The sequence below is a fragment of the Arcicella gelida genome, from assembly GCF_034931025.1.
Classification (GTDB): domain Bacteria; phylum Bacteroidota; class Bacteroidia; order Cytophagales; family Spirosomataceae; genus Arcicella; species Arcicella gelida.
On the sequence record NZ_JAYGIL010000002.1, the window covers coordinates 346,029 to 403,699 of the forward strand.

52 protein-coding genes (1 of these 52 only partly in view) are annotated in these 57,671 nt (G+C 33.2%); 25 read left to right on the plus strand and 27 right to left on the minus strand.

The genetic code is table 11. The annotated features are described in order from the left end of the window. Positions 1 to 48: 48 nt before the first annotated feature. The 3 genes from VB776_RS01410 to VB776_RS01420 all read left to right on the plus strand — a co-directional run bounded on the left by VB776_RS01410 (position 49) and on the right by VB776_RS01420 (position 5,501). Positions 49 to 1,776 (plus strand): hypothetical protein, encoded by a 1,728-nt coding sequence (locus VB776_RS01410; RefSeq protein ID WP_323325293.1) that lies wholly within the window; start codon positions 49 to 51, stop codon positions 1,774 to 1,776. A gap of 192 nt (positions 1,777 to 1,968) precedes the next feature. Continuing rightward, the gene (locus VB776_RS01415) at positions 1,969 to 4,635 is read left to right on the plus strand and encodes a DNA gyrase/topoisomerase IV subunit A (RefSeq protein WP_323325294.1); all 2,667 of its coding nucleotides are present in this window, start codon (positions 1,969 to 1,971) and stop codon (positions 4,633 to 4,635) included. Positions 4,636 to 4,910: 275 nt separating this feature from the next. After that, positions 4,911 to 5,501 carry a SanA/YdcF family protein gene (locus VB776_RS01420; protein WP_323325295.1) on the plus strand — a complete coding sequence of 197 codons (591 nt, stop codon included), beginning with the start codon at positions 4,911 to 4,913 and terminating at the stop codon, positions 5,499 to 5,501. Here the strand turns inward: VB776_RS01420 and VB776_RS01425 are convergent. The 3 genes from VB776_RS01425 to VB776_RS01435 all read right to left on the minus strand — a co-directional run bounded on the left by VB776_RS01425 (position 5,480) and on the right by VB776_RS01435 (position 8,765). Then, positions 5,480 to 6,244, minus strand: coding sequence for an ABC transporter ATP-binding protein (locus VB776_RS01425; RefSeq protein ID WP_323325297.1), 765 nt, complete (start codon positions 6,242 to 6,244; stop codon positions 5,480 to 5,482). The two genes, VB776_RS01420 and VB776_RS01425, sit on opposite strands and share 22 nt — an antisense overlap. Before the next feature lie 86 nt (positions 6,245 to 6,330). Then, positions 6,331 to 7,974 (minus strand): hypothetical protein, encoded by a 1,644-nt coding sequence (locus VB776_RS01430; protein WP_323325299.1) that lies wholly within the window; start codon positions 7,972 to 7,974, stop codon positions 6,331 to 6,333. A gap of 2 nt (positions 7,975 to 7,976) precedes the next feature. Further along, entirely contained in the window at positions 7,977 to 8,765 is a 789-nt protein-coding gene (locus VB776_RS01435; RefSeq protein WP_323325301.1) for an ABC transporter ATP-binding protein, read from the minus strand. Between the two features lie 141 nt (positions 8,766 to 8,906). Here VB776_RS01435 and VB776_RS01440 point away from each other — a divergent pair, with 141 nt between their 5' ends. From VB776_RS01440 to VB776_RS01460, 6 genes are all read left to right on the plus strand, one after another. Next, positions 8,907 to 10,400, plus strand: coding sequence for a xylulokinase (locus VB776_RS01440; RefSeq protein WP_323325303.1), 1,494 nt, complete (start codon positions 8,907 to 8,909; stop codon positions 10,398 to 10,400). A gap of 121 nt (positions 10,401 to 10,521) precedes the next feature. Then, positions 10,522 to 10,674: a T9SS type A sorting domain-containing protein gene (locus VB776_RS24515; RefSeq protein ID WP_407653774.1), complete on the plus strand. Its 153-nt coding sequence runs from the start codon at positions 10,522 to 10,524 to the stop codon at positions 10,672 to 10,674. Between the two features lie 16 nt (positions 10,675 to 10,690). Next, positions 10,691 to 11,479 carry an undecaprenyl-diphosphate phosphatase gene (locus VB776_RS01445; protein WP_323325306.1) on the plus strand — a complete coding sequence of 263 codons (789 nt, stop codon included), beginning with the start codon at positions 10,691 to 10,693 and terminating at the stop codon, positions 11,477 to 11,479. 2 nt (positions 11,480 to 11,481) lie between these two features. Continuing rightward, the gene (truB, locus tag VB776_RS01450; RefSeq protein ID WP_323325308.1) at positions 11,482 to 12,195 is read left to right on the plus strand and encodes a tRNA pseudouridine(55) synthase TruB; all 714 of its coding nucleotides are present in this window, start codon (positions 11,482 to 11,484) and stop codon (positions 12,193 to 12,195) included. Between the two features lie 93 nt (positions 12,196 to 12,288). Then, entirely contained in the window at positions 12,289 to 13,215 is a 927-nt protein-coding gene (locus tag VB776_RS01455; protein WP_323325309.1) for a bifunctional riboflavin kinase/FAD synthetase, read from the plus strand. A gap of 117 nt (positions 13,216 to 13,332) precedes the next feature. Beyond that, positions 13,333 to 13,581, plus strand: coding sequence for a hypothetical protein (locus VB776_RS01460; RefSeq protein ID WP_323325312.1), 249 nt, complete (start codon positions 13,333 to 13,335; stop codon positions 13,579 to 13,581). Between the two features lie 82 nt (positions 13,582 to 13,663). Here VB776_RS01460 and VB776_RS01465 read toward each other — a convergent pair whose 3' ends face one another. Both VB776_RS01465 and VB776_RS01470 read right to left on the minus strand, forming a co-directional pair. Further along, on the minus strand, positions 13,664 to 16,207 hold the full coding sequence (locus VB776_RS01465; protein WP_323325314.1) for an ATP-dependent Clp protease ATP-binding subunit: 2,544 nt from the start codon (positions 16,205 to 16,207) through the stop codon (positions 13,664 to 13,666). A gap of 157 nt (positions 16,208 to 16,364) precedes the next feature. Beyond that, the gene (locus VB776_RS01470; protein ID WP_323325316.1) at positions 16,365 to 16,991 is read right to left on the minus strand and encodes a WbqC family protein; all 627 of its coding nucleotides are present in this window, start codon (positions 16,989 to 16,991) and stop codon (positions 16,365 to 16,367) included. Between the two features lie 93 nt (positions 16,992 to 17,084). On the opposite strand from VB776_RS01470, the gene VB776_RS01475 reads away from it, so the two are divergent. Beyond that, on the plus strand, positions 17,085 to 17,954 hold the full coding sequence (locus tag VB776_RS01475) for a lysophospholipid acyltransferase family protein (protein ID WP_323325317.1): 870 nt from the start codon (positions 17,085 to 17,087) through the stop codon (positions 17,952 to 17,954). A 46-nt stretch (positions 17,955 to 18,000) separates the two neighbouring features. On the opposite strand, the gene VB776_RS01480 is transcribed toward VB776_RS01475, so the two are convergent. Next, a complete protein-coding gene (locus tag VB776_RS01480) occupies positions 18,001 to 18,627 on the minus strand; it encodes an L-threonylcarbamoyladenylate synthase (RefSeq protein WP_323325459.1) in 627 nt (208 codons plus the stop codon). A 41-nt stretch (positions 18,628 to 18,668) separates the two neighbouring features. On the opposite strand from VB776_RS01480, the gene VB776_RS01485 reads away from it, so the two are divergent. Continuing rightward, positions 18,669 to 19,796 carry a glycosyltransferase gene (locus VB776_RS01485; protein ID WP_323325318.1) on the plus strand — a complete coding sequence of 376 codons (1,128 nt, stop codon included), beginning with the start codon at positions 18,669 to 18,671 and terminating at the stop codon, positions 19,794 to 19,796. Here VB776_RS01485 and VB776_RS01490 read toward each other — a convergent pair. The 7 genes from VB776_RS01490 to VB776_RS01520 form a co-directional block, all read right to left on the minus strand. Beyond that, entirely contained in the window at positions 19,793 to 20,740 is a 948-nt protein-coding gene (locus VB776_RS01490) for a glycosyltransferase family 2 protein (RefSeq protein WP_323325320.1), read from the minus strand. The two genes, VB776_RS01485 and VB776_RS01490, sit on opposite strands and share 4 nt — an antisense overlap. A gap of 21 nt (positions 20,741 to 20,761) precedes the next feature. After that, the gene (locus VB776_RS01495; protein WP_323325322.1) at positions 20,762 to 21,703 is read right to left on the minus strand and encodes a YihY/virulence factor BrkB family protein; all 942 of its coding nucleotides are present in this window, start codon (positions 21,701 to 21,703) and stop codon (positions 20,762 to 20,764) included. 20 nt (positions 21,704 to 21,723) lie between these two features. After that, positions 21,724 to 22,131: an acyl-CoA thioesterase gene (locus VB776_RS01500; RefSeq protein ID WP_323325324.1), complete on the minus strand. Its 408-nt coding sequence runs from the start codon at positions 22,129 to 22,131 to the stop codon at positions 21,724 to 21,726. 22 nt (positions 22,132 to 22,153) lie between these two features. Next, a complete protein-coding gene (gene mltG, locus VB776_RS01505) occupies positions 22,154 to 23,194 on the minus strand; it encodes an endolytic transglycosylase MltG (protein WP_323325326.1) in 1,041 nt (346 codons plus the stop codon). 83 nt (positions 23,195 to 23,277) lie between these two features. Next, a complete protein-coding gene (locus VB776_RS01510; protein ID WP_323325328.1) occupies positions 23,278 to 23,694 on the minus strand; it encodes a PIN domain-containing protein in 417 nt (138 codons plus the stop codon). Beyond that, the gene (locus VB776_RS01515) at positions 23,682 to 23,930 is read right to left on the minus strand and encodes a hypothetical protein (protein ID WP_184135467.1); all 249 of its coding nucleotides are present in this window, start codon (positions 23,928 to 23,930) and stop codon (positions 23,682 to 23,684) included. Before VB776_RS01515 ends, VB776_RS01510 begins: the two co-directional genes overlap by 13 nt. Positions 23,931 to 24,032: 102 nt before the next feature. Next, a complete protein-coding gene (locus VB776_RS01520; protein WP_323325330.1) occupies positions 24,033 to 25,103 on the minus strand; it encodes an Ldh family oxidoreductase in 1,071 nt (356 codons plus the stop codon). A 347-nt stretch (positions 25,104 to 25,450) separates the two neighbouring features. Between VB776_RS01520 and VB776_RS01525 the strand changes: the two genes are divergently transcribed. From VB776_RS01525 to VB776_RS01540, 4 genes are all read left to right on the plus strand, one after another. Further along, on the plus strand, positions 25,451 to 26,026 hold the full coding sequence (locus VB776_RS01525; protein ID WP_323325332.1) for a DUF502 domain-containing protein: 576 nt from the start codon (positions 25,451 to 25,453) through the stop codon (positions 26,024 to 26,026). Between the two features lie 149 nt (positions 26,027 to 26,175). Further along, the gene (locus VB776_RS01530) at positions 26,176 to 27,738 is read left to right on the plus strand and encodes an FMN-binding glutamate synthase family protein (RefSeq protein ID WP_323325334.1); all 1,563 of its coding nucleotides are present in this window, start codon (positions 26,176 to 26,178) and stop codon (positions 27,736 to 27,738) included. 698 nt (positions 27,739 to 28,436) lie between these two features. Continuing rightward, positions 28,437 to 30,329 carry a ribosomal protection-like ABC-F family protein gene (gene abc-f / locus VB776_RS01535; RefSeq protein ID WP_407653775.1) on the plus strand — a complete coding sequence of 631 codons (1,893 nt, stop codon included), beginning with the start codon at positions 28,437 to 28,439 and terminating at the stop codon, positions 30,327 to 30,329. Between the two features lie 189 nt (positions 30,330 to 30,518). Then, complete coding sequence (locus VB776_RS01540) at positions 30,519 to 31,817, plus strand: type IX secretion system plug protein (RefSeq protein ID WP_323325338.1); 1,299 nt, start codon at positions 30,519 to 30,521, stop codon at positions 31,815 to 31,817. A gap of 54 nt (positions 31,818 to 31,871) precedes the next feature. Here VB776_RS01540 and ychF read toward each other — a convergent pair whose 3' ends face one another. Together ychF and VB776_RS01550 are read right to left on the minus strand one after the other, a co-directional pair. Then, positions 31,872 to 32,978, minus strand: a complete 1,107-nt coding sequence (ychF, locus tag VB776_RS01545) for a redox-regulated ATPase YchF (RefSeq protein ID WP_323325340.1) — start codon at positions 32,976 to 32,978, stop codon at positions 31,872 to 31,874. A gap of 360 nt (positions 32,979 to 33,338) precedes the next feature. Beyond that, complete coding sequence (locus tag VB776_RS01550) at positions 33,339 to 33,665, minus strand: DUF3276 family protein (RefSeq protein WP_323325342.1); 327 nt, start codon at positions 33,663 to 33,665, stop codon at positions 33,339 to 33,341. 327 nt (positions 33,666 to 33,992) lie between these two features. On the opposite strand from VB776_RS01550, the gene VB776_RS01555 reads away from it, so the two are divergent. Continuing rightward, positions 33,993 to 34,622 carry a septal ring lytic transglycosylase RlpA family protein gene (locus VB776_RS01555; RefSeq protein ID WP_323325344.1) on the plus strand — a complete coding sequence of 210 codons (630 nt, stop codon included), beginning with the start codon at positions 33,993 to 33,995 and terminating at the stop codon, positions 34,620 to 34,622. Positions 34,623 to 34,648: 26 nt separating this feature from the next. After that, positions 34,649 to 35,548: a DUF58 domain-containing protein gene (locus VB776_RS01560; RefSeq protein ID WP_323325346.1), complete on the plus strand. Its 900-nt coding sequence runs from the start codon at positions 34,649 to 34,651 to the stop codon at positions 35,546 to 35,548. Between the two features lie 13 nt (positions 35,549 to 35,561). On the opposite strand, the gene VB776_RS01565 is transcribed toward VB776_RS01560, so the two are convergent. From VB776_RS01565 to VB776_RS01575, 3 genes are all read right to left on the minus strand, one after another. Next, the gene (locus tag VB776_RS01565; RefSeq protein WP_323325348.1) at positions 35,562 to 39,308 is read right to left on the minus strand and encodes an ATP-binding protein; all 3,747 of its coding nucleotides are present in this window, start codon (positions 39,306 to 39,308) and stop codon (positions 35,562 to 35,564) included. Positions 39,309 to 39,528: 220 nt separating this feature from the next. After that, positions 39,529 to 40,482: a methylenetetrahydrofolate reductase gene (locus VB776_RS01570; RefSeq protein WP_323325350.1), complete on the minus strand. Its 954-nt coding sequence runs from the start codon at positions 40,480 to 40,482 to the stop codon at positions 39,529 to 39,531. A 94-nt stretch (positions 40,483 to 40,576) separates the two neighbouring features. Continuing rightward, the gene (locus VB776_RS01575) at positions 40,577 to 40,897 is read right to left on the minus strand and encodes a hypothetical protein (RefSeq protein ID WP_407653772.1); all 321 of its coding nucleotides are present in this window, start codon (positions 40,895 to 40,897) and stop codon (positions 40,577 to 40,579) included. Between the two features lie 210 nt (positions 40,898 to 41,107). Between VB776_RS01575 and VB776_RS01580 the strand changes: the two genes are divergently transcribed. Further along, positions 41,108 to 41,503 carry an Hsp20/alpha crystallin family protein gene (locus tag VB776_RS01580; RefSeq protein ID WP_323325352.1) on the plus strand — a complete coding sequence of 132 codons (396 nt, stop codon included), beginning with the start codon at positions 41,108 to 41,110 and terminating at the stop codon, positions 41,501 to 41,503. Between the two features lie 72 nt (positions 41,504 to 41,575). Here the strand turns inward: VB776_RS01580 and VB776_RS01585 are convergent, their stop codons facing one another. Then, positions 41,576 to 42,052, minus strand: coding sequence for a hypothetical protein (locus VB776_RS01585; RefSeq protein ID WP_323325353.1), 477 nt, complete (start codon positions 42,050 to 42,052; stop codon positions 41,576 to 41,578). Positions 42,053 to 42,279: 227 nt separating this feature from the next. Between VB776_RS01585 and VB776_RS01590 the strand changes: the two genes are divergently transcribed. Beyond that, positions 42,280 to 43,425: a lactonase family protein gene (locus VB776_RS01590; protein ID WP_323325355.1), complete on the plus strand. Its 1,146-nt coding sequence runs from the start codon at positions 42,280 to 42,282 to the stop codon at positions 43,423 to 43,425. Between the two features lie 295 nt (positions 43,426 to 43,720). On the opposite strand, the gene VB776_RS01595 is transcribed toward VB776_RS01590, so the two are convergent. The 5 genes from VB776_RS01595 to VB776_RS01615 form a co-directional block, all read right to left on the minus strand. Next, on the minus strand, positions 43,721 to 43,924 hold the full coding sequence (locus tag VB776_RS01595) for a DUF3098 domain-containing protein (RefSeq protein ID WP_323325356.1): 204 nt from the start codon (positions 43,922 to 43,924) through the stop codon (positions 43,721 to 43,723). Positions 43,925 to 43,971: 47 nt separating this feature from the next. Beyond that, positions 43,972 to 44,853 carry a cell division protein FtsX gene (locus tag VB776_RS01600; protein WP_323325357.1) on the minus strand — a complete coding sequence of 294 codons (882 nt, stop codon included), beginning with the start codon at positions 44,851 to 44,853 and terminating at the stop codon, positions 43,972 to 43,974. Positions 44,854 to 44,973: 120 nt separating this feature from the next. Further along, a complete protein-coding gene (locus tag VB776_RS01605) occupies positions 44,974 to 45,564 on the minus strand; it encodes a bifunctional nuclease domain-containing protein (RefSeq protein WP_184135498.1) in 591 nt (196 codons plus the stop codon). 163 nt (positions 45,565 to 45,727) lie between these two features. After that, entirely contained in the window at positions 45,728 to 46,693 is a 966-nt protein-coding gene (locus tag VB776_RS01610) for an electron transfer flavoprotein subunit alpha/FixB family protein (RefSeq protein WP_323325360.1), read from the minus strand. Positions 46,694 to 46,815: 122 nt separating this feature from the next. Next, positions 46,816 to 47,550: an electron transfer flavoprotein subunit beta/FixA family protein gene (locus tag VB776_RS01615; RefSeq protein WP_323325362.1), complete on the minus strand. Its 735-nt coding sequence runs from the start codon at positions 47,548 to 47,550 to the stop codon at positions 46,816 to 46,818. A 167-nt stretch (positions 47,551 to 47,717) separates the two neighbouring features. On the opposite strand from VB776_RS01615, the gene VB776_RS01620 reads away from it, so the two are divergent. Next, positions 47,718 to 48,044: a tetratricopeptide repeat protein gene (locus tag VB776_RS01620; protein WP_323325364.1), complete on the plus strand. Its 327-nt coding sequence runs from the start codon at positions 47,718 to 47,720 to the stop codon at positions 48,042 to 48,044. 58 nt (positions 48,045 to 48,102) lie between these two features. Further along, the gene (locus tag VB776_RS01625) at positions 48,103 to 49,773 is read left to right on the plus strand and encodes an FAD-dependent oxidoreductase (protein WP_323325366.1); all 1,671 of its coding nucleotides are present in this window, start codon (positions 48,103 to 48,105) and stop codon (positions 49,771 to 49,773) included. Positions 49,774 to 49,826: 53 nt separating this feature from the next. Here the strand turns inward: VB776_RS01625 and VB776_RS01630 are convergent, their stop codons facing one another. Further along, a complete protein-coding gene (locus VB776_RS01630) occupies positions 49,827 to 50,648 on the minus strand; it encodes a purine-nucleoside phosphorylase (protein ID WP_323325368.1) in 822 nt (273 codons plus the stop codon). A gap of 126 nt (positions 50,649 to 50,774) precedes the next feature. Beyond that, a complete protein-coding gene (locus VB776_RS01635; RefSeq protein WP_323325370.1) occupies positions 50,775 to 51,995 on the minus strand; it encodes a BaiN/RdsA family NAD(P)/FAD-dependent oxidoreductase in 1,221 nt (406 codons plus the stop codon). 134 nt (positions 51,996 to 52,129) lie between these two features. On the opposite strand from VB776_RS01635, the gene VB776_RS01640 reads away from it, so the two are divergent. The 4 genes from VB776_RS01640 to VB776_RS01655 all read left to right on the plus strand — a co-directional run bounded on the left by VB776_RS01640 (position 52,130) and on the right by VB776_RS01655 (position 56,823). After that, positions 52,130 to 53,107 carry a DNA/RNA non-specific endonuclease gene (locus VB776_RS01640; protein ID WP_323325372.1) on the plus strand — a complete coding sequence of 326 codons (978 nt, stop codon included), beginning with the start codon at positions 52,130 to 52,132 and terminating at the stop codon, positions 53,105 to 53,107. 220 nt (positions 53,108 to 53,327) lie between these two features. Continuing rightward, positions 53,328 to 54,305: a glycosyl transferase gene (locus tag VB776_RS01645; protein ID WP_323325374.1), complete on the plus strand. Its 978-nt coding sequence runs from the start codon at positions 53,328 to 53,330 to the stop codon at positions 54,303 to 54,305. A 56-nt stretch (positions 54,306 to 54,361) separates the two neighbouring features. Then, on the plus strand, positions 54,362 to 55,528 hold the full coding sequence (locus VB776_RS01650; protein WP_323325377.1) for a glycosyltransferase family 9 protein: 1,167 nt from the start codon (positions 54,362 to 54,364) through the stop codon (positions 55,526 to 55,528). Positions 55,529 to 55,737: 209 nt separating this feature from the next. Continuing rightward, positions 55,738 to 56,823 (plus strand): hypothetical protein, encoded by a 1,086-nt coding sequence (locus tag VB776_RS01655; protein ID WP_323325378.1) that lies wholly within the window; start codon positions 55,738 to 55,740, stop codon positions 56,821 to 56,823. A 14-nt stretch (positions 56,824 to 56,837) separates the two neighbouring features. Here VB776_RS01655 and VB776_RS01660 read toward each other — a convergent pair whose 3' ends face one another. Continuing rightward, on the minus strand, positions 56,838 to 57,671 hold the 3' portion of the coding sequence (locus tag VB776_RS01660) for a glycosyltransferase family 4 protein (RefSeq protein ID WP_323325380.1). Its footprint extends 324 nt past the window's final position; 834 of the gene's 1,158 nt are visible here — the last part of the coding sequence; its start codon lies beyond the right edge, outside the window — the gene reads right to left on this strand; the stop codon is at positions 56,838 to 56,840.

Below are 57,671 nucleotides of genomic sequence, written 5' to 3' on the forward strand. Positions count from 1 at the left end.
CACTAATTTAGTAGGCGTATAAGCAGCCAAACAAATTAAAGAATTATAATGAACCTTATTAAAAAAAACTCATTTTCGACTGTCGCATCATATTTTGCCATAATATTGGTTATCTGTTTTTTTTATTTTATTTGTTATTCTTATTCATTTAACTTCTTTTTTCAGGACGACTATCACCTGCTAAGTTTTGTAAATACCACTCATAATCCACAGTTAAGTTTTGGAGATAAATTAAAAGCACTTTGGAGCTTACACAACGAACATCGCATTGTTTTTCCAAGACTTTTCGTTTTTATGGGCGATTATTTTCAAGGACATATCAACTGGAAAATATTAAATACTGTTGCTACTTTATATTACTTGGGTATTTTCATTATTTTCGGTAAATTTTTGCGGCAAATGAAATTGGCAATTTGGTATTTAGTGCCAGTTGCTTTTTATATCTTCCAACCAGCTTGTACCGAAAATTACCTTTGGACGATTTCTACTTTACAACAAGTAGGCAATATTTTTTGGGCAATGTTACTTTTTTATAGTATCGCTTTTTTTCAAAGAAAATACTTCTGGGTTTCTATTCTACTCGTCATTATTCTTACGTTTACACATGGCAATGGCTTATTCAGTTTTCCAGTAGTTGCCTTAATCTTGATTTTTCAAAAAAGATTCAAAGCATTAGCAATCTGGTTATCGTTGATGATTTTTATTGTTGTCATTTACTTCTGGGGTTATCAAAATGGGCAAAATTCAAATTTAGCAGGCAGTTTGAGTAACCCTGTTAGGTTAATTTTATGCTTTGGTGCATTTTGGGGAAGTTTTATTTCTGTGGCTTCACATAGTTTAAGTACTTTTTACTTGGCAATAGCAATGGGCTTTTTTGTTTTTATCATATTATCTTTTTTCAATGTAAAAACAATTTATAGCAATACCATTTACTTATTTAAAAAAGATGATAAAACCTTAGCAAACAATTATTTAAACAATAAAAATTTATTTTTACTGGCATACTTCCTGTTCTTTAGCATTACTGCACTTTTGGTGGCATTAAGTAGGTCTTGGTCTGGAATAGAATCAAGCTTTGCTAACAGATATTTACATAATTCTTACATTATTTTTATGTTATTTTACTGTGGTCTGTTATGTTACTTGCCAAAATTCAGAGTACTTATTGGAAGTACTTTTTTAGTGACTGGACTTTTATTTAACCTCTTTGCTTGGTACCAAAATTTTGATAAAATTATTTTTCAAAAGCATTTGAATCAAAGTGAAGCATATAATTATCAGCATAATAAAACCACGGTTGAAAACGTATCATCCTTCAATCGAAACATTAGTGTAGTTCTGGCTCAATCTTTTCAAAATGGGGTAAGTATTTTTCCAGAAAATTATTTAAATCAACCCATTTCGGTCATCAATACTGACAATTCTGATGTTGAAAATAAATACAAGGTTGAAATCTCAAAAGACTCTTCTATCTTATTGGATGCCAAAAAAGCATTTTATTTACCCAAAGTACTCTTAAAAAATACCCAATTAGCATATCAAGGACAGGCTTTCATTCTCTTCAAATCTCCAAGAAACACTTATATTTATCCTGTTTATCATCAAAAATCTGGACGAAGAAAATTCCTACAATTAGAGCCTTATTTTACTGCTGGCTTTTATATTTCAGTACTTTTGGATTCGTTTGAAAAAAATACTTATCAAATTGGCATCGTCCAAAAAATAAATAATCATATTGTCTGCCATTTCACGAAACAAACGATTGTAATTCAATAATTTACAGCAATTAACAATCATTTTATCTTTGGTTTCTCAATTAAAATCCGATAAAATTTTGCCCTTATGCAAATGTTTTCTTGATGATAAATCATGAATGATACTAGATAGAGATGCTTTTTCTTGGCATTTTTTGTGTAAATTAGGGTTTTGAAATACCACAAAAAACGTAGAGAAGTAAAATAAGTGTCAATGGAAAACGAAAGTCTGCCTGAAAATTTAGAAGAAAACACAAACGATAATCCCCAAGAAGATGCCTTACACCAACAAGTTGCTGTGGCAGGATTGTATGAAAACTGGTTTTTGGAATATGCTTCTTATGTAATTTTAGAAAGAGCTGTACCTGCAATTGAGGACGGATTAAAACCTGTTCAACGTCGCATTTTACATGCACTAAAAGAAATGGACGACGGCCGTTTCAATAAAGTTGCCAATGTAATCGGACAAACCATGCAATATCACCCTCATGGTGATGCTTCTATCAATGAAGCAATGGTCAATTTAGGTCAGAAAGATTTAGTTTTTGATTGTCAAGGAAACTGGGGAGATTATCGCACAGGCGATGGTGCTGCGGCAGCTCGTTATATTGAGGTAAGACTTTCCAAATTTGCTCTTGATGTAATTTTCAATCCACAAACTACCGACTGGCAACTTTCCTATGATGGTCGTAAACGTGAACCTGTTGCCCTTCCAGTAAAATTCCCTTTATTATTAGCACATGGTGTAGAAGGTATCGCTGTTGGTCTTTCAACTAAAATTATGCCTCATAATTTTGTTGAATTAATTGAAGCTTCAATTGCAGTACTTAAAAATAAGCCTTTCGAATTATATCCAGATTTTTTAACGGGCGGCTCTATTGACGTTTCTAATTATCAAGATGGGCATCGTGGTGGAAAAATTAGAGTAAGAGCTAAAATCGAAGAATTTGATAAGAAAACACTTGTTATCAAAGACATTCCTTTTTCAACAACGACAACGAATTTGATTGAATCCATCATCAAAGCTAATGATGCTGGAAAAATCAAAATCAAAAAAGTAATTGATAATACTGCAAAGGATGTAGAAATACAAGTACAATTGGCTCCTGGCGTTTCACCAGATGTTACCATTGATGCTTTGTATGCTTTTACAGATTGTGAAATTTCAATTTCGCCAAATGCTTGTGTCATTATTGCTGATAAACCTCATTTTGTCGGGGTTTCTGAAGTCCTAAAAGTTTGTACACAGCAAACAGTAAAGCTTTTAGAAAGAGAATTAGAGATTCGAAGAGATGAATTGATGGAGAAATTATTATTCAGTTCTCTTGAAAAAATCTTTATCGAAAATCGTATTTATCGTGATATTGAAGAATGCGAAACTTTTGAAGAAGTAATTGCGACGGTTGATAAAGGTTTAGAACCTTACAAACCTGATTTTTATAGAGAAATTGTTGAGGAAGATATTTTAAGATTATTAGAAATTAGAATCAAACGTATCTCAAAATATGATGGTTTCAAGGCAGAAGAAGCCATGAAACGTTTACAAGAGGAACTAGCAGAAGTATTGGATAACCTTGCAAACATCATTCGTTATGCTATTGATTACTTCAAAAATATTCTAAAGAAACACGGTAAAGGTCGTGAGCGTAAAACTGAAATTAAAAACTTCAATACAATTTCTGCGGCTGTTGTGGCTGCTGCAAACCAGAAACTTTATGTTGACCGTGTTGGTGGTTTTATTGGTTATGGCTTGAAGAAAGAAGAGTATGTAATGGATTGTTCGGATATTGATGATATCATCGTTTTCAGACAAGATGGACGTTGCGTTGTTACGAAAGTTCAAGAAAAAGTATTTGTTGGAAAAGACATTATTTATGTTTCTGTTTTCAAAAAGAACGATGATCGAAAAGTATATAATTTGGCATATTTTGATGGAAAATCAGGTATTTCTTATGTAAAACGCTTTAAAGTAACAGCCGTAACTCGTGACCGTGAGTATGATTTAACAGCGGGCAATCCGAAATCTAAAGTACTGTACTTTACAGCCAATGAAAACGGTGAAGCTGAAACAATTCAAATCAATCTTACTGCTTCGTGTACGGCAAGAGTAAAACAATTTGAATACGATTTCAAAGAATTACTCATCAAAGGGCGTGATTCAATGGGAAATTTATTGACTAAATATCCTATCCGAAAAATCACTTTGAAATCAGCAGGCGTTTCTACTTTAGGGGGTGTTGATATTTATTATGATGAAAATGTTGGTCGTCTCAATCGTGATGAACATGGAAAGTATCTTGGAAATTTTGATGCAAAAGATAATATTTTAGTGATATATAAAGATGGTCAGTATGAGTTGACAAACTTTGAATTGACTAATCGTTATGAAGCCAAAGACATTGTTTCACTCAGTAAATTTATACCTGATGGAATTATTACAGCACTTTATTTCGATGGTGCTTCAAAACTCTATTATGTAAAACGTTTCAGGATAGAGACCACCACGATTGACAAAAAATTCTTGTTTATTTCGGACGAAAAAGGTTCAAAACTGGTTTTAGCAAGTATTGATGTGTATCCACGCATCGAAATGACTTATAAAAAAGACAATCAATCTGGTCTAATTAAAGAAGAAGTTAATCTTGATGAAATAGCTGAAGTAAGAGGTTGGAAAGCAATGGGAAGTAAATTATCTACTTTCAAAGTACAACAAATTACTCCTTTAGCATCAAAAATTGTAGAAACTCCAGTCATTGAACAAGAAGAATTTTCAAAAGAGAAAGAAGAAGGTACTCAAACAACCAAGCTTATTCCTCCAGAAGAAATTGAATTCCCAGAATCTGGTGAAGCTACAACAGGTGAACAATTAGGACTATTCTAATGGTTATCCAAAATACAAGAAGAGTACATTTCAAGGAAAAACACAAAAATTACTAATTATAAATACATAAAAAGATAACAAAAGATATTTTATAAGTGTTTGGTAGATTTTAACCAAGCACTTATTTTTAAATATGGCAATTACTTAATATATTTATAATCAGCAACTTCCACAATAAATGATTATTAGCACTGAAAAATACCTATGAAATATCTCTCAAAGAACCGCTAGATTTCACTACATCAGTAAAATGGTTCTTCAAAGGAATCATCGCATTGATTTTCTTTGCGTTGATTGGTATTTTAATGTGTAATATCTGGATTGTCTATTCTACTGATGACCGCAATTATTACCGTCTCGATAAATTACCTTCAAACGATGTAGGTCTAGTTTTGGGTACAAGTAAAGCTGTGCAAGGCGGAAAAACGAATTTATTTTACAAATACAGAATGGAAGCAGCTGCTCGCTTGTACAAAGAAGGCAAAGTAAAGTTTTTAATCCTAAGTGGCAATCACGACTCTGTTTTTTACAATGAACCCAACGACATGAAAAAATCTTTGATGCGTTTGGGCGTTCCTGAAAATGTACTAATTCTTGATTATGCGGGCTATCGCACTTATGATTCTATTATTCGTTGTAAAGAAGTATTTAATCAACGAAAATTCACTATCATTTCCCAACCTACACACAACGCTAGAGCCTTATTTCTTGCCAATAATTTAGGACTTGATGCTGTAGCATTTGCAGCACAAGATGTGCAATCAGGATACAAAACTTATTTTAGAGAATACCTTGCCCGTCCAAAAGCAATTCTTGATGTGTATGTCTTTGACAGAGCCAAATATCAAGAAGCAGAAGAAGAATAATATCTTTCTTCAAACATTTTGATAGGCTCAATGGCACTTTTTACAAAATGTTTAATGTACTCATCGTCTTTTTCTTGAAAAATCTTTTCTGGAGTATCAATCTTTAATATTTTTCCTTGACGCATAATCGCAATTTTATCTGCTACCAAAAAGGCATCTAGTAAATCATGCGTTACCAATACGCAAGCGATACTTTCTTTTTTGATAATTTCCACAATTTGTGAACGTAAATGGCTTCTATTGATAGAATCTAAATTACTAAAAGGCTCGTCTAACAATAAAGCTTGTGGTTCCTCGGCGATGGCACGAGCAATAGCAGTTCTTTGCTTTTCTCCGCCTGATACTTCTCTTGGTTTTTTATCTTTTATCGCAGTAATTCCACAAAGTTCTAACAATTCACTTACTCTTTTTTTTCGATATTCTTGCGTGTATTCAGTAAGAGCAAGGTCAATATTTTCCCAAATTTTATGTTCAGGTTTTAGTCGATAATCTTGCGGAACGAGTTTGATATTGGGAAAATCTCTAATCAATCGGTTAAAAAACAAATCAATAGTTTCTTCATTCAGCCAAAGTTTACCCGCATCAGGCATGATATTACCTGAAATAATATTTAAAAAAGTAGTTTTTCCAGAACCACTCTCTCCTACTATTGCCAATATTTCACCTGCCAATACTTCTATGGAAAGGTCATCAACAACTATTTTATTTTCGTACTTTTTAGTGATATTTTCTAATTTAAGCATCTATGACTTTAAATAAATTCGGCTTAAGATTGATACAATCCTAAGCCGAAAATGATATTTATACAATATTTGATAAAGCTTTAGAATTACTCTTTAATCCTATCCCAGCCTATTTTTCGGTATTCTTTCAACAAAAGTAAGGCAATTATTAGCAAAATAGGCGTTAAAGTAATTAAACCGTAAGAGGTTTTTCCAATAAAGTAATGTACAAAACCTAATATCGGAGCAACCAAAAACAAGAATAGAAACTTCATCCATTGATTCCCTTTTATTTTAGCATTAGCCATTTCCATCGAGAAAGGCAATGCAAATTCTCCTGTAAAAACATTTAAACTGATAAACAAAAGCGTACTTGTCATGGCAAAAAGAATATCGTCAATCATTCCAAAACCAGCATTTCCAATTAAAATAGCCCCAATAATGATAAAAATAGGAAGCCCAACTTTAACTAAGATGGATTTCAAAGCTCCTAATATTACTTCACCAGGATTTGTCAGCGGTGCAACACGATAAGTCCAAGAAGCTTTCCAGTCATCTGAAATATAGATTTGTTGAGAAAAAATCCAAATGACGAACATGGTATAATACAAAATCATCAACACATTTACTTCTTGCTTTTGGCTTTGAGTAAAATAATTGTAAATAAAATAAATCAACATTCCGAAGATTGGATAAGCCCTTACTTTAAATTTTCGGTCACGAGCGGTGATAATCCAAACTAATTCAAAAGCCGATTTCTCCAAGGTAGTTTTTGTAAAAATTCTAGAAAGTACATTCAAAAAAGTACTTTTCTTAGCTGTTTTCTCAGCTCTTTTTTCTGTGATTTCTGGCGTTCCTAAACCTGATAAACTTTTAGCAAAAAGTGGCGACAAGTAATTGTTGATAATGTACAATGAAACAAAAGGCACAATTAATACCAAAAGACTAAAAATCATGTAAGGTAATTCAAAGTGTTTCGCCACAAAAGCTTCCATCACACCTGCAAACCAAGCTGGAGGAACAAGGTAATGCCACCATTTTATGACAATTTCTTGTGTTTCTGTGCCAATTAATTTATCTGTCCTTGCTATAAACTGATAACCAACCGCTATAAAAACCGAAAAAGCAATTTGTGCATAACCGATAATATCTTTTAGTTTTTCTTCGGAAACGACTTTCGTTAGTAATAAATACAAAATGCTTGTCAAAAAAATCGTAATCAGACAAAGTAAAATCACACAAATAAAGAAGAGTAAACCTGCTTGCCAACCAAATTTGAATGTTGTAAAAATGATAGAACCTAAAGAATTGGCTAAAGTTAAAGCACCTAAAAATACAATAATGTGAATTAAGCGAGCCATCCAAATTACTTTACCTTCAACAGGGCGAGGAAGTAAAATAACATTATCACTTGTATCAAAAAGTACTTCGGCAAAATCTGAAATCATGTTGAAAGCCACCATAAACATGATAAAAGAGAAGCTCAACATCATCACTAAATAAACTGGTTGCTTGATGAAAAGTATCATCAAGCCATAAATAAAACTAAAAAGTGCTTGAAAGAGTAAAGATTTCAAAAATGTATTACTATGCTCTTTTTTCTGTACTTGATTTCTTTGTAAACCATGCACTCGACGGTTCTCCATCATCAATTTCACTTCAACGATGGCTCTCAAAGAATGATAATCTACAGACAGCCATTTAAAAAGCCATTGAAGTTTATCAAGAAAATAAAGAATAAATTTTGTCATAATTATTGAGAGGATAAAGCTTGTATAAAATTATCTGCACGGGTTTGATTTTCTTGATTTCCACCTGTCAAACTTCCAAAAACACTTTCAAGCGAAGCCATAGAACCTTGTGTTTTTAGCTCTTCAAAAGTACCATTAGCAACAATTTCTCCATTATTGATGATTACGATACGGTCAGATAATTTTTCAACGACATCCATAATATGTGAAGAATACAATATTGTTTTACCAGCCTCTTTCAATTTTGCTAGAATTTCTTTCACCAAAATCACTGCATTGGCATCCAACCCAGAAAGCGGTTCATCCAAGAAAATAATTTCAGGATTATGAATCAAACCCGAAATCAATAATACTTTTTGCCGCATTCCTTTTGAAAAAGTACTCATTCTGGTATCAATCACTTCATTTAATCCAAATAAAGAAAGTAGTTCTGTCGCTCTTTTTTCAATCTGAGTATCTTCTAAATGATACAAGCGACCGATGAACAAAAGATATTCCATTGGCGTAAGTACTTCATAAAGCATGGCATTTTCAGGTACATATCCGATGTGTTTCTTCACTTCCATCGCATCTTTGGTAACATCATAGCCCAAAATTGAAACTTCGCCTGAAAAATCTCCCAAAGTGCCAATTAATATCTTTAAAGTAGTACTTTTACCTGCACCATTTGGACCAATATAGCCGATGATTTCGCCTCTGTAAATGTCAAGATTAATGCCTTTCAAGACTTTTTTTTCGCCATAGTTTTTTTGTAGATTCCGTATCGAAATAACGGGTTTGAGTTCTTCCATTTTTTTGTTTCGGTTTAATTTTTGTTTAAAAATAAAATATAACTAGAACACTATAGAACATTAACAGTTTTTTCTATATTTTTGCAACAAGGTAGTCAATAAAAATTACCAAATAATCTCAATTACTTACAAACTCTGATTATGTTACTTTTAGGCTTAGATTTAGGTACTTCTTCCATCAAGGCATCTGTAGTAGATGGCTCAACAGGCAAGCTAGTTGCCTCCGCACAATATCCAGACACAGAAAACACCATTTCCTCTCCCCTTGATGGTTGGGCAGAACAAGACCCAGAAATGTGGTGGACTTGCGTGCAAGAAGCGATTCAAAGATGTAATTCATCTGGGAAATACAATCCTAAAGATATTCAAGCGGTCGGAATTGCGTATCAAATGCACGGATTAGTGATTGTTGATAGAAATCTAAGTGTTTTACGTCCATCAATTATTTGGTGTGATAGCCGTGCGGTTGAAATAGGTAAAAAAGCTTTTGATAAAATTGGGCATGAAAAATGTCTTTCTAATTTACTAAATTCTCCAGGAAACTTCACGGCTTCTAAGTTAGCTTGGGTAAAAGAAAATGAACCAAAAGTTTATGGCTCTATTTATAAAATCATGCTTCCTGGTGATTTTATTGCCATGAAACTTACGGGAGAGATTACCACTTCAAATTCAGCACTTTCAGAAGGTATTTTCTGGGATTTCCAAACCAATGGTGTTTCTGAAGATGTAATGAAATGTTATGGTTTTCCTGCTACGATTTTACCAGAAATTCGTCCATTATTCTCAAATCATGGAGAAGTAAAAAGCTCAATTGCAGATGCTTTAGGTTTAAAAGCAGGAATTCCTGTTACTTATAAATCAGGTGACCAACCTAATAATGCACTTTCGCTGAATGTCTTAGACCCGGGCGAAGTAGCCGCTACAGCAGGAACATCAGGTGTAATTTACTCTGTTTCTGACAAAGTAAGCTATGATCCAAAATCAAGAGTAAATACTTTTGCCCATGTGAATCATGAATTAAATGGGTTGAATCGTTTAGGAACACTTTTATGTATTAACGGTACGGGAATTTTAAATCGTTGGGTACGTGATAATGTAGCAAGTGGATTAAGTTATCAAGAAATGAATGCCCTTGCTTCAAAAGTAAATGAAGGTGCTGATGGTTTAAGAATTTTACCATTTGGCAACGGAGCAGAAAGAGTACTTGAAAATAAAGTAATTGGTGCTACTTTTCAACGTTTAAATTTGAATGCTCATGCCAATGCACATATTATTCGTGCAGCACAAGAAGGAATCGCTTATTCTTTAAAATACGGAATGGACATTATGGCAGAAAATGGAACTTCGCCATCTGTTATCAGAGCAGGAAAAGCCAATATGTTTTTAAGTGATATTTTCTCGCAAACATTGGTAAATGTAACTGGCGTTGCTGTAGAATTATATGATACAGATGGTGCAAAAGGAGCTGCTTTAGGTTCAGGTATTGGTGTAAAATACTTTACAAATCCAAAAGATGCTTTCGTAAATATGGAAAAAATAGGGATTATTGAACCTGAAACTGAAAAAGCTTCAACTTACCAAGAAATTTATCAAGATTGGAAAAGTATTCTTGATAATCAATTGGCTGATGATTAATTGCTGATTTGATAAATCATTTAAACGCCTCTACATTTTTATAAAAATGAAGAGGCGTTTTTTTCTGTGCTTACTTTAGGATAAACATATTTATCTTAAGTATTTTCAAAATTTAGTATCCATCCTAGATTTTTTAGGAAAAAAAGTATTTGAACAGACTTTTACAAATCAAGATTTACTTTCTTTGGATTTATCAGGCTTGAAAAAAGGGCTTTATCTTGTGATAATCAACAATAATCAAGAGATTTACAGTCAGAAATTTATTTTAGAATAAACTATCCCTTAAACCAATGTCAACAATTCAAGCAATTATACTTGCAATTATCGAAGGCTTAACCGAATTCCTCCCAATTTCTTCTACAGGACACATGGTATTGATGAGTTCTTACTTAGGTATTGAAAATGATAAATTCACCAAACTTTTTGAAGTTTGTATCCAACTTGGAGCTATTTTGGCAGTAGTAGTGTTGTACTGGAAAAAGTTTTTTGACTTTTCAAAATGGCAGTTTTATGTTAAACTTGCTCTGGCTGTTGTACCAGCTTTAATTTTCGGAAAACTATTTGATGACCTTATTGACGAACATTTGGGCAATCCTGTTTTTATTGCTACAGTATTGTTAGTTGGAGGTATCATTTTGTTATTTGTTGATAATTGGTTCAAAAATCCAGTGATTACAGAAGAACCAGATATCAATAATGTAACAGCTATTAAAATTGGAGCATACCAATGTTTAGCCATTATGTTTCCGGGTTTAAGTAGAAGTGCCGCAACAATTATTGGTGGCATGCAACAAAAATTAAGCAGAAGTTTGGCAGCAGAATTCTCTTTCTTTTTAGCAGTTCCAACAATGACAGCGGCTACTGGTTATAAATTATTGAAATTCATCTCGGATGAAGGAAGTATTACAGGAGATCAAATTAAACTTTTAGCCATCGGGAATGTTGTAGCATTTATCGTTGCTGTTTTAGCCATTAAATTTTTTATTACCGTTTTAAACAAATACGGTTTTAAGTATTTTGGCATTTATCGTATCATCGTCGGAATCGTCATTTTAGCTTTGACGGTAGGCTCACATTAATAATGAATCAGGAAGAAACTATACAAAAGAATATCAATCAGACCTCTCCAGACCCTGGGGAGGTTTTATTGATTGATAAACCCCTTACTTGGACATCTTTTGATGTCGTTAAGAAATTAAAATTTGCGGGTAAATTCAAAAAAATCGGTCATGCTGGTACACTCGACCCTCTAGCAACAGGTTTATTAATCCTTTGTACAGGGAAAATGACCAAGCAAATTGATTCTTTCCAAGCACAAGAAAAAGAATATTCTGGCACTTTTATTTTAGGAAAAACAACGCCTTCGATAGACTTGGAAACTGCATTTGATGAAGAATTTCCTATTGAACATATCAACGAAAAGATACTTCAAGAAGCTTTAAGTAAATTTCAAGGGAAAATTTTACAGATTCCTCCTATTTACTCTGCCATCCAAGTAAATGGTAAAAGGCTCTACGAATTAGCCAGAAAAGGCAAAACAGATGCTGATATTGAAATCAAATCAAGAGAAGTAGAAATCTCTAAATTTGAGATTGATAGCAGTAATTTCCCTGAAATTAGCTTCACAATCGTTTGTTCGAAAGGTACTTATATCAGAAGCTTGGTGCGTGATTTTGGCTTAGCTTGTCAATCAGGTGCTTATTTAAGTTCATTAAGAAGAGAAAAAATTGGTGAATTTAATGTTAAAAATGCACTGACAATTCAGGAATTTATTGAGCAAAGAAAAGTGGATTAGTGATTTTCAATTTTATTGTAAAAAGTAATAATGTAAAGGTTAAAACTCTGTTATCGTTCAACTCATAAAACTTTGAACAGAGCTAATATAAAAATGCAAGTTTACCACGGAATACAGGAATTCAAAAAATTAGACCATGCGGTAGTCACTAGCGGAACATTTGATGGTGTACATCTTGGGCATCAAAAAATATTAAATCGCTTGAATGAAGTAGCTTTACAGACGCAAGGAGAAAGTGTTGTAATTACTTTTTATCCACATCCACGAAGCGTTATTTCTTCTGATAATCAAACCATCAAGTTACTTTCAACACTCGATGAAAAGATTGAACTCTTAGCACAAAATGGTGTACAACATCTTTTGATTATTCCATTTACAAGAGAGTTTTCAGAGCTTTCATCCGAAGAATTTATCCAAAAGATTCTTATTGAAACCATTGGTACTAAAACGCTAGTGATTGGCTACGACCATCGTTTTGGAAAAAATCGTGAAGGAGGATTCGATTATTTAAAAACTAACGCTTCAAGGTACGGGTTTTCGATTGAAGAAATTGCAAGACGAGACATTGATAATGTAGGCGTAAGTTCTTCAAAAATCAGAAAAGCATTATTAGAAGGAAATGTTCAATCTGCTGACCATCTTTTAGGTAGAAATTACTCAATCAGTGGACTCATCGTAAAAGGTAAACAATTAGGTAGAACTATCGGCTTCCCGACTGCTAATATTCAAGTAAGAGAAGTAGCCAAACTAATTCCTACAGATGGTGTTTATGCGGTAAAAGTGCATTACAACAATGAAACGTTTGGAGGAATGCTAAATATTGGGAATCGCCCAACTGTAGATGGCACTTATCAAACAATTGAAGTAAATATTTTCGATTTTAATCGAGAAATTTATGGAGAAAATCTGAGTGTAGAATTTATTACGAAAGTAAGAAACGAACAGAAATTTAGCGGATTAGATGCTTTGAAAGCTCAAATAGCTAAGGATAAAGAAGTAATTAAAGAAATTTTCATTTAGCATGATTAAAAATTATTTACGACAATATAAACTTTAAAAGACTATGACTCAGCAACAAGAAACAGATTTTAAAAAAAAATATTACCCGATCTAATTCTAAATTTAAATAATTCTTTATTGGAAACATTAAATAAAGAAAAAAAGAATATTGAGTTTGCACTAAATAATAATAATGAATTAAATGAGATAAACTCTTTCCTTCAGCAAGAAATTGATGCTATAGGATATGAATTGTGTAATAAAATTGATAATACAATCATACCAAAATTAAAAAACGATTATGGAATTGATTTTTCAGCAATTGAGAGTGTAAGTAAAAACATTGCAAAAAAAATAAGGGAAGATGTTGAATATAGAAAACATTAATTTTTAATGCAAATTTAGCTAAAGTATAAAAAGGGTCGATTCAACTCAATGAACCGACCCTTTTTCTATTTATAACTAATTTTTATTCTTCAGTTGCAGTAGTTGCAAGAATTCTTGAAAGTGTTAATGAATCACCTTCACCAGAATAATCTGCCAAAATTACGTCTCCGTTGGCTAAATCACCTTTCAAAATTTCTTCTGCTACTGGATCTTCCAAATAACGTTGAATAGCACGATTCAGTGGTCTTGCACCATATTGAGAATCATAACCTTTTTCGGCTATAAAGTCTTTTGCCTTTTCAGTCAATTGAACGGTATATCCAAGATTTGTAATTCTGATGAATAGTTTATTCAACATCAAATCTATGATTTGGTGAATATGCTCACGTTCAAGAGAATTAAACACGATTACATCATCCAAACGATTCAAGAACTCTGGAGAGAAAGCCTTTTTCAAAGCATTCTGAATCGTTCCTTTCATTGCATCATCTAAACCATCAACTTTAGTTTTCGTAGAGAAACCGATACCAGTTCCAAAGTCCTTCAAATCTCTTGCTCCAATATTTGAAGTCATAATGATAATGGTATTACGGAAATCTACTCTTCTACCTAAACCGTCTGTTAAAATACCATCATCTAATACTTGCAATAAGATATTAAATACATCTGGGTGAGCTTTCTCGATTTCATCCAACAATACAACAGCATAAGGTTTGCGACGAATCTTTTCAGTTAATTGTCCACCTTCTTCATAACCAACATATCCTGGAGGCGCTCCAACCAAGCGAGATACACTGAATTTCTCCATGTACTCACTCATGTCGATTCTTACTAAAGCATCATCCTTGTCGAATAAATATGTTGCTAAAACCTTCGCTAATTCTGTTTTACCTACACCTGTTGGTCCCAAGAAAATAAATGAACCAATAGGTTTTTTAGGATCTTTTAAGCCAACTCTAGTACGTTGAATGGCTTTTACAAGTTTAGCAATTGCTGGATTTTGTCCGATTACTTTACCTTGTAATTCTTCATTCATATTCAGAAGTTTTTGTCCTTCTGTAGCAGCAACACGATTCACTGGAATACCAGTCATTTGTGCGATTACTTCGGCAACACTTTCTTCTGAAACTGTATAACGACGGCGTTTGGTGTCTTCTTCCCAATCACGTTTTGCACGGTCTAATTGGTCTAACAAACGCTTTTCACGGTCACGTAACTGTGCAGCCTCTTCGTATTTCTGCGATTTAACAACTGCATTTTTCTCTTTCTTGATATTTTCGATGGCTTCTTCCAAACGAACAATATCTTCAGGAACAGTAATATTTGAAATATGAACTCTCGCTCCTACTTCATCCATTACATCAATCGCTTTATCAGGCAAGAATCTATCAGAAATATAACGTTCTGATAATTTCACAGCTTGTTCTATCGCTTCATCAGTATAAGTCACATGGTGATGATCTTCGTACTTATCTTTGATGTTGTTCAAAATTTCAATCGTCTCTTCAATAGAAGTTGCGTCAACCATTACTGTTTGGAAACGACGAGCCAAAGCTCCATCTTTCTCAATGTATTGACGATACTCATCTAAAGTAGTTGCCCCGATAACTTGGATGTCGCCACGAGCTAAAGCGGGTTTGAACATGTTGGAAGCATCCAAAGATCCAGAAGCTCCGCCTGCACCAACAATGGTATGCAATTCATCAATGAACAAAATTACATCTGGTGATTTTTCTAATTCATTCATTACCGCTTTCATTCTTTCTTCAAACTGACCACGGTATTTTGTACCAGCCACTAATGAAGCTAAATCAAGCGTAACAACTCTTTTTCCAAATAAAACACGAGATACTTTTTTCTGAACAATTCTAAGTGCTAATCCTTCAGCAATAGCTGTTTTACCAACACCGGGCTCACCAATTAAAATTGGGTTGTTTTTCTTTCTACGAGAAAGAATTTGAGCAACTCTTTCTATTTCTTTTTCACGACCAACAATTGGGTCAAGTTTACCTGCTTCAGCAACTTTTGTTAAATCTCTACCAAAATTATCTAAAACTGGGGTTTTAGATTTTTCTGTTCCTTTGTTAGTAGTAGAACTTCCTCCAGCTGCATTTCCACCAGCAAACATTCTTGCATCATCATCATTGTCATCTGTGTCAGATGGTCCTGATTTGATATTAGGGTTTGATTGATATTCCACCATATCCTTAATTAATTCATAATGTATTTGGAACTTCTCAAGAATTTGTTTAGCTAAATTATCCTCATCTCTGAGAATTGCCATCAATAAATGTTCCGTTCCTACAAGGTTAGTTTTGAAAATTCTAGCTTCCAAATAGGTGACTCTCAATACTTTTTCGCATTGTCGAGAAAGAGGAATATCTTGCTTGTTTTTGATAGTGTACGTAGATCGAACCGTACTTTTTGTAGCTTGTTCTATAGTAACACGCAAATCATCTAGGCTTGTCCCACATTTTTTAATCAAATCAAGAGCAATGCCTTCGCCTTCTCTGATCATTCCTAAAATAAGATGTTCTGTCCCGATGTAATCATGCCCAAGCCTGATTGCCTCCTCACGTGCGAGTGAGATAACCTCTTTTACTCTGTTTGAAAATTTTGCCTCCATGCTTAGAGTTTTTGAGTTATAGCGTTATAAAACCTCAGAATTCAGTTGATAAGAATGATGGAATAATCCAATTATTCTTTAAGCTGAGGCTGAAGGTAATCTCTGTTTTTCTTTAAAATTACTTTCTGTAAATCTTTTCCAAATTATATACTAAACACTAAATTATTGTTGTTTGTTCATTTACTAATGAGCTTTGAAGTATCTTTAAAGATTGGCTTCCCTGACAAAATAGCAAATCTAGGATAGATAAATTAGGTACAAATTCGTTGCCAAAGTTCTGGCGATATGCGGTTGGATTATAAATACCATTCACAGAAAAATCTGTTTTGGGATGAATTTTACTTCTAAAATCGTTCTCTACATTTTTTTCATACTTTTCTGTAAATATAATCTTTTTTTCGAGACGTAAAAGTTTCAGACAAATTGACAGCAATTCTAAATTCAAATCGAACAAAAAGTCAGGTTTTTTTTCAATAATATTTTTAAAATATTCTGAATAATATTCAAAAAAAGGCGATTTTCCATAAGCTGAATGAATGGCACCCCAATGGCGGCGAATCCAATCTTGATGGTACTCTATCTTTAAATCCCGAATTAATACTTTCGAATTTCCATTTTTTACTGGGATAGACAGCGTATCAATCTTGTTAGTTGTCTGAATTATACAACGATTTCGGTAACTTTGTTTTTCGTAATATTCGTGTGCTTCAATAACAATCGTGTCGTGCTGAAGTAAACACACAAAATATTCGAGACTGGGTAAATATTGTAAATCAATTATCATTTCCCTAAAATACAGCAGAATGATTTAATTTCAAATTTTTATACCAAAATCATTCTATTTTTCAAGAAAAAATACAAATTACCAAAAGTTAATATGCTTTTCTTCAAGATTCTTGCGACTTTGCCATTTTGGATGCTTTATCGCATTTCTGACTTTGCTTACTTTTTACTTTTTAGAGTAATTAAATATCGTAAAAAAGTCGTTTTAGAAAACCTCAGAAACTCCTTTCCAGAAAAATCCGAAAAGGAAATCCATGAAATTGCTAAAGAATTCTACCATCATCTTGCTGATATCTTTATTGAATTTTTTAAAGGTTTAAGTATTTCGGAAGAAGAAATGGCAAAGCGTGTTCAAATAAATAATCTTGAGCTTGTTAAAAAGTACTTAGATAGCAATACTCCTATCATCTTCGTCGGTGGACATCAAGGAAATTGGGAATGGGCAATTCATCCTCTTTGCATAAAAGGAATTCATTTAGATGTCGTTTATCAAAAATTGAGTAACACATTTTTTAATAAACTGACTTATCGAATCAGAAGTAGATTTGGTGCTTTTTTAGTCGAAAGAAAAGATACGATAAAAGTAGCGATTGAAAGAAAAGACAAAATCAGGGCTATTTGCTTGGCGGCTGACCAAATTCCTAGTCATTTGAAATCTGCCTATTGGACAAATTTTCTAAATCAAGATTCTGCCTTTTTTACTGGCCCAGAGCGTATTGCACGAAAATTTGATTATCCAGTTATTTTCATGGAGTTTATCCGAAAAAAGAGAGGATATTATGATATGAATCTTTCAGAAATAGCAAGTCCTCCTTATGAAAACCTCCAGGCTAATGAAATTCTCGAGCGTTTTGTTCAAACATTAGACGCTTCAATAAAACAAAATCCATCTTCTTACTTATGGTCGCACAGAAGATGGAAACATAAAAGGAGTGTATCAGAAGAAGTGAAACCTAGTGTTTAATACTTTACAAAACAAAAATGTTGGCAATTGAATACTTGCCAACATTTTATAGGTAAATAGATAAATCTCCTAATCCCTGACGAATAATTTCAAAATCATCAGTTGTGGCATCTACAATGGTTGAGGGCATATTATTTCCATAACCGCCATCAATGACAATATCAACCTGATTTTGAAATTTCTCAAAAATCAATTCTGGGTCAGTTGAATACTCTACAATACTATCATCATCATAAATTGAAGTGGTAACAATTGGATTCCCAAGTTCTTCTACAATTAATCTAGGAATTTCGTTATCAGGAACTCTGATACCTACTGTTTTTTTACTTTGTGATAATACTTTTGGTACTTTATTATTCCCTTCCAAAACAAAAGTAAAAGGACCAGGCAAAGCTTTTTTCATTAACTTAAAACATGTATTTGATACTTTGGCATAATCTGCAATATGACTTAAATCATTACAAATAAATGAAAAATTGTTTTTACTAGGTTTTATTCCTTTGATTTGACAAACCCTTTCTACAGCACGAGTATTATGAATATCGCAACCCATCCCATAAACTGTATCAGTTGGATAAATAATTACTCCGCCATTTTTTAGGCAATCAACAATATGATTTATTTTTTTCATATCGGTGCCTTTTTCGTATAATTTTATAAATTCAGCCATCAGTTTTATCAGATTGTTTAATTTGTTGTACCTAAAATAATAAAATGTTCGTCACTAAACCTTCAAATAAAAAAACAAAAATACTTCATATTGCCACTGGTAATTATTCACCAAGGGTAATCAAAGAAGTAAGTACATTAGTAAAACATCACGAAGTACATGTTATTCAAGCTGTTAGGCTCAAGGACAATGAACCAAAAGCTCATTTTTATCTCATCAATTATTATCCTCAACTTTGGAAAAGAATCTGTTTTAATTTTCCTAAAATCCTATTTTGGTATTTCAAAATTCGTCCCAAAATCGTTCATATTCATGTAATAGAGTTAATTCCGATTGCTTGTCTGTTTTCTTTACTCAAGACAAAAATCATTTTTGACATCTACGAAGATTTTCTTAAAAAGCTTCCAACAAAACAGAAAAACAATATTCTTTTGTCTTTGTTTTCTTATTTCAACAAACTTTCTTCCAAACATTTTAACCTAATTTTTGCCGAAAATACTTATCTGACGAGCTATCCCAACATTAGCAAAAACCACGAAGTCATTTTAAATTATCCTCGAAAAGCTGACTTTGAAGCGATTCATTTCCATTTCAACATCACAAAACCTGAAGTTTTTTACATCGGACAAATCTCAAGCAATCGGTGTGTAGAACAAGTTTTGGAAGCAATCTATCTATTAAAAGAGCTTTATCCAAACATCAAATTGCATTTATTTGGATATTTTTCGAACAATGATTTCCCAAGAAAACTGGAAGTTTTAATAAAAGAATATGATTTAGAAGAAAATGTTTTGAAGTATGGAATGACGTCCTTTGATGAAGCAGCCGAAATTGCTAAAAATGCAATCGTTGGAATCGCTTTACTCAAGGATATTGGCGATTATAAAATCTCCTACCCTACCAAAATGTTTGAATACATGGCATCAGGTTTACCCGTAATTACTTCAAATTTTGAACATTGTTTATCGGTAATTAATTCCACAAAAGCAGGATTCGGCGTAAACCCTGAAAGTGTTCAAGAGATTTTTGAAGTTATTAATTGGTTTATTCAAAACCCAGAAGAAGCGAAAGAAATGGGAAATTTAGGAAAAGAAGCCATTCAAAAACAGTATAATTGGGAAAGTGAAGCTGAAAAGTTAATAACGTTTTATCAGAAGGTATTGACTGATTAAAATCTGAGTTTATTAAATTTCAAATAAATGAAGTTTAATGGAATACTAAATCGAATGATAATACAAAGTAATTTACTCTTAAAAGTATGTCCTTTTAACTGGTTTAGCATTTTGACTACTTCTTCTCCAGCTTCAAAATTCTCTGTAAAAACACATTGTTTTAACACTAGATAAAGTCTTTTGATAAGGGATTTATTTTCCGTTTCGTTACGATTGAGGCTTTGGATTTTAGCACAAACTTTAACCGTTGAAATAACTAATTGATTCTTTTTTTGAATAAATTTGGAAGAAAGTGATGCTGATACAACTCTTTGATAAGTAAGGATTTCTGGCAAATAAGCATATTCCCAATTTCTTGATGAACGAATCCAAAAATCGAAATCTTCATACGCTAAAGTTTCATCGTAGCCTTTCAATTCTTCTAATACTTCTTTTTTAACCATCATTGTAGAAGGCAAAACAAACGATTGTTCTATCAATTTTGAATAAATATTCCCCTCTGGAATACTTTGATTTTTATCATATAAAGTTCTCAAGATTTTTCCTTGCTCATCTATAAAAATAGCATTTGAAAAAACTACACCATGCGAATCGCTCAATGATTCAAAATACCTTACTTGTTTTTCTATTCTTGTCTTTTCTAAGACATCATCAGTTGATAAATCAATAATATATTTTCCTTTGGCTAAAAAAAGTGCTTGATTGAATGATTTACAATTACCCGTATTCTTTTCATTAAAAATCCATTGAACAGCTGGATAATCTTGCAGAAAAGTAAGTATTTTTTGTTGACTATCATCTTCACTCGCATCATCAACAACTATTAGTTGAATAGCTTTATACGTCTGATGAAGTACTGAAGAAAGCGATTCTACAAGAAATTTGGAATGATTATAGCAAAGAGCAATGACTGTAACAATAGGTTGGTTTTCGGATTTTCCCATAGTGCAGAAGTAACAGTTTAATTATGTTTCTGTTTCAATGGCTTTTTTAGATTCGGTTGAACCATACAAAGTTTCAGCGATACTTGCATTGATTTCAAAACCTAAAATCAAAACTAAAGCAACCAAATACAACCAAACCATTAAGGCAATAAAAGTACCGATTGCACCATAAAGTTTATTGTAGGTTGCAAAGTTGGAGAGATAATATGAAAATAAATTTGAAAGAAGTATCGTCAGAATTGAAGCGGTAATAGAACCTGCATTGATAAATTTCCATTTTTTATGAATGGCTGGAGCCCAATAATAAATGATGGAAATCGTGATAAAGAACACTAAAAATATCACCAAATAGGTAAGTAATTGTAAGGCATAAAAAGTAAAATCTCGATTCATAATTCCTTCATCAAATAAGAAATCAACAATTAAACGACCCACAATTAAGAAACCTATCGCTACAATCAATACAAAAGTGAGAAGGAAATTTAGCATCACTGCAATCAGCCTTGCTTGAATAAAACCACGTTGTTCTGAGGTTTTATACGTCAAATTAAAAGCACGCATCAAAGCCATCATTCCACTTGTAGAAGCATACAAAGCAAAGATAAAACCCAAAGAAAGTACTCCTCCACGGGGTTTACTTACGATTTCAATAATGGTTTCTTGTGCTTCGTGGAAAATTCCTTTGGGCAATACTTCTGAAAGTAAAGCAATAATTTTTAAATCAAGATGATTAACAGGAATATATGGAATTAATGAGAAAAGGAAAATTATCGTCGGGAATATCGCCAAAGTAAAATTATAAGCCACAGCCGCCGCACGAACATCAATATCAAACTGAAGAATTTTATTAATTAATACTTCTAATACTTGATATACAGTTTTTGCAGCATTTTCTAAATGATAAGTCTTTAAGAAAAGGCGAAAACGGTAATAGAGTTCTGTATGTTTTATTTTTTCTAGCATTTCCACTTTTATATGACCGATTAAGTAAAAAATGTACTTAATCGGTCTAACAATTCTTTTGGGGCTGTTGTTAGTCTATTATTTTCCATTTTTACAAAGACCAAAGTCGTTTCCCCTTTATGTACCAAAGTACCTTTGCTATTGAGAATTTCGTAATAAAAAACTACCCTAGCCGCAGGAAGGTTTTTAATAGTAGTACGAATAGTCAACAAATCATCGTACAAAGCAGGAGCAATAAACTTTGAAGTATTTTCATAAACTGGCATCATCACACCAGAATCTTCCATTGCTTTATAGCTAAAGCCTAAGCTTCTGAGTGCCTCTACCCTACCTATTTCATAAAGTCTAGCATAATTTCCATAATATACATAACCCATTTGGTCGGTATCGGCATATCTTACTCTGTACTGATAATCGTGTTGATACATTGTTAAATAATATTATGAAAGATTATTTCCTGATATTCAATTTATTTAATGCTTCTTGATAAATACGAGCATTGTTAAGATGATCAGCAAAGGTTTCTGCAAAATTATGATAGCCTGAGAAATCTTCTTTTGCACAGAAATATAAGTACTTGTGGTGTTCGTAATTTAAAACAGCATCAATCGAAGCCAAGTCTGGCAAGTTAATTGGGCCAGGAGGCAACCCTGTTACACGATAAGTATTGTAAGGTGAATTGATTTGCAACAATGCCTTCGTTACTCTTTTAATAGAAAAATCTTGATGAGCAAAAATTACTGTTGGGTCTGCTCCTAAAGGCATATTTGCCTGCAAGCGATTCATATAAACACCTGCTACTCTTGGTTTTTCATCTGCTTTTTTTGTTTCAGCTTCCACAATCGAAGCCATAATCTGCGCTCTGATTGGGTCTAAACCAATTGCTGTAGCTTTTCTCTTACGTTCTTCTGTCCAAAATTTATCATACCAAGTTTTCATGGTACTCATTAATTCGTCTGGACTTGTATTCCAATATACTTCATAAGTATTTGGCAAGAACATACACATAATGGTTTCTTTGGTAAATCCATATTTTCTTGCAACAGCTGTATCTTCCAACATTGTCGCCAAAGCAGTAGAATCAAATTCAAAGCGATTACCAATTTTATGAACTAAATCTTTTTTCAAACGAATGTTATTGAAAGTAAGTTTAATGGCATCTTGATTTCCAGAACGAAGTTTTTTGATTACTTCATAATTGCCCATGTCAGCTTTAATGACGTAACGACCTTCACGAACATTATCTTTATACTTCAATAATTTTGCTAAAAACTTGAATGATAATTCATCTTTCACAATTTTATGTTTGCTCAAAGAATCCCAAACGGTTTCAAAAGTTGCTCCTTTCGGAATCAAAAGGGCAAAGCCTTTTTTCTCATCTACTTCATAATTAGGCGTTTTGGTGATTTGCCAAATGTAATATGAAAACATGGTCGCAAATAAAGCGAATGCGAGAAAGAAGTAGCGTAATAATTTATTGTTTTGTTGCATTGTGATGATAATGAAATAAACGCAAGCGTTCTTTTAAAATGATTGTTTTTATTTTAATGATTTGTTTTTAGGACTACGGTAATTTAGTCTACCCAATTCTCATAGGCTAGTCCTTCAATCCTCATCATCTCTTTTACATTTCGACTTACAAGTACACAACCTTCTAATATTGCTGTGCAACCAATTAATAAATCAAAATCACTAATGGGAGTTCCTATTCTTCTTAATCTAGTTTTTTGTTCTGCAAAGAGTTCAAAGACAGGTCTGATATGTAAAATCCTATTTTGAAAGCCTTCTGTAAACTGCTTTAATTTAGACCGACTTTCTTCTTTCTTTGTGGAGGCACTATTGGCTATTCCATACATTAGCTCAAGGATTGTCAACTCTGAGATAAAGCAATTCTCCAAACCTACAGAAGAAATTTTAGCAGGAATATTGAAATCATTTTTGATAAAATGAATACAAATATTTGAGTCCAATAAATACTTTATTCTGCCCATGAAGTATCAATGTCTTTATTTGTTCTTGATTCTTCAATTATTTTTATCAATTCATCGCTTGTCTCTGGTAAATCAAGGCTTCCTGCTAAAGCATAAAAAGCCTTTTCATCCGAAACTTTATCAGTTGTATCTATTTCACTAGCACTAATTCTAAATTTAGCTTTCAACCTTTTAGCCAAATCTATAAAAAGCTGATAATCTGCCTGAGAACTTGGTTCAATGATGATTGTATTCATATTTTTAAAATAATGTTGTTTTTCAATAAAGTTACAATACTGTAATTATTGTAAAAGAAACCCTAATATCACCATTAAAGATAAAACATTTTACCGCTATCCTTAAAACGCTATCCCAAATCTATCTGCTAAAGCTTGTAAATCTTTCACCACTGGCTCTAAAAGATTAATGCCATTGGCTTTGCGTTCTGCTTCGATTTCTCTTTCTGGGTCACCTGGTACTAATACTTTTTTGCCTTCTACTGCTTCGGCTGCATGGAAACGGTCAATCCATTTATCCATATCTGCTTTGAATTCTTCTGCAGGACGAAAAGCGTCAATTCTCATTGCTCCTAAAAAATGTCCTGTTCCTTTTCCTACTTGTTCGCCTGCTGTCATAAAGCCTGCGGTGGCAAATGGAGGAACCCAGGGACCAAAATTTGCTCCTGATAAAACACCTGAGAAAATATCTACAATCGCTCCTAAACCATAACCTTTATGTGAACCATGTTCACGGTCGCCACCTAATGGCAATAATGCTCCTCCATTTTTTACAGCATTTGAATCATCAGTTGGATTTCCTTCTTTATCTTGAACCCAACCAATTGGTGCTGGCGAGCCTTTTCTTTGTAAAATCTCCATTTTCCCATAAGCTACTGCTGTACTGGCAAAGTCAGCTACGAAAGCTGGATTTTTCTGTGCTGGTACTGCCACTGCAATAGGATTAGTTCCTAACAATTTTTCTTTTGAAAAAGTAGGTGTTACCAAAGGTGCAGCATTTGTCATTGCCCAACCAATCATATCATTGTCTGATGCCATCATGGCATGATAACCTGCAATACCAAAGTGATTGGAATTTTGTACCGAAATCCAACCAGAACCTACATTTGTAGCTTTTTCCATTGCAATTTTCATCGCATAAGGTGCTACAACCAAGCCTAAACCTTTGTCGCCGTCAATTACTGCTGTTGAAGGAGTTTGATGTACGATTTTGATATTCGGCGTTGGGTTTAATCTTCCATTATCATACAAACGAACATAGCCACTTAGTCTTGCTGTCCCGTGTGAATCTACTCCTCGTAAATCAGCAGAAATTAATACTTTCGAAGCCAAATCGGCATCTGTTTCAGAACAACCTATCGAAAGAAATACATTTTTAATAAAGTTTTGCAGGTAGCTATATTCGTAAATCATAAATGAATTTGAGATTATTTTCTAAAATTTGAATGAATTTATTGAGATTCAAGGAGGGCAAAATTACGAATAATTGTTCGATGAAAGTCTTTTTTCGAGTAAAAAGCAGAAATATCACGATGATTATCCTGTAAATCTGCTCAAACTTACTTTGTTCATGAAGGTAAATAAATGAAGATTTTGTATATTCCTTGTGAAATAAATACTTTCCTTTAGTAGAATCTCAATCAATACTTACTTTTGTGAGAAATTGAAAAAATATTGTCTCTGTTTCTTTTCAATCAAAGAACCCAGCTATCTAGTAAAACGTTAATCAAGCATCCATTGAGCATATAAATTTTAATAAAATGTCTTTCAGATTCAAACGTATTAGTGCCAGCCTTTTTGGCTATTTCGTAAAAGGTTTATTTTTACTCGCCCCTGTTTACATAACAGGTTACATCATTTTCAACCTCCTGAATTCATTAGACCAAGAATTTTACTTTTACTTCCGTGGAACTGGCTTAGTTATTATGGTGGCAATCATTATGATTGTTGGCTTTTTAGGTTCAACGTTTATCTCCTTGCCTTTGATTCAAATCTTGGAAGATGGTGTTTCTAAACTTCCTTTAGTGGGTTTAATTTACTTTTCTTTAAAAGACCTCATCGGTGCTTTTGTGGGCGATAAAAAGAAGTTTAATCAACCCGTAAAATTTATTTTGAACAAAGAAAATGGCATCCAAAAGTTAGGGTTCATTACACAAACTGATTTAGGATTTTTAGATATTCAAGATGCTGTGCTAGTTTACTGCCCACACTCTTATGCTTTTTCTGGTGAAATATTTGTTGTTCCAAGTGCCAACGTTACTTTATTGAACATTCCTGCTTCCGATGCCATGAAAATGATTGTTTCGGGTGGTGTTTCTTTATCAAGTACTCCTTAATTTTTTTGGGTATTTCTATACAACATTAATCTTCTTATTCAGTTTAATGATTGCAAAGCGTAATTCTCCATAAAAGTTAATACGCTTTGTTATTGATTCTCTTTGATATTCATACAAAATTCTAACATTCTAATTTACGCTCATCATTTATGATTCTCATAAGTATTTTTTCAAGTTTTTCTTGGTGGTTCATTATTCCAATTGCCATTCTCGTTTTGGCACTTCGTGACATTCTCCAGAATCGTCATACCATTCAGCATAACTTTCCTGTGGTCGGTCATATTCGATATATGCTCGAAAAGATTGGACCTGAACTCCGACAATATATCGTTGCCAACAACCGTGAAGAACTTCCTTTTAATAGAGGAGAAAGAGCTTGGGTTTATGCTTCTTCTAAAAAAGAAAATAATTTACAAGGCTTTGGTTCTGACCAAGATTTTAATGCAGCGGGCTATATTTTTATTAAACATGCCATGTTGGGGCATAAAGTTTTGGCTAATCATCCCAATCAAAAAGACCCAAGTGCGGTGCCTTGCTCAAAAACTATTGGTGAATACCATAAACGCAAGCGTCCTTACAAACCTTATTCGGTGGTAAATATTTCTGGAATGAGTTACGGTTCATTGTCTGCTAAAGCCATTGAATCTTTAAATAAAGGAGCTTTAAAATTTGGCTGTTATCATAACACTGGCGAAGGTTCACTTTCTCCTTATCATAAATATGGTGCTGATGTGGTGGTAAATATTGGTACTGCTTACTTTGGTGTAAGAGATGATGATGGTAATTTTTCGATGGAGAAATTATTTAAAATGACTTCGGAAAACCAATTCATCAGAGCCTTAGAATTAAAGCTTTCGCAAGGAGCAAAACCGGGCAAAGGTGGAATGTTACCTGCTGCTAAAATCACGAAGGAAATCTCTGAAATCAGACATATCCCGATGGGTAAAGATGCTCTTTCTCCTGCATTTCACTCAGAGTTTTCTACCATTCCTGAAATGGTTAATTTCATTGAATCAATGGCTAGTAAAACGGGGTTACCTGTAGGAATTAAGTCGGCAGTAGGTAAATTAGAAATGTGGGAAGAACTTGCACAGTATATGGTGAAAACTGGAAAGGGTCCAGACTTTATTACGATTGATGGTGGCGAAGGTGGAACGGGTGCTGCACCTCATGCTTTTGCAGATCACGTTTCGTTACCCTTTAATTATGGTTTTACAAGGGTTTATAAGATTTTCCAGAAGTATGAATTGGCAGATAAAATTGTATTTATTGGTTCTGGTAAATTAGGTTTTCCTGAAAAGGCAATGATGGCATTCGCCATGGGTTGTGATGTAATCAATGTAGCACGTGAAGCCATGATGTCTATCGGTTGTATTCAAGCACAGGTTTGTCACACCAATCGTTGTCCAGCGGGTGTGGCTACTTCAAGTCCTTGGTTACAAAGTGGAATCGACCCAGCCCTTAAAAGTGAGCGGTTTTACAATTATGTAAAGACATTAAACAAAGAAATTCTGGAGATCACTCATGCCTGTGGTTATGAACACCCTAGCCAGATGACGATGCAAGACGTTGATATGGTAATGGGCGATAATAATAAGACACAATCACTAGCAACAACTTTTGGATACAACAAAACTAAAGTGCCTTTTGAAAGTGTAGAGAAATTATTGCAAAGCCCTTATTTAGGTGGCGGGAAAGCAAAACTTAATTAAGCAATTATTAAAAGGATGGTTTAGAGCCATCCTTTTTTGTTGAAAAGTAAAAATAATGGTTTGGTAACTACTTGGTTAATATTAATGACTCCAACCTGTGAATGGACAATTTCACCCTTTGAATTGATAACTGCAAGCTGTGAATTGATGACTTGACTATTTGAATTGACTACTGTAAGCTTTGAATTGATAACTTGACTCTTTGAATCAACTACTGCAAGCCGTAAATTGATGACTCCACAACTAGAATTAACAATACAACTGTTAGAATTGCCAACACGATTGTTAGAATTGACGACCAAACTGATAAGATCAATAACACGACTATATAAATTAAGTAAGCACATAAAAATTATTAGGTCAAATCTATTATGTTTCTCTTACAACCTGTAGCGGTAATCCTTGCGGTTACCGTTTGACCAAAATAAGAAACGGTAACTGTAGAGGTTACTGCTACAACTACTATTTCATAAAGTATAATTTTAAAATACCAGAAATTACTTAACTCCTACACAACCATAATTAATAAAATACCCTACAAATCATTAAAAACGACGATATGTTTTTTCGAGATAATTCGATAAATATCGTTCATTCATCTTTCCATAAGCTCAATTGACGGCTCTTTCGGCAATTTTCATTATCTTTGTAGTATGTTATCTATCAATAATCTTTCGTTTTATTTCGGTTCTCGTCCAATGTATGATGGGGCGAACTTACATATTAAGCCTAAAGACAAAATCGGTCTTATCGGGGCAAATGGTACTGGTAAATCTACTTTACTTCGTATAATAGATGGTGAATACTTACCCGATGGTGGTAGTATTTCTAAGTCAGGCGACTGTACTATTGGTTTTTTAAATCAAGACTTACTTTCTTATCAGAGTGACGATTCTATTCTTTCAGTGGCGATGCAAGCTTTTGAAAGACAGAACTTCTTACAAGCTGAAATTGATAAGGTTTTACATAAGATGGAAACCAATTTTGAAGATGATGATGTCAATAAACTGGCTCGTTTTCAAGATGAATTTGATGCTTTAGGTGGATATACCATCCAATCTGAAGCAGAAGCAATTCTGGAAGGTTTAGGATTCAGCACCGAGGAATTAGCACAGCCTTTACAGAAGTTTTCTGGAGGTTGGAGAATGCGTGTAATGTTAGCAAAATTGCTTTTACAACGCCCTTCGCTATTGATGCTAGATGAGCCTACCAACCACTTGGACTTACCGTCTATTCAATGGGTAGAAAACTATATCAATACTTATGAGGGAGCAATTATTGTTGTTTCTCACGATAGATTTTTCTTAGATAACACCGTTACTACGATTGTAGAAGTAACAGGCTCGAAGTTAGTTTCTTATTCTGGCAATTACTCTTTCTACATGGAAGAAAAAGCTTTGAGAAATGAAGTACAGAAAGGTGCTTATGAGAACCAACAACAAGCAATAAAGCAAACTGAAAAGTTTATTACTCGCTTCAAAGCAAAAGCAACTAAAGCACGTCAGGTACAATCAAGAGTAAAAGCTTTAGAAAGATTAGAATTGATTGATGACGTTTTAGACGAAAATGCGAAAGTAAACTTTAAGTTCAACTTTGGTACTCAGCCAGGTCGTTTTATCATGCACTTGGAAGATATTACAAAGGCTTATGGCCCTAAAAGAATCCTTACAAGCACCAATGCAGTTATTGAAAGAGGAGATAAAATTGCCTTGATTGGTGCTAACGGTAAAGGTAAATCTACTGTATTGAGAATTATTGATGGTTCAGAGCAATTTGAAGGTGAACGCAAATTGGGACATAATGTTATCGACTCATTTTATGCACAGCATCAGTTAGAAAGCTTAGACGTAAACAATACCCTGTTGGATGAATTGAAAATGACAGGAACAGGGAAGTTAGAAACAGAATTAAGAAGTATCTTGGGCTGTTTCTTGTTCTCAGGCGATGATGCTTTCAAGAAGATTAAAGTACTTTCAGGGGGTGAAAAATCAAGAGTAGCCTTGGCTAAAGTATTAATCTCTGAGGCTAACTTTTTACTACTTGATGAGCCTACAAACCACTTGGATATGATGTCTGTAAACATCTTGATTCAAGCTTTACAACAGTACGAAGGTACTTATGTAGTGGTTTCTCACGATAGATTCTTCGTTTCTGAAATTGCTAATAAGATTTGGTATATCGAAGACGAAGAAATTAAAGTATATCCAGGCACTTATGATGAATATGAAACTTGGATGGAACAACGTAGAATAGATGGAACACTTCCTAAAGAAGGTTCTCCAAAAAAGACCGTTGAGAAAATTGTAGAGAAAAAGCCAGTTTTAGATGATTTTGCCAAAAAAGAAGCACAAAAGAACCTAAAGAAGTTAAATCAGAAGTTGACTGATGCAGAAAGCTTAATTGCAAAATTAGAAGCAGAGAAAGTCGAGAAAGAGAAAACCCTTGCCGACCCAATTACTTTTAACAATGCTGATACTTTGAAAAAAGAGAACATTGCTTACCAAAAGATTCTTAATTCATTAGAAGAAGCTAACGATACTTGGGAAGCAGTAATGTTAGAAATTGAAGAAACAGAAAATGTACTTCAGTAAAATTCAATTTTTAATTACAAACTTTGAGTAATAATTTTCTAAAAACGCAAATAAACGGTACTCACTGCTTTATTTGCGTTTTTGATTTTAAACCTTTGTTCGTTTACTTTCAGAATAATTTTAGTAGCCTTTCGTTATTAAAATCATCTTTCTTTATCACTTAAACGCTCAGTTCATTAGCTATTCTTTATGAAAATTTTATCCATCTTATTCTTATTATTGATGCCATTTACCTTCTTTGCACAAAGAAAGAAAGCTGTACAATACGAGTCCAAAAAGATTATTTATGACAACCATACTTATGAACCTTACATTCGTACCGTTCAATTATATCCATCTCTAAGTACGACAAAAACACCTCAAGAAACCTTAAACCCACCTGTAATCAATTTACAGGAAAATCAAATTTTGAAACTAGAGTTTGATTGTTTAGCCCCTGAATTTCAGAATTTCAGAGTAAAGGTATTTCATTGTAATGCAGATTGGACACCTTCTGTATTGAATGACATTGAATATTTAACAGAATTTAATGATTTCCCCATTAACGATTATAGAAATTCCTTTGCTACTAAAATTCCATATACCCATTTTGCAGTAGAAATCCCTAAGACCAAATTAGCAGGTAACTATTTGGTAATGGTTTACAAAAACCGCAATGAAGACGACATCGTGCTTACTCGTAGATTTATGGTTTTTCAAAATCGAGTAGGCGTTGCTGGCAATGTTACTTTCCCGAATAATGTTCAGAAAAGACGTACTCATCAACAAGTAAACTTCAGTGTAAATTATAGTGGCTACGAAATTATTGACCCAAAGCAAGATTTGAAAATTGTAATTCGTCAGAATTTTAGAGACAATAAGACACTTACTAATCTTAAACCATTTATGATTGATTCCTACAATCGTAAAATGGATTATCAGTTTTTTGAAGGAGAAAACCAATTAGAAGGCGGTAATGAATTTAGGATGTTTGATGGAAGAAGCACGCAACAAAAATTAGTGAATATTGCTAGAATTGTTCAGGCAGAAAGAGAAAGTATCATAGAGGTTCGTCCCGAAAAACCACAAAATGGTTTGGCTTATGTAGCAACGAATGATTTCAACGGAATGTACGTCATAGATAATTATGAAACCAATCGTGGCGATACAGAATCGGATTATGTAAGAGTAAGTTTTTTATTGAAAACAGATTCCTTAGAAAATAAAAAAGTATTCATTAACGGTGCATTTAACGATTGGAAACTAAACGAAGTAAACCAAATGCACTATGTGCCAGAAAGTGGCGCTTATGAAGCCTTTATTCAATTAAAACAAGGCGTGTACAATTATTTGTACGTAACAAAAGATAATGAAGGAAATATCAGCGAAGCAGAACTAGAAGGCACACATTCACAAACTGAAAATGTGTATGAAATTTTGATATACCATCGTTCAATAGGAACAAGAGCGGATGCTTTAGTAGGTTATACTTTGATAAAAAACCAATAGAAAAAAGCCTTCCAATGAATGTTGGAAGGCTTTTTTCTATCAAAAATATTGTTATTACACGTTAAAACGGAAGTGCATAATGTCACCATCAATTACAACATATTCTTTTCCTTCTACTGATAGTTTACCTGCTTCTTTACAAGCACTTTCAGATTTGTACTGTTGGTAGTCTGCAAATTTAATTACTTCTGCACGGATAAAACCACGTTCAAAATCTGAGTGGATAACACCCGCAGCGGCTGGAGCTTTCCAACCTTTTTGGATAGTCCAAGCACGCACTTCTTTCACACCTGCTGTGAAATAAGTAATCAAGTTCAATAAATAATACGAACTACGGATTAGTTTATCCAAACCAGATTCAGTCAAATTATACTCTTCCAAAAACATTTGACGGTCATCTTCATCTTCCATTTCAGCAATTTGTGCTTCTAAAGCGGCACAGATTACTACAACCTCCGCTCCTTCTTCAGCTACAGCAGCTTTCAACTGCTCTACATACTCGTTCGTACCTTTTGCAATGGAAGCTTCATCTACGTTAGCTACATAAATTACTGGTTTATCTGTCAGTAAACATAAATCACCGATTGCTTCAAATTTAGCATCAGGCTCTAAACCTTGAACAGTTCTTGCAGATTTACCAGCTTCTAAAGTAGCTTTGTATTGTTGAAGAATGGCTAATTGCGCTCTAGATTTTGCATCACCAGCTTTGGCAGCACGTTCTACTTTTTGGATTTTTTTATCGACAGATTCTAAATCTTTTAATTGTAATTCATAGTCGATAATTTCTTTATCCGAAACAGGATTTACTCTTCCCTCTACGTGAACGATATTATCGTCAGAAAAACAACGAACTACATGCAAGATAGCATCTACTTCACGAATGTTTGCCAAGAATTTATTTCCTAAACCAGCACCTTGCGATGCACCTTTTACCAAACCCGCAATATCCATAAATTCAATAACAGTAGGTAAAACTCTTTGAGGGTTTACCAATTGTTCTAAAATATTAAGACGTTCGTCAGGAACTGTTACAATGCCAACATTAGGCTCGATTGTACAGAAAGGATAATTAGCGGCTTCCGCCTTATTTGAAGAAATTGCACTAAATAAAGTAGATTTACCAACATTAGGCAAACCTACGATTCCACATTGAAGACCCATTTATCTACTTATTAATTTCAAAGATTTATAATATCAAGTATAGCTCAAGCCTAAACATGCAAATAGAATATAACATAACTCTTGCTTATTGTTGTGTGTTAAACTTTAGAAATCGAAGGTTCTACTTCTAAGTTTATCAATTCATTTCTTGAAAATTTGGGAACAATGAATCTGACAATGCAGCTAGATTTGAATTTACATTCAAAAAAGAAGACTTATGGGGATTTTTACATTTTAACTATTTTTTGCAGATTATAAGGTCTGTTTGAGCTTTTGTATATGGGCAAAGTTACAAGTTTAATACTACAACAACAAAAAAGCCTCTGAAAATTCAGAGGCTTATACAATTCTTCAATTAGTTTATTCCCATTTCAAATCGCTACCAAAACCACCTACAGCATCTTCATCTTCACGATTAAATTGCGTAAAATCTACATCCGGCAATAATTCATTTTTAACATGATCAACAGCTTCTTGTAGCCCTTCAACAAATTTATCAAAATCTTCTTTGTACAAGAACATCTTATGTTTTTCGTAGGCGAATCCATCATCCTTTTGATAACGGCGACTTTCAGTAATAGTAATGTAGTAGTCGTTTGAGCGGGTCGATTTAACATCAAAAAAATACGTTCGCTTTCCTGCTCTGATACGTTTCGAAAACAATTCTTCTCTTTCTCTTTCTTCCACTGTGCTGTGACAATTTAGGGTTTACGGATTGGTAAAAATATAAATTTTCTGAATGTTTCAAAAGTTAATCATAAAAAATAATTTCCACTTCTTCATTTATCCTTTCTACACCAAGTTTTGATGGTTTGATACTTACAGATGTAAAATGCCTTTATCTAAATCTATTTAAAGTAAAATCCATTATTTTTTATGCTTGATTAGTGTTTTTCAAAATCATATACCAAAAATTAATGTTTTTATTTCTCCCGAAAAAGGCTAGTTTTGTATTCCAGTTTTGGTAGAAAATGTGTAGAAAGCCACTTAATTAAATCCACTAAATCACACAAAATGTCAAAACCACTTCTAGGAATTATTATAACTCTCTGTCTTTTCTGTTCTGTTGGTCATGCACAAAAATTAGGCGATGAATCTTATGGAATTTCTTCTTTTTATGCTCAGTATTTCTATCAAAAACCTACTTCAACAGGTGAAATACTTCAAAGAAATCAATATACTGCTGCCCACATGACTTTACCCTTCGGGACGATGGTTGAAGTAACAAATCTTGCCAACAAACGTTTTGTGATTGTCAGAATCAATGACAGAGGTCCTTTTAAACCAGGAAGAATCATAGATTTAACTGAAAATCCAGCAAAATGGTTGAAAATGACCAACAAGGGTCTTACGAAAGTTCGTCTGAAAGTAGTTGGTTTCGATGGAGACATCATGCTTGAACCTTATGATTCGTTAAGGTTGGTTGCTCCTCCTCACTTTGAGCCTAAATTCTATCAAAAAACAAAATTAAAGTATCATCGTTATTATCGCCTCAAAAAAAATTGGCAAAAAAGGAAATATCCAAACTTCAAACATCGACGTTTAAAAGTAAATTCCTATTTGCGAAAACTTTCAAAACAAAAAATAAAAGCTCAAAAAGAGGCTCAAAAAACAAAAGTAACTCCCCAAAAGAAGAGTAAATAATTAGTTCAATCAACAATTTTAAAATCATGGATTTAGCACAAATACGCCAATATGGAAATATTGAGTTCTTAGCCAAACAAATGGTAGAAGGTTTTATTACTGGTCTTCATAAATCACCATTTCATGGTTTTTCAGTTGAATTTGCTGAACATCGTTTATACAATAATGGAGAAAGTACCAGACATATCGACTGGAAAGTATTTGCTAAAACAGATAGAATTTACACCAAACGCTATGAAGAAGAGACAAATTTACGTTGCCACTTAATTATTGACACTTCATCGTCGATGTATTATCCTGAAAAAACAAACGGTAAAATTGTATTCTCGACGATGGCGGCAGCGGCTTTGGCTTATATGCTTCAAAAGCAAAAAGATGCGATTAGTCTGATTACTTTTTCATCGTCAGTTGAGATTCAAACACCTGTAAAATCAACACCATCACACATTCATAAAATATTTTTGGATTTAGAAAACTTACTTCAAAAACCCAAAGAAAATAAAAAAACAGAAGTTGCTTCCGTCATTCATCAAATTGCAGAAAATATTCACAAACGTTCACTCGTCATTATTTTTAGCGATATGTTTGACGATATTGATAATGCCGAAAAGATTTTTTCTTCCTTACAACACCTCAAACACAATCTTCATGAAGTATTGATTTTTCATGTTACTGATAAAAAAACTGAATCTGATTTTGATTTTGAAGACCGTCCTTATGAATTCATTGATTTAGAAACCAATGAAAGTATTAAACTGAATCCTGCACAAGTAAAAGAGGATTATCAGAAGTCCTTACATCAATTTTATCATGAATTAAAGCTTCGTTGTGGACAATATAAAATTGATTTTATTGAAGCTGATATTGCCGAAGGCTTTGAACAAATACTTTCAGCTTATTTGGTAAAAAGAGGGAAAATGAAGTAAATTTTTCATCTTCTTAAAGTGCTAAAGGTAGCGTAAAGAAAAACTTAGTTCCTTCATTTTCAATAGTTTCAAACCAAATACTTCCTTTGGCATTATCAACTACCCATTTTGCTAAAGCCAAACCTACACCCGAACCTTGTACTTTCGTTGAATAATCTAACATAAATATTTTTCCTTGATTTTCTTCGGGAATTCCAATACCATTATCTTGAATACTGAAAGTCACTGCTTCAAGCCCAACATTAACTGCAATAATTACTGTTGCATTTCTATTTTCAGGAACAGATTGAATGGCATTCATTATCAAATTCTTAATAATGTTTCCTGTTAATTGGCGGTCGCCAACTACTTTTACTGGCTTTTCAGGAACAATCATTCGAATATGTTGTTGAGTATCGTCTTTGAAAAGATTGACTACTTTTCTGGTTTCATGAGCAAAATCAAATACTTCACTTTTAGGAATTGGCAATCTAGCAAAATCTGAGAAAGAAGTAGCAATGTATGAAAGATTATCAATTTGCCCCGTCAAAGATTCAATTTGGTCTTTTACTTGCGACATATCCAATTCAGTACCTCTTGAAATCTTACGCAATAATAATTGTAAAGACAATTTCATTGGCGTTAATGGATTTTTAATCTCATGAGCGACTTGTTTTGCCATTTGTTGCCAAGCAGATTGTTTATTGGCATCAGTCAAAGCAACTTTCGATTCATCCAACTTTACCAACATTTCGTTATAAGCTTTTACCAAAACACCAATTTCATCATCCGAACGCCAAGAAAGTGGTTCGCTTGGTTTGCTTAAATCTATTTTTCGCAATTTATTGGTAATCATCTGTAACGGAACAACCAAAAGATTGGAAGCCAAATACGAAAACCATAATAATACTAAGAAAATAGTGGTAAAAGTATTCAGTAAAGAGCCAATTACAGAACTTACTTCTTTGGTAAAATAAGTCTTTGAATCATAGAATGGAATACAAACAATTCCTAATAACTTACCTTCATTTGATTTTAGCTCTAAGTAAGAAGTTTTAAAAGATAAATCCCCGATGGCTTCATCTAAAATCACTTTCTTCTCTTTTTCTTCCATCAATTGTGTGTAAGCAACTGGGTTAATGTATGAAGAGATAAAACCCTGTTCAAAACTAAGAGGTTTATTACTGGCTAATAAATTTCCTTTTGTATCAAAAACGCTGATGTATTTTTTAGTACTTACAGCAATACTATTGATGGTATCAGACAAAAACTGTTTACTCATTTTCCCCTGAATATATCTATCAACAGCAGGCATCAGATTGATGCCAATACTTTCAGTTTGGTTCAGATAACTATTTTCTTGGCTTTCTGAGAATTTGGTTCCGATAATACTAAAAGTAATACTTACTACCAAAATCAGCGGAAGCAGAAAAGCAATATTAAGATAGATTTGAATTTTACTGGCAATATTGATATTCATCTTCGATAATCCATATCTTAAGGCATAGAATAAGATAACGACGATAATCGCAAATACTAATATTAAAAAAAGGAAGGAAAAATTGGCATAAATGGATGCAATACTTTGTGTTTCGGAAGAAACTACAATTGCTCTGCCATTTTTACCAATAAAACCGACATGCTTGTAGCCATTTTCTTCTACGCCTTCTTCAATAATTTCTTTTCCTAATAAAGTTTCGTTCGATAATTTACTTTCGTAGTTAAAGCCCTCTCCTCCTGTTTTTATAATTTTTCCATTTTCATAAATCGCATAACTATAAGTATTAGCTTTCAGTTTATTTCCTGAAATAATGGGCGATTCTCCAGCAGTTGAACTTTCAGTAAATTCTTTCTTCTTTTTTAAATCTAAAATTATATAGCCAGTTGCTAAGTCTTCCTTATTTAAAAGTGGAATAAAATTAAAATACTGTTTCCCTGAATAAACCTCTAAATCATTCACAAAATATACATTGGCATTTTTTGTTTGGTATTTAGGAAGTTTGAAAATCTTTTCAAAGGTTTCATAATTCTCTATTTCATCTGTATTATCAAGCGATTTCCCTGTGTAATCAAACACAAAAACATTTACATCATAATAAGAAAAATAGCTATCTAATAAATTATGTTTGATATAATTTTCTACTTGTTCCTTCGGTAAAAAATCTGACTTCAACAAACTCATTACTGTTGAGTCTCTACTAATTACAAGACTTACTTTACTTAAAAGAAACTCAGCTTTTTCATCATTCTCATCAAAATAACTTTTGGCAAATTGTTTTTTCTGGGTAAAATCTTCCTCTACATTTTGCTGGCTAACTACGTAATTTCCAATACCAGCACATACTAATGCACCACAAAAGAAATAAATGGAAGTTTGATAACGGAAAGTATATAAATAACGTGGAAAAGAAGTAAAAAACAGCACTAGTACATAAACTGTATGTATGCCGAAAACGATAATATTAAAATTGGAGAAAATAAAGCAAACTAAACTCGCAAAAACGAAAGCCGATAACAAGGCTTGATAAACCCATTTTGTATGTTGTCTGTTAAGTTTTATTACCAAAATAATAAGAAAATGGCAGATTAAGAAGTAGCCTAATGATATTAAAACATAAATTAGCAATGAATAAAAAACCAGTGGTTTTTCCCAAATATCAATATTCAATGCCAAACTGAGTTCATTATTTGACTTTTGATAAATATCTAACAGCACACTGTACATTAATTGACTCACGCCAAAACTTCCAATAAGAAGTACCACAGAAATAATGCGTTTGATGGACTTTTCTAAATTCATCAGCCACAAATACACACTCATTTTGTAGAAGTAATTTATCAAGTAAAACAGGATAAATACAAGTACTAATAAATTGATAATTAAGTCGCCCAAAGAAGGTGAGAAAATGGAAATACTAAAATATTTTGGATTAAAAAGTTCAGATTCAGTAAATGTAAATGGAATGGAGAAAAACAACATCGTAACTCTTAGAAACACAAAAAAAGCCACAAAAATCAAAAAAGCCATGATGTGCTGATGACCATTATTGAAATACCATATCCAAATAAATATATAAATCGTAAAGAAAATTAATGATAAAAAACCTCCTACAATGACTCCTGTCGAAATTATATAATGTTGAGAATGGTCAGCTTCTGCGATATCTACTGAAAACAAAAACACTTTGGAATTACTAAAAATATTGTTTTCAAGTTTGGAAGCAGGAATGATATTGATATTTTTGGGATTAATCTTGAATATGTTTTCATTGAATTCTCCCTGCTGCCTATTTCCTCCATACTCTTTTGTATATGAAAGATTAATCATCGAAAAAACTTCAAAAGTATTAGTACCTATCGTTACCAAACGTCGATTTAAAATAAATTTTCCAGTTTCTAATTCTAAGGTTTTGGTACTGTAATTTCCTTTGATAAAAGTATAATCTGGTACAAATTGATAATCAGACCAAAAGATTAATTTACCCTTACTAAAAATAAAATATGGATACGTAGTAGTCGTTCTGAAAGCACTAAATCTATTACTTTTTGCTGTGCTAATGGTTGTTAAAACCTTATCTAAATCCAAGTTTGATTGCTGGATTTCTTGGCTTACTTTATTTTTTATATCAAAAAGGTACTTCTCTTCAACGGTATTACCAATACGGTTCTCGATTAAAACATACCCCGATATTGATAAACCTAAAAATGCAAAAGCCCCAATCAGAAAGATGTTTCTTTTCAGGAAAAAAGAGATAAGTAATTTAGTAAATGTATGATTCATAACATTTTACTTGAAAGCACTCTGTTTTTAGGTATGAAAAATCCATAAATAAAAAGCACAAACAGCGATTATTAAAATTAATTGGACAAAGAGGATTTACTCATTTTATCAAAAATACTCTATTTTTTTAAAATAAGTGTTTTTGATGAAACAAAAAGAAGAGTCTATTGCTAAAAAGACTCTTCTAAAGGAAAATTAAAATATTATTAGATGAAATTACTTAAAAAATTGCCTCAGCAATCTTCTTAGTACTTTCTGATTTACTCATCGTATAAAAATGTAAAATAGGGGCTTCAAAAGCCATCAATTCTTTACATTGCTGAATACACCATTCTATACCAACTTGTTTGACATCTTTGTCTGTTTTACAATTTGTTACGGCAGTTACCAAATCTTCTGGCATATCTAAATGGAAAATTCTTGGTAAAACTGTCAGTTGTTTCTTAGTTGCCAAAGGCTTTAAACCTGGAATAATTGGCACATTAATTCCTTCTTCACGACATTTCTTCACAAAATCAAAGTACTTCTGATTGTCAAAAAACATTTGTGTAACGATGTAATCAGCACCTAGCTCTACTTTCTTTTTTAAGTAAGCAAAATCGGTATTAAAGTTTGGTGCTTCAAAATGTTTTTCTGGATAACCCGCTACGCCAATACAAAAGTTAGTGGGCGAAGCTTGCGTTTCTTCATGCAAAAGTTCTCCATTGTTCATCTTTACTACTTGTTGCAATAAATCACTTGCAAAAGCATGACCTCCTTTTTCTGGCGTAAAAGCTGGATTTCCTTTTACTGGATCGCCACGAAGTACTAATACATTATCAATACCCAAATAGTGTAAATCAAACAAAAAATCTTCTGTTTCTTCTTTTGTGAATCCTCCACAAATTACATGAGGCACTGCATCAACATTGAAACGGTTCATCAAACTTGCACAAATACCTACTGTTCCCGGACGTTTACGAATTGGAATTCTATCAATCTGACCGTTCACTATTTTTTCTAAAAATTCTTCCCGGTGATAAGTTACCTCAATAAAAGGCGGTTTAAATTCCATCAAAGGCTCAATATTACTCATTAACGCTTGAATACTTTCCCCTTTTACTGGTGGAATAATCTCTATTGAAAACAAGGTCTTACCTTTTGCTTGCTCGATGTATTGGGTAATTTTGGTCATAATTAAGATAATAAATCTACGTCCTTTCGGTCAATCACTTCAACAAAGTATCGTAGATAGCATTAATTTATATTTATACAAAGGTAGGCAAAACTTACAGAGTCAAAAACTGCTTGACTAACATTTCCCACTCATCTGCCAATGAACCTACAAAAACTGACGATTTTGCACGTGTGTACCAATATCTGGCATTCCAATTATCGCCTTCTTTTCTGTGTAAATAAGCGTGTAGTTGGTCATAGTTTTTCGAACCTTCATTACTTTGAGCTACTTCATGTGCTTGTTCCCAATCGTCATTAGCATCGTACCAAAGTGCGACGAGTAATTCATGAACAGAAGAAGGCGGAGTAGGTTGAGCAAGTGTTGCTTTAAATTCAGCGTAAGTCATCAAATCTAACATTTTAATATGAGCCATAAAGTTACATACTAAGTAAGTTCAAATAAAAAGTCGTTCGCCTATTTCTTTACAAAATGGCTAATTAGTCTTTCTTAAAAAGACAAAAAAGGACATAATGACTGAATAACATTCCAAAACAAGCCGTTTTGTCCGATAAAATCCACTGGTATAAGATTTGAAAGAGAATTCATAGCCCAAAATTAATCTATACAAACCTTTAATCAGTAAATGAACAAGAAAATAGAAATTCCGAGAAATATATTAGCTGATATTGATTTCAACAATACTTTAAATGGCGGTAGAACAGAACCCAATATTGAAGTAAATCAAACTGGAAATGCCTATGAAGTTTTTGTAAAAGTAGCAGGTTTAAGTGCCGACCATTTACAAATGGATGTTCAAGATAACCGACTTTGGTTATACGCTTTACAACCTGTTTTGAAAAAGGCGGAAGAAGACGAAGCACAGAACTTTGTACCACAAACTATCGGACAAATTATGTTGCCCAATTTTGTTGACCTAGAAAATATTTCAGCGAAATATTATAATCATCAATGGAAAATTGTAATGCCAATTGATGAACATAGAAAAGGATTCAAGAAGAGAATTGATGTAGAAATCTAAGCAAACAAACTAGCTATATATATTAGCCCTACGAAGTACGCTTCCGTAGGGCTTTTCTTTTTCCTTAAAATCTTAGAAAGTATATCTTACAGACAAGGCAATTTCATCTGCCCAAAAACTACTATAATTAATGATGTTAATTGCTGGTTTCCAGTCTAAACTGACAGCCAAAGGAATCGTTCTAGCATAAGCTTCTAGCCCTAAAATACCATCCAAACCTAATACTGTCGTTTGGTCTCTGTCTAAAAAGCCTGGGCGTTTATCTCCCCAAACATACACGTGACCACCACCACCAATGAACCAGTTGAAATCTCTGGAATTAAAAGCCCTACCGTGTACTTCATAAAGTCCTGTTAAGCCAAAACCGTCATAGCGGAATGAACCAATCAATTCTACAGCATCTTTGTTATTCACAAAGGTTTTGAATGTAATACCATTGGTATTACCCAAACGAATACCTAAAGCTGACTTGTACTGCCCTTGAGCTTTTACCGAAGTACTTACACCCAATAAAACGAGTATAAAAGCACTGAATAAGAGTTTTTTCATGTTAATGTTGTTAATAATTTAATCAAAACTCATCGTTAAATAATTATACCAAAGAGAATAGTTCTATTTTGTAGAAAATAATCCTCAATAAATCAATCCACAAAGAGAAATTCTAAAAGATTTTTGTCAAAATTGAGTAAAAATCTATCCTTACAATACTCTACAAGTAAAAACTAGAAAATACTTATCTTTCAGCCATAATCGAATTCATCCTAAATCTCATTATTATGAATATTAAAACTAAACTTTTATTGGTACTTTTTGTACTCTTTCAAAGCATTACTTTTGCTTCTGTAAAATCAAAACTTCCCCCTTCAAAAGAATTTTATTTATTAGTAGGCACTTATACTTCTGGAAAAAGTGAAGGAATTTATGTCTATAAATTCAATAGTGAAACTGGTAATTTCCAAGCAATTAGTATTGCTAAAAATCTAAAAAACCCAGCTTTTTTAGCGATTTCGCCTAATCAAAAATATGTTTATTCTGTTGGTGAATTCAATAATGGCGGTGCAGTCTATGCTTTTGAGTTCGATAAAACAAAAGGGGAATTAACGCAATTGAGTACACAATCTGCCAATGGCTCTGGCCCTTGCCATGTAGAGGTTGATAAAACTGGAAAATGGGTAATTGTGGGGAATTATGGGGCTGGAAGCCTAAGTGTTTTGCCTGTAGAAAGCAATGGAGGAGTTGCAGCAGCGATTCAAACCATCCAACACGAAGGAAAAAGTATTGATTTAAACCGACAAGATAAACCACATGTGCATTCAATTAACATCGCTCCAAACAATTTGGATGTATTTGTACCTGATTTAGGAATTGATAAAATCGTTACTTATCAATTAGATACAAAAACTGGAAAATTGAATGCGGGAAATCCAGCTTTCACCAAAGTAAAAGATGGTACAGGGCCAAGACATTTCACTTTTCATCCTAACAAAAAGTTTGCTTATGTTATTCAGGAATTAAGTGGAGAAATTACGGGCTTTCATTATAAAAAAGGTTCCCTTGAAGCTTTTCAAACAATTAGTACTTTGCCCGCAGATTATACAGGTGGAAAATCTTGTGCAGATATTCATATTTCGCCAGATGGTAAATTTTTGTATGGCTCAAACAGAATTCATGATAGTATTGCGATTTACGCAATCAATCAAAAAACTGGTGAGCTTACTTATATTACCAATCAATCGGTATTAGGGAAAAAACCAAGAAATTTCATGATTGACCCTACTGGAAAATTTGTTTTAGTAGCCAATCAAGATAGTGATAATATTACCATTTTTGAACGTGACCCTATTAAAGGCACTTTGACTGCCACGGGAAAAGAAATTTCGGTTCCAAGTCCTGTTTGTTTAAAAATGTTGGATGTGAAGTAAGCTGATAACAAAATACTTAAAAAGGGAATTAGCAAAAGGCTGATTCCCTTTTTTTATACCAAAAGTATCAAATGACATACTCCAAGTATCTCAATCCATACTAAATACCGCAATTTCCCGCAAAAATTATCAAATGACATACTCTATGATAAACAAAAAGCTCTCTTCAACACATTGGTTAAAGAGAGCTTTTAATGAATATAAACTACAAACCTATAAGGATTTTAGTTTAGTAGTCTAATAATTAGAAAATCACATAAATCCTTATAGGTTTAATTAAATAAATACCTTGTACTTATGATTTTTTCAGGATGGCAAAAAATTCAATGGTAAAACCTGCCAAAACAATGATTGGACCAAGTGTTAAACCTAAAAACCCAAATCCAAATTCTTCTTTATCTAAACTCATGATAAAAAAACCGATAAGAATAATGGCTATTCCTAATAACATTACTAGATAATTTGTTTTTCCAAAAGGGAGTTTTTCTTTATTAGTCATTTTATATTTTTATTTTGAATTTCAAATGAAAGTTAATTGGTAAATATTTAATACAATTCGTCAAGCGATAATCTTAAATATCTTTCTACTGATTGGAAAGTACTTAATATCCCCATCAATGTTCCGATGATTAAAATGCCTAAAAGTAAATAAATCATTTTATCCATTTCTTGTAATAAAACTAATCCTTCCACTTTACGCACGGCTAATTGTTGCAACAAAATCAAGCAAGAACTTGCTACTAAACCGCTTGTCAAGCCTTGTAAAGCACCTTTTATGATAAATGGTTTACGAATAAAACCGTTGGTCGCTCCTACTAATTGCATACTTCTGATTAAAAACCTTTGAGAATACAATGATAATTTGATGGTGTTGTTCACTAAAATGATGATAATCAAGAGTAACAACATCACAAAAACAGAAAGTACTAAATAGATTTTTGAAATATTTTTATTGACTTCATCAACAAAATTCTCAACATAAGCGACTTCGTGAACACCTGGAATTAATTCTAAAGCGGCTTTGATTTCTTTTAATTTAGCATCGTTAAAATACTCTTGCTTAATCTTTACAGCGTATAAATTATGCAGTGGATTATTATCCCCAAGTAATCTTCTATAATCCTCTCCCGATTCTTCGATGAATTGTTTTGCGGCTACTTCTTTAGAAATAAAATTGATTTGAGGAGAGTTTTCTTTCAACAATACAAACTCTTTTTTAACCAGAATTTTATAAATAGAATCTAGCTTACTCGTTGTCAAATCATCATCCAAATACACTTGTAACTCTACATTTTGTTTAACCAATTCTGCAAGTTTACGGGCATTAAGCGTCAACAAACCACACATTCCGATTAAGAAAAGTGCAATTGTTAAACTAATAACAACCATGACATTTGGAGTACTTCCTAATTTCTTTATTTTAGCCATAATATCTTGAGGCAAAGATTACAAACAAATTTACGATTTTTATATCGCAATGAAAGGCAATTAACGCTTTTTAACAAAAAGCCATCTGAGGTTTTCAGATGGCTTTTACTGGAATCATACTTAATTTCTTTTATCTAATTCATCACGAATTTTGGCAGCCTTTTCATATTCTTCATTTGCCAAGGCTTCTTGCAACATTTTATTCAATTGTTCGATTGGATTTTCCTTCAAAATCTCCCCAAAAGTCTTTTTCGGCTTAATTTCTGGTTCAATATCATCAATTAGTGGATCTTTCGAACTTTCGTTGGTTGAGATACCTGCTTCTGATAATACATTTTCAAAAGTATAAATTGGCACATTGAAACGAAGTGCGATAGCAATTGCGTCTGATGGACGAGCATCAATATAAGTATCTTTGATGCCATCCGTACAATGAATTCTTGCAAAAAAGACCCCTTCTTTTATATCGGTAATTGAAATTTCACTGACAGAGTAATGAAAAGTTCGAGCAAAAGATTTGAATAAATCATGGGTCATTGGGCGATTAGGCTCAATCTTCTCAATTTCGATAGCAATTGCCTGTGCTTCAAACATACCAATGATAATGGGCAATCTTCGAGGTCCAAACTCTTCTCCTAATATCAATGCGAACGAACCCGTTTGAGATGAACTAGGCGACAATCCTAATATTTCTAATTTTATTTTTTCCACTTTACAAATATATGCTTTTAATAATTGAGGGTTTTGCCATTAGCAGGGAACAAAGATATAAACCCCGATAAATTTAAAAAAGTTTTCTGGATATTCATTCAAAATAAAAGACCTGTGAAATTATAAAAATCACAGGTCTTCATTAAGAGAAATGGCAATATTATTACTTTGCAGCCAAAACTGCTTTGGTTAATCTTGGTAAAATATCAAAAACGTCTCCTACAATTCCATAATCAGCCGCTTTGAAAAAAGGAGCTTCAGGGTCTTTATTAATGACCACAATTACTTTGGATGAATTTACTCCAGCCAAATGTTGAATCGCACCAGAAATACCAGCTGCTATGTATAAATTTGGAGAAACCTTGATACCCGTTTGTCCAACGTGTTCGTGGTGAGGACGCCAATCTAAATCTGAAACAGGTTTAGAACAAGCCGTAGCTGCCCCCAAAGCATTGGCTAAATCTTCAACAATTCCCCAATTTTCTGGTCCTTTCAAACCACGACCAGCCGATACTACTAAGTCTGCTTCTGGTAATGAAATAGTACTTGAAGCTTTGTGCGTAGCAACGAGTTTTACACCAAAATCAGCATCAGATAAAGCTGGTGAGAAAACTTCAACTTTCGCCAAAGTATCCGTTTCAACGGGGCTTACTGCATTTTTCTTGATAGCAATAATTTTTTTATGACTTTTCATCGAAACACTTGCAAAAGCTTTACCAGTGTAAATACTTCTTGTTACAACAAAACCATTTGAAAGATTTGGCAAAGCAGTCACGTTTGAAACGATTGAAGCCTTCAATTTCGCTGCAACTCTGGCTGCCACGGCATCACCCAAAGATGATTTTGCCAAAATAACAGTGTCGGTGCCATCAGCATTTACAGCCTCAGTTAAAACAGACGCATAAGCTTGAATATTGGAAACTACCAAACGAGCATCATTGGCATGAAGTACTTTAGTAGCACCAAAATTTCCAGCTTTGGCAAGTTCAGCTTCTGAGGCATCCCCAATTGCTAAAACTGTAGCACTTGTACCTTGCATTTTAGCCAATTCGGCACCATAAAAAACAGCTTCGAGCGAAGATTTTTTTATCGCTCCATTATCTAATTCGGTGAATATTAAAACAGACATATTTTTTCAGATTTTTGATGGATTAAGTATAAGTTTTGAATTGTGAATGCTGAGTTATGAGTTTAAAACTTTTATCATTTTAGACAAGGACAACTCCTCACTCATCACTCAGAAATCATCACTTACAAGACTTTCGCTTCAGTTTTTAACAGCGTAATTAATTCTTCTGCATTTTCAGCAGCAATCATTTTACAAGCACCTTTTGGAGCAGGAAGTTCGTATTTATCAGTACTTGTCAAACCTTCTCCTACTGGTTCAACTACTTTCAAAGGTTTTGTTCTAGCCGTCATGATACCTCTCATATTCGGGATTTTCCATTCTGCAATTGGTTCTTGACAACCTAACACTAAAGGCAAACTAGCTTCTAAATCCTCTTTTCCTCCTTCTATTTCACGAGTAATTTTTGCGGTATTTCCTTCAATATCCAATTTCATCACTGGTGATAATGATGGAATACCAAGCAATTCAGCGACCAATCCATGTACAACACCGCTGTTGAAATCAATAGATTCACGACCCATCAAAATCAAATCGTACTTTTCTTGGGCAGCAATGTTAGCAATTTGTGTTGCAACGAAATAAGAATCTGTCGCTTCGCAATTCACACGAATTGCATCATCAGCACCAATTGCCAAACATTTACGGATAACTGGCTCAGCATCTGCTTCGCCAACGTTTAGTACTGTTACTGTTCCGCCGTGCTGTTCTTTTAATTCTACTGCACGTGAAAGTGCATAATCATCATAAGGACCAGTAATGTAGGTTACGCCCGCTTTATTGAATTTTGTATCTCCGTCCGTGAACGAAATTTTCGCTGTGGTATCGGGTACGCTGGTTACACAAACTAAAATTTTCATCGTATATCGTTTATTTTTGTTAATCTTTTGAGTTTTGTTTCAAAGAACAGTACATAAATTTAACTTTTTAAGGTTTAATTTGTAGTATTCCTTATTTATTCACAATAATAACGAAAAGTTTTAATAATAGTATGCACGCATACTATTATTTCTAAATATTTTATAAAATGTCATTTAACAGATTAGCTTTACTAAAACAGTTTTTGGAAGAAGAGCCAGAAAACCCTTTTAATCATTACGCTTTAGCAACAGAATTATTAAAAAGCGATGCCGAAGAAGCCAGTAAAATCTACTTGTATTTACTAAAAAACCATGCCGACTACTTACCTACTTATTATCATGCAGGTGCTTTATTTTCGGAATTTGGAGAAAATGAGTTGGCAGAAAAAACCTATCAAGATGGCATTACTTTAGCCCAAAAAGTAGGAAATGAAAAAGCTTTAAAGGAATTAAAAGGTGCTTATCAATTATTCTTGGATGAATTGGATATGTAGAAATTTTTATGAGTTTTGGTAATAGTTATTCTTCTGTAAATTAATCTCAAACTAAACTATGAAAAAAATTAAACCTTTATTTTGGCTTTTGAAAGCTACGATTACAGTTTTTTTATTCTCTGGATTCCAGCTAAATAAAAGTACCGAAACTCAAGTTCGCAAAGCTGACGTAATTATTTATGGCGGAACTTCTGCTGCCATCATAGCGGCTGTACAAGTAAAAAAAATGGGGAAAAGTGTAATCGTTGTTTCTCCAGATACACATTTGGGCGGTTTGTCTTCTGGTGGTTTAGGTTTTACTGATACGGGTAACAAAGAAGTAATTGGCGGACTTTCTCGTGAATTTTATCAAAGACTGTATCAATATTATCAGAACAATAGCACTTGGCAATGGCAGAAAAAAGAAGAATACGGCAATAAAGGGCAAGGAACTCCTGCTATTGATGGAACAAATAGAACGATGTGGATTTTTGAACCACATGTGGCAGAACAAGTATTTGAAGATTTTGCCAAAGGAAACAAACTACTTATTTTCCGTAATGAATGGCTTGACCGCTCTGAAAAAGGTATTGTAAAAGTATCTGGAAGTATCCAGTCATTTCGTACTTTAAACGGCAATGTTTATCAAGGAAAAATGTTTATTGATGCCACTTACGAAGGCGACCTCATGGCGGTGGCAGGCGTTGATTATCATGTGGGACGTGAAGCCAATAGTGTGTATGGCGAGCAATGGAATGGTGTTCAACCAGAAATATTTCAACATGGTCATCATTTCAAAGCGAAAATTAGTCCATATAAAATAGCCAATGATTCAACAAGTGGACTCCTGCCTGAAATTTCATCAGAACCAATTGCTGAATATGGTTCTGGAGATAATAAAATTCAAGCTTATTGTTTCAGAATGTGTTTGAGTAATCATCCAGAAAATAGAATACCTTTTCCAAAACCAGAAGGCTATGACCCTGCCCGATATGAATTACTTGCACGAGTTTTTGCCTCTGGCTGGCGTGAAACTTTTGATAAATTTGACCAGATTCCTAATCGTAAGACAGATACTAATAATCACGGAGCTTTTAGTACAGATTATATTGGCAAAAACTATGATTATCCAGAAGCAAGTTATGAGCGTCGTAAACAAATCATCAAAGACCATGAATTATATCAAAAAGGTTTGATGTACTTTTTACAAAACGACAAAAGTATTCCTGCGGATGTTCATGAAAAAATGCAAGAATGGGGTTTACCCAAAGATGAATTCAAAGACAATGGGAATTGGCCACATCAACTCTACATCAGAGAAGCAAGAAGAATGATTGGTGAATTTGTGATGAAAGAGGCTGATGCTTTAGGCAAAACTCAAGTTCCTAATCCAATCGGAATGGGTTCTTATGCTTTAGATGCCCATAATGCTCAACGGTATATCAAAAAAGATGGCTATGTACAAAACGAAGGAGATATAGGAGTACATCCTGATAAGCCGTATTCAATTGCTTATGGCTCTATTTTACCAAAAGAAAAAGAATGTAATAATTTGTTAGTTCCTGTTTGCGTATCAAGCTCGCATATTGCTTATGGTTCTATCAGGATGGAACCCGTTTTTATGATTTTAGGGCAATCAGCAGCTACGGCAGCAGTACTTTCTATTAACAACAAAGTGTCGCCTCAGCAACTACCTTACAGTAAATTGAAAGCTGTTTTGTTGAAAGATAAACAAAGGTTAGAACTGTAAAAACTGGGTATCCTTTCATTATAGTTTCTGTAAGGATACCCAGTTTTTTAAAATTAAATACTCTTTATCAAAGTACCAATAATTTTTGTCATCAAAGGTTCTGACTTACTGGCGGCGGCAATAATTTTTTCAAGACTTGCTTTTACTAAGGTTTCGGGAATACCCATGTCAGTAATAATTGACATTCCGAAACACTTCATCCCCATTTGATACCCAACAATAATTTCAGGAACGGTGGACATTCCTACGGCATCAGCTCCTAAAATTCTCAGCATTTTGTACTCTGCTCTGGTTTCCAATTGCGGCCCTGGACACATTATATATGTACCTTTCTGAACTGGAATGGCTAAAGTAGCGGCGATTTCCTTAGCTTTGTCAATTAATGCTAAATCATAAGGGTCACACATATCTGGGAAGCGGTCACCAAAAGAAGGAGTATGTTTGCCTGTCAAAGGATTTTCGGGCATAAATAAACTAATATGGTCTCGGATAATCATTAAATCACCTACTTTAAAAGCTGGATTCAAGCCACCTGAAGCATTCGATACAATTAATTGCTGTACGCCCAATTGCTGCATTACTCTTACAGGAAACGTTACTTCTTTCATAGAGTAACCTTCGTAGTAATGAAAACGCCCTTGCATACAAACCACATGCTTATCGCCGATTTTACCAAAAATTAATTTCCCTTGATGAAACTCTACGGTAGAAACGGGAAAATTTGGAATTTCTGAATAAGACAAAGTATATAAAATATCAATTTCATTCACCAAAGCTCCCAAGCCTGTGCCTAAAATAATACCAAATTCGGGTTGAAAATCTTTTACTTTTTGCTGAATAAATTGAGTAGTTTCTGTGATTTGCTGAAAGTACATGGTAATTTGAAAATTTGGTGATTTGAAGATTTGAAAATTATTGATTGTGATAGCTGAAAGCTCATTGATGATATGAGTCTGTTCATGCTAACTTTCTTTCAAAAAACTAAAAATGAAGTAAATTGATTACATATTTTTGCCTGCTACGAAACCAGTTGTCCAAGCAGCTTGGAAATTGAACCCTCCCGTCACGGCATCAATATCTAATACTTCTCCGGCAAAAAATAGGTTTTTCACTATTTTACTTTCCATGGTTTGTGGATTTATTTCTACTAAATCTATTCCCCCACAAGTAACGAATTCCTCTTTGAAAGTTGTTTTCCCCTTTACTTTCTGTGGACAGTTCAATAGATTTTCAACTAATTTATTGGTTGATTTATTTGAAATATCAATCCAGCGTATTGTTTCATCTATTTCAGCCAGTTCACAAAACTTCTTCCAAAGTCTTGAAGGCAAAGTAAATTGTGGGTTTGATTGAATAAGTTTCTTTGGACTTACTTTCTTTTGCAAAGCAAAATTCTCTCTGACTTGATTTTCTGAAAACTCAGGAATCCAATTAATTAATGCCGTAAAATCATAATTTGTATCAGCTAATTCTCTTGCACCCCAAGCCGAAAGTTTTAAAATAGCCGGTCCAGAAAATCCCCAATGCGTTACCAACAAAGCTCCTTCTTGCACAATTTTCTTTCCTGCAATTCTAACCGAAGCATGCTGAACACTCACACCAGACAATTCTGTGAAAAGCGAATCAGGCACATTAAAAGTAAATAATGATGGCGCAGGTTCAATAATTTGATGCCCCAAATCTGCCAGCCATTGATAAGCCGATTTCTGTGGGTTTCCGCCTGTCGTAATCAGCAAAGCATCACAGGCTAACTTTTCTTCACTCAAAAGCTGAACGCCAATTACTTTATTTTCATCTATTAAAACAGATTTAACACCTGCAGAAGTAATGATTTTTACACCTAAATCTTTCGCTTTTTTCTCTAAACAAGTAGCAATCGTTTCAGAACTATCTGTATCTGGGAACATCCTTCCATCTGCTTCTGTCTTTAAATTAACTCCCTGTTTTTCAAACCATTCAACGGTATTTTTGGCATTAAATTGATTGAATAGATTTCTCAGAAAACTCCCTCCTCTTGGATAAAACTTAGATAACTGTTTGTTATCAAAACAAGCATGAGTAACATTACAACGCCCACCGCCAGAGATACGAACTTTGTTTAAAACAGTTCTATTCTTTTCTAAAAGTGTTATTTTCGCATCTGGATTACTTTCAGCAGCAGATATTGCTCCGAAATATCCCGCAGCTCCGGCACCAATAATAATTATATTTTTTTGAGACATTGATTAGTTTATCGAAGCCGTATTTGTTTACTTGCTCGAAAAGTAAAATTACGAAAAATGTTCTCTGAATTTTAATTTGAGTATTTTCTGACATCAATTATCATTAAAGCGGTGTGTTTTACGCAACAATAATTATGGGCAAAATAAAATTTCTAGTTTTTCTGCTATTTCTTGGTATTGTTTTATACTACTGGGGCAAACCTTCGCCGATGAAATCTTTACAAAATGACTTAGCAAAAATTGGTAGTCAGAAAAAAAGTAAAGAAAAAGAAGCACCAAATCAAGAAGAAGAAACAACAATTGAAGAGGAAACTAGCAGCTTTACCGATGATGTTTCTAAGAAAATTAAAGAAAAAGTAGAAAGTTCTGTGTTAGAAACAATCCAAGAAAAGGTTTTCGGGAATTCGAATAAGCATGAAGGAAATAATGATGGAGGCACTTTGGATGATTACATTCCATACTTCAAAAACAATAGTGAAATCGTTCGTCATAAAGCTTTTATTCTAAATTATCGTGAAGAATATGAACAAGCGTCATGGGTTTTGCATCGCTTAGAAAAAGAAGCGGTGGATGGTCACGAAGCTCGTTCAAATGAATTTATTGAAGACCCTTTGGTTGAAACTGGTTCAGCTCATACACGTGATTATTCTCGTTCTGGTTATGACCGTGGGCATTTATGTCCAGCAGCAGATTTCAAACACGACAAGGAATTGCAAGACGAAACCTTTTATATGTCGAACATGTCCCCACAGAACCCTGATTTTAATCGAGGAATTTGGAGTAATTTAGAGGATAAAATTCGTCATTGGGTTATTAGCAGAAAACAATTGATTATTGTGACCGGTCCTATTCTGAAAAAAGGTTTAAAAACTATCGGAAAAAGTAATTTAATAGCAGTTCCAAATTCGTTTTATAAAATAGTTTACGATCCTGAAACGGAAGAAGCCATTGCATTTTTAATTCCAAACGAAGGTTCATCAAAATCGCTTAAATCTTTCGCTGTTAGTATCAACGCTATTGAAAAACTTACTTCGATTGATTTTTTCGCAAAATTGCCCGATGATTTAGAGAAAAAAATAGAAACAAATGCTAAAATTGAGGATTGGTTCTGAGTAACTTACTTGATAAAAAAGATATTTTATTCCTGTTTAGCGATAATGTCGTAACTTTATTTTCAAGTATATTATCTTTTCATCCAACAGAGAAGGCTTGTTTATGATAAAATATTGTATTAAACAATGTTTGCTAATTGATAAAGCGTCTCTATTTTCACATATTAATTAAAACCTATTCACTTCGTTAGACAAAGTTTGGCTTAATTTTCAAGAGATTATGACTTTAGCATTTACCATTTGTTCCATAAATTATCTCGCACAAGCACAGACTTTGGGGCAGTCTCTACAAAAAACTAACCCTGATATTGAGTATGTAATTGGCTTAGTTGACAGACTTGACCAGGTTACTTTGGATACGGATAAAATTCCTCCCTTTCAACTATTAGAAATTGATAAAATCGGTATTAATTGTTTGGATGAAATGTGTGAAAATTATGACATCACAGAACTCAATACGGCTGTAAAACCTTTCTATTTTGATTACTTTTTTAAAAATAGAAAAGATATTCAAAATGTTATTTACTTCGACCCAGACATCATTGTTTATCAAAAACTTAGTAGATTAACTGAAAGTTTGGCTGAAAAAAGTATCGTGATTACACCACATATTTCTTCTCCGATTCTCGATGATTTTGACACCAAGGAAATTGCACATTTGAATACTGGAATTTACAATCTAGGATTTATCGGAGTTGGAAGAAGCGATGAAAGCTTACAAATGATTGATTGGTGGAAAGAGCGTCTTAAAAATGATTGTAGGATTGATTTATGCAATGGTTTATTTGTAGATCAACACTGGATAAATTTTGTACCTATTTTCTATAAAAATTCGGTACTGATTGAAAAACATCCTGGTTATAATGTTGCCTATTGGAATCTTCATGAAAGGCAAATAACCAAACAAGGTGATACTTTTTTTAGTAATCATGAACCCATTATCTTTTTTCATTACAGTGGCTATCAACTTAGTAAACCCAATAGTGTTTCTAAATATCAAGACCGCTCAACCTTTGAAAATAGACCAGATATTATTGAATTATTTAAAGATTACGCACAAAAATTAAAAGATAATTTTAATGATTATTATATTCAAATTCCTTGTTCCTATATTAAACCACCTAAAGTAAAAAGATATAAAAGAGTTCGAAAAGCTTTACAGCTACCATTTAGAAAAGTACTGGAGTTGATTGATTAACAAACAGTAGTTTTTTTGTCTAACCTGTGTTTCATACAAGAAGGTATTTAAAGATTATGCTAAAAAGAGAGTATTGCGGAAATAGACCAACAAAACTTAGACTAAGAGTATTAGACCTCCTTGTTGATTTTTTTGTTTTTATTTTCCGAAAACATAAAAATAAAGCGTTTATATTACCAGAGAAAGTTTTACTTTTCAACTTTGGTCATCTTGGTGATATGCTGATGATGAGCTACATGGTAGATATCTTCAAAAAAAAATATCCTAATGTTGAAATTCATATTGTAGCGGGAAGTTGGTGTAAAAATTTAATTGTTAATAATCCTTTATACGACAGAGTTTTTTTTATTAATCACTACAGAACAAACAGAAGTGCCTTATCACTTTATGCTAAATTCAAATTGTATATTAATGATATAAACGACTTTTTAACAACGCATAAATCGTTACACTATACTCATTCTTTTGATTTTAGGTATTCAGGCTATAATGCCAATATGCTTTTCCCTTTTTTAAATGCTGACCAAAAAATAGGTTTTGGTACTAGAGGAATGGGAAGTTTGTTGGATATTGAATATTACATGCTTCCAACGCCATTTCATTCTGTTGATCAGCAGATACAAAGTTTAAGAAGTTTAGGAATCGAACAGACTAGTAAAAATATAGAGCCTATTATTTCAATGGCAGTTGAAGAAAACAAAAACTTCAATATTATCGGAGAGTATTATATGTTATTTCCAGAAGCTGGAACAAGGAACAGAATGTTTTCAAATAATTTTTGGATTTTCTTGATTAACTATCTTTTGCTAAAAAGACCAGAGGCTAAAGTGATGATTTGTGGGCTGACAGAATATTCAACTAAATTAAAAATTGAGCTTGAAAAAAAACATCCAGAAAAAATTATTGATGCCGTTGGAAAAGTTTCTATCCCTCAAATGGTTCCTATTTTACAAAAAGCAACTGGAGCTTTAACGCTTGATTCGTTTCCTGCTCATATTGCTTCTACCCTTACTTCTACGCTATGCCTTTTTAAAGAAGGTACTGGTTTAGAGTATTTTCCAATTAATGCCAAACCTACCTACATTATTCATGATCATAAATATTCAAAAAATATTACTTCGTTCAGAAAACAAATGAAGATTCAATATATTCCTTCTTTAGACGAGCTAAGTTTACCCAAAGTAGCTACTTTAGCGATGACTGAGTTGTTTGATTTAAAATAAAAACGCATGTTTTGGAATATAAATTTTCATTAATCTATCTATAATTCTGTCTTGAATAAAACTAATTTGTCAAAACTACTAAATTCGGCATCCTTTTTGTAATCATTATTTCGGTAATGAATATATGTTTTAAACGTACTATTTTCGACGTTGAACATTATTGAAAACATCAAAAACATTTTGTTTTATTTAGTTATAGCTTTTTTCGAATGGATACCAAAATCATGACAAATACTTCTGAATTAAATGAGTCTGATAAAACTTATCGAACTTTGGAGAGTGCCATTTTGAAAATACAAAGATTCACCAACAAACTTGCTAAGAAATCAAACCCAAGTCATGAACTTCAAGCCTATTGGGAATTGGGAGACCTTTCTTTAATGAATTGGATAAGCGATACCCATTGTTATATTAGTAGAAAAGGGCAAAGATTACAGTTTTTAGCAAAACCTTCAAAGTTAGAAATTATCAGTTTTCATCTTGAAGAAGGTGATAAACTTTTAATTTGTGGAGATTCTTTACGCAAGAAAATATCTGACAATGAGATTGACGAAATCCTTCAAAACAGTTCTGGACCAAAAGATTCTTGTTTGAATTTATTAAAAATAGCCAATATCGATACGCCTTACAATGTTTACAACGTACACAATGCTGTAGTTTTAGAGGTAATTGATCAGCAGAAAATTATCACTCCGATTATTTCAGATGAAAACAATCCTTTCATCACCAAATCCAATGATAAATACTTGTTCATCCCGATTGTTCTATTGGGTATTGGTTTACTAGTTTATTCTTACGGAAGAAAAAACACTTTTGATATTTCAGGTTTTTTCAATCATCAGACAAACCAAACTGCGGTTGCAAGTGATAGTACGAGTATCATCAAAAAAGATTCTCTTACTCCTTTTCAGTCTAATCAAGATACTGACAATTCGTTCGAAAATAATCCTACAGAAGAAGCTAGTGAAAGCAGTAATTCATTTGATGAGCCAAATTCCAAACCAATTACCAGCAAAGTAGAAAGTTCAAATGCTGAATTTTCAAGTTCAGAACCAACTAAAGTAAGCCCAAAAACAGAGAAGAAAACTAATACTTTTAATGTTCAGAAAGAAGAACAAAACTATAATGCATTGATAGAACAAAAAGATAAATGGATCAGTATTAGAAGAGATTTGCAAGATAAATACAATAATGGAGATTCTTCAGTGAGTGATCAGTTAGAAAATAGCAAAAAAGTAATTCAAAGAATTGAACAAAAACTCCAAGAAAGTTCAAGAAAAATGAATAAAAACTAAACTTTCATTGCTTCTTAATTGATTGTCTGTAATTTCTTTTTTGATGTTTTTGGTTCAGATTTTACTTCTTTTGATAATTTCTTCAAATGCTTTTCATTATTTTTTTTCAGCAAATGTGCCGTAAACATATATAAGCCAAATAAAGCACATAACAAATAAAGTGAAGTAGTATTTTCTGCTTTTCTACTGATGAAAACAAATAGTAAAGTAGCAATAACTGTAAAACTCCAAAGCACTAGTGAAGCCTGAAAATGTGTAAGACCACTATCAATCAAAAGGTGATGTAAGTGATTTCTGTCGGCTACAAAAGGTGATTTCTTATTTTTCAAACGAATAATAAATACTCTTAATGTATCGAATATCGGCACAACCAATACAATAATGGCTAATATTGGTGCTGCAAAAGTACTATTAGGGTCGAATCTGTATTGAATATTTAACTGAATAAATCTAACTGCAAAAAGTGCTAAAATAAAGCCTACAATCAAAGACCCAGTATCTCCCATAAATATTTTTGAGGTTTTTGAAAAGTTAAACCTCAAAAAACCCAATAAAGATCCAGACATTGATGCTGCCAAACAAGCCAAAGCATAATGCTCGTTTAAGTAAAACCAAATACCGAACAATCCTCCAGCTATCATTCCAATTCCGCCCATCAAACCATCAATACCATCAATTAGGTTTACTGCATTAATCAAAGCAAGAAAAACAAAAACAGTGAGTGGTAAACTAATAATATAAGGAACAGAGTAAATACCAAAAATACCAAAAAGGTTTTCAATTCGTAAGTCCCCAAGTACAACAACAAGTAAAGAAGCGGCTATTTGAATATACATTTTTTTCTTTGG

Coding starts and splice junctions, on each gene's coding strand:
- VB776_RS01410 (WP_323325293.1), top strand. CDS start 49: ATGAACCTTATTAAAAAAAACTCATTTTCGACTGTCGCATCATATTTT.
- VB776_RS01415 (WP_323325294.1), top strand. CDS start 1,969: ATGGAAAACGAAAGTCTGCCTGAAAATTTAGAAGAAAACACAAACGAT.
- VB776_RS01425 (WP_323325297.1), bottom strand. CDS start 6,244: ATGCTTAAATTAGAAAATATCACTAAAAAGTACGAAAATAAAATAGTT.
- VB776_RS01430 (WP_323325299.1), bottom strand. CDS start 7,974: ATGACAAAATTTATTCTTTATTTTCTTGATAAACTTCAATGGCTTTTT.
- VB776_RS01435 (WP_323325301.1), bottom strand. CDS start 8,765: ATGGAAGAACTCAAACCCGTTATTTCGATACGGAATCTACAAAAAAAC.
- VB776_RS01440 (WP_323325303.1), top strand. CDS start 8,907: ATGTTACTTTTAGGCTTAGATTTAGGTACTTCTTCCATCAAGGCATCT.
- VB776_RS01445 (WP_323325306.1), top strand. CDS start 10,691: ATGTCAACAATTCAAGCAATTATACTTGCAATTATCGAAGGCTTAACC.
- truB (WP_323325308.1), top strand. CDS start 11,482: ATGAATCAGGAAGAAACTATACAAAAGAATATCAATCAGACCTCTCCA.
- VB776_RS01455 (WP_323325309.1), top strand. CDS start 12,289: ATGCAAGTTTACCACGGAATACAGGAATTCAAAAAATTAGACCATGCG.
- VB776_RS01465 (WP_323325314.1), bottom strand. CDS start 16,207: ATGGAGGCAAAATTTTCAAACAGAGTAAAAGAGGTTATCTCACTCGCA.
- VB776_RS01470 (WP_323325316.1), bottom strand. CDS start 16,991: ATGATAATTGATTTACAATATTTACCCAGTCTCGAATATTTTGTGTGT.
- VB776_RS01475 (WP_323325317.1), top strand. CDS start 17,085: ATGCTTTTCTTCAAGATTCTTGCGACTTTGCCATTTTGGATGCTTTAT.
- VB776_RS01485 (WP_323325318.1), top strand. CDS start 18,669: ATGTTCGTCACTAAACCTTCAAATAAAAAAACAAAAATACTTCATATT.
- VB776_RS01490 (WP_323325320.1), bottom strand. CDS start 20,740: ATGGGAAAATCCGAAAACCAACCTATTGTTACAGTCATTGCTCTTTGC.
- VB776_RS01495 (WP_323325322.1), bottom strand. CDS start 21,703: ATGCTAGAAAAAATAAAACATACAGAACTCTATTACCGTTTTCGCCTT.
- VB776_RS01500 (WP_323325324.1), bottom strand. CDS start 22,131: ATGTATCAACACGATTATCAGTACAGAGTAAGATATGCCGATACCGAC.
- mltG (WP_323325326.1), bottom strand. CDS start 23,194: ATGCAACAAAACAATAAATTATTACGCTACTTCTTTCTCGCATTCGCT.
- VB776_RS01510 (WP_323325328.1), bottom strand. CDS start 23,694: ATGGGCAGAATAAAGTATTTATTGGACTCAAATATTTGTATTCATTTT.
- VB776_RS01515 (WP_184135467.1), bottom strand. CDS start 23,930: ATGAATACAATCATCATTGAACCAAGTTCTCAGGCAGATTATCAGCTT.
- VB776_RS01520 (WP_323325330.1), bottom strand. CDS start 25,103: ATGATTTACGAATATAGCTACCTGCAAAACTTTATTAAAAATGTATTT.
- VB776_RS01525 (WP_323325332.1), top strand. CDS start 25,451: ATGTCTTTCAGATTCAAACGTATTAGTGCCAGCCTTTTTGGCTATTTC.
- VB776_RS01530 (WP_323325334.1), top strand. CDS start 26,176: ATGATTCTCATAAGTATTTTTTCAAGTTTTTCTTGGTGGTTCATTATT.
- abc-f (WP_407653775.1), top strand. CDS start 28,437: ATGTATGATGGGGCGAACTTACATATTAAGCCTAAAGACAAAATCGGT.
- VB776_RS01540 (WP_323325338.1), top strand. CDS start 30,519: ATGAAAATTTTATCCATCTTATTCTTATTATTGATGCCATTTACCTTC.
- ychF (WP_323325340.1), bottom strand. CDS start 32,978: ATGGGTCTTCAATGTGGAATCGTAGGTTTGCCTAATGTTGGTAAATCT.
- VB776_RS01555 (WP_323325344.1), top strand. CDS start 33,993: ATGTCAAAACCACTTCTAGGAATTATTATAACTCTCTGTCTTTTCTGT.
- VB776_RS01560 (WP_323325346.1), top strand. CDS start 34,649: ATGGATTTAGCACAAATACGCCAATATGGAAATATTGAGTTCTTAGCC.
- VB776_RS01565 (WP_323325348.1), bottom strand. CDS start 39,308: ATGAATCATACATTTACTAAATTACTTATCTCTTTTTTCCTGAAAAGA.
- VB776_RS01570 (WP_323325350.1), bottom strand. CDS start 40,482: ATGACCAAAATTACCCAATACATCGAGCAAGCAAAAGGTAAGACCTTG.
- VB776_RS01575 (WP_407653772.1), bottom strand. CDS start 40,897: ATGGCTCATATTAAAATGTTAGATTTGATGACTTACGCTGAATTTAAA.
- VB776_RS01580 (WP_323325352.1), top strand. CDS start 41,108: ATGAACAAGAAAATAGAAATTCCGAGAAATATATTAGCTGATATTGAT.
- VB776_RS01585 (WP_323325353.1), bottom strand. CDS start 42,052: ATGAAAAAACTCTTATTCAGTGCTTTTATACTCGTTTTATTGGGTGTA.
- VB776_RS01590 (WP_323325355.1), top strand. CDS start 42,280: ATGAATATTAAAACTAAACTTTTATTGGTACTTTTTGTACTCTTTCAA.
- VB776_RS01595 (WP_323325356.1), bottom strand. CDS start 43,924: ATGACTAATAAAGAAAAACTCCCTTTTGGAAAAACAAATTATCTAGTA.
- VB776_RS01600 (WP_323325357.1), bottom strand. CDS start 44,853: ATGGCTAAAATAAAGAAATTAGGAAGTACTCCAAATGTCATGGTTGTT.
- VB776_RS01610 (WP_323325360.1), bottom strand. CDS start 46,693: ATGTCTGTTTTAATATTCACCGAATTAGATAATGGAGCGATAAAAAAA.
- VB776_RS01615 (WP_323325362.1), bottom strand. CDS start 47,550: ATGAAAATTTTAGTTTGTGTAACCAGCGTACCCGATACCACAGCGAAA.
- VB776_RS01620 (WP_323325364.1), top strand. CDS start 47,718: ATGTCATTTAACAGATTAGCTTTACTAAAACAGTTTTTGGAAGAAGAG.
- VB776_RS01625 (WP_323325366.1), top strand. CDS start 48,103: ATGAAAAAAATTAAACCTTTATTTTGGCTTTTGAAAGCTACGATTACA.
- VB776_RS01630 (WP_323325368.1), bottom strand. CDS start 50,648: ATGTACTTTCAGCAAATCACAGAAACTACTCAATTTATTCAGCAAAAA.
- VB776_RS01635 (WP_323325370.1), bottom strand. CDS start 51,995: ATGTCTCAAAAAAATATAATTATTATTGGTGCCGGAGCTGCGGGATAT.
- VB776_RS01640 (WP_323325372.1), top strand. CDS start 52,130: ATGGGCAAAATAAAATTTCTAGTTTTTCTGCTATTTCTTGGTATTGTT.
- VB776_RS01645 (WP_323325374.1), top strand. CDS start 53,328: ATGACTTTAGCATTTACCATTTGTTCCATAAATTATCTCGCACAAGCA.
- VB776_RS01650 (WP_323325377.1), top strand. CDS start 54,362: ATGCTAAAAAGAGAGTATTGCGGAAATAGACCAACAAAACTTAGACTA.
- VB776_RS01655 (WP_323325378.1), top strand. CDS start 55,738: ATGGATACCAAAATCATGACAAATACTTCTGAATTAAATGAGTCTGAT.